The sequence below is a fragment of the Rhodococcus sp. NPDC080181 genome, from assembly GCF_040702225.1.
GTDB classification, from domain to species: domain Bacteria; phylum Actinomycetota; class Actinomycetes; order Mycobacteriales; family Mycobacteriaceae; genus Rhodococcoides; species Rhodococcoides fascians.
Genome location: NZ_JBFBKN010000017.1, coordinates 56087 through 113757, shown reverse-complemented (window position 1 = coordinate 113757; position 57671 = coordinate 56087). Strand labels below are relative to the sequence as shown.

Annotated in this window: 52 protein-coding genes, 1 tRNA gene, 1 other RNA gene and 2 pseudogenes (2 of these 56 running past the window's edge); 31 read left to right on the top strand and 25 right to left on the bottom strand. The window is 64.8% G+C overall.

What is annotated here, in order from left to right:
* Window positions 1-510, top strand: partial view of an adenosylcobinamide-GDP ribazoletransferase gene (locus tag AB0O58_RS19370; protein ID WP_206498159.1) — the 3' portion only. It extends 252 nt beyond the left edge of the window; 510 of the gene's 762 nt are visible here — the last part of the coding sequence; its start codon lies beyond the left edge, outside the window; its stop codon occupies window positions 508-510.
* On the opposite strand, the gene AB0O58_RS19365 is transcribed toward AB0O58_RS19370, so the two are convergent.
* Both AB0O58_RS19365 and gcvT read right to left on the bottom strand, forming a co-directional pair.
* On the bottom strand, window positions 511-1614 hold the full coding sequence (locus tag AB0O58_RS19365; protein ID WP_032374371.1) for a branched-chain amino acid aminotransferase: 1104 nt from the start codon (window positions 1612-1614) through the stop codon (window positions 511-513).
* Window positions 1615-1655: 41 nt separating this feature from the next.
* Window positions 1656-2756 (bottom strand): glycine cleavage system aminomethyltransferase GcvT, encoded by a 1101-nt coding sequence (gene gcvT, locus AB0O58_RS19360; protein ID WP_032374548.1) that lies wholly within the window; start codon window positions 2754-2756, stop codon window positions 1656-1658.
* A gap of 129 nt (window positions 2757-2885) precedes the next feature.
* Between gcvT and AB0O58_RS19355 the strand changes: the two genes are divergently transcribed.
* Window positions 2886-4409: a leucyl aminopeptidase gene (locus AB0O58_RS19355; RefSeq protein WP_032374372.1), complete on the top strand. Its 1524-nt coding sequence runs from the start codon at window positions 2886-2888 to the stop codon at window positions 4407-4409.
* Window positions 4410-4458: 49 nt separating this feature from the next.
* Here the strand turns inward: AB0O58_RS19355 and AB0O58_RS19350 are convergent, their stop codons facing one another.
* Window positions 4459-4800, bottom strand: a complete 342-nt coding sequence (locus tag AB0O58_RS19350; RefSeq protein ID WP_032368429.1) for a hypothetical protein — start codon at window positions 4798-4800, stop codon at window positions 4459-4461.
* A gap of 378 nt (window positions 4801-5178) precedes the next feature.
* Here AB0O58_RS19350 and sucB point away from each other — a divergent pair, with 378 nt between their 5' ends.
* The 5 genes from sucB to AB0O58_RS19325 all read left to right on the top strand — a co-directional run bounded on the left by sucB (window position 5179) and on the right by AB0O58_RS19325 (window position 10651).
* A complete protein-coding gene (gene sucB / locus AB0O58_RS19345; RefSeq protein WP_032374373.1) occupies window positions 5179-6957 on the top strand; it encodes a 2-oxoglutarate dehydrogenase, E2 component, dihydrolipoamide succinyltransferase in 1779 nt (592 codons plus the stop codon).
* 149 nt (window positions 6958-7106) lie between these two features.
* On the top strand, window positions 7107-7997 hold the full coding sequence (locus AB0O58_RS19340; protein WP_032406715.1) for a TIGR01777 family oxidoreductase: 891 nt from the start codon (window positions 7107-7109) through the stop codon (window positions 7995-7997).
* A gap of 21 nt (window positions 7998-8018) precedes the next feature.
* Complete coding sequence (gene lipB, locus AB0O58_RS19335; protein WP_032374374.1) at window positions 8019-8810, top strand: lipoyl(octanoyl) transferase LipB; 792 nt, start codon at window positions 8019-8021, stop codon at window positions 8808-8810.
* A 10-nt stretch (window positions 8811-8820) separates the two neighbouring features.
* A complete protein-coding gene (gene lipA, locus AB0O58_RS19330; protein WP_176456727.1) occupies window positions 8821-9834 on the top strand; it encodes a lipoyl synthase in 1014 nt (337 codons plus the stop codon).
* A 61-nt stretch (window positions 9835-9895) separates the two neighbouring features.
* Entirely contained in the window at window positions 9896-10651 is a 756-nt protein-coding gene (locus AB0O58_RS19325; protein WP_027497404.1) for a DUF4191 domain-containing protein, read from the top strand.
* Between the two features lie 37 nt (window positions 10652-10688).
* Here the strand turns inward: AB0O58_RS19325 and AB0O58_RS19320 are convergent, their stop codons facing one another.
* Complete coding sequence (locus AB0O58_RS19320) at window positions 10689-11153, bottom strand: RDD family protein (protein ID WP_032370280.1); 465 nt, start codon at window positions 11151-11153, stop codon at window positions 10689-10691.
* Between the two features lie 167 nt (window positions 11154-11320).
* Here AB0O58_RS19320 and glnA (AB0O58_RS19315) point away from each other — a divergent pair, with 167 nt between their 5' ends.
* From glnA (AB0O58_RS19315) to AB0O58_RS19295, 5 genes are all read left to right on the top strand, one after another.
* Complete coding sequence (gene glnA / locus AB0O58_RS19315; RefSeq protein WP_027497406.1) at window positions 11321-12757, top strand: type I glutamate--ammonia ligase; 1437 nt, start codon at window positions 11321-11323, stop codon at window positions 12755-12757.
* 187 nt (window positions 12758-12944) lie between these two features.
* Entirely contained in the window at window positions 12945-13595 is a 651-nt protein-coding gene (locus tag AB0O58_RS19310) for an ABC transporter permease (RefSeq protein ID WP_027497407.1), read from the top strand.
* Window positions 13588-14784 (top strand): ATP-binding cassette domain-containing protein, encoded by a 1197-nt coding sequence (locus AB0O58_RS19305; RefSeq protein ID WP_027497408.1) that lies wholly within the window; start codon window positions 13588-13590, stop codon window positions 14782-14784. The genes AB0O58_RS19310 and AB0O58_RS19305 overlap by 8 nt, the downstream gene beginning before the upstream one ends.
* Window positions 14781-15566: an ABC transporter permease gene (locus AB0O58_RS19300; protein WP_027497409.1), complete on the top strand. Its 786-nt coding sequence runs from the start codon at window positions 14781-14783 to the stop codon at window positions 15564-15566. The genes AB0O58_RS19305 and AB0O58_RS19300 overlap by 4 nt, the downstream gene beginning before the upstream one ends.
* Entirely contained in the window at window positions 15566-16549 is a 984-nt protein-coding gene (locus tag AB0O58_RS19295) for a glycine betaine ABC transporter substrate-binding protein (protein ID WP_032374375.1), read from the top strand. The genes AB0O58_RS19300 and AB0O58_RS19295 overlap by 1 nt, the downstream gene beginning before the upstream one ends.
* Here the strand turns inward: AB0O58_RS19295 and AB0O58_RS19290 are convergent.
* The 3 genes from AB0O58_RS19290 to AB0O58_RS19280 all read right to left on the bottom strand — a co-directional run bounded on the left by AB0O58_RS19290 (window position 16546) and on the right by AB0O58_RS19280 (window position 22743).
* Window positions 16546-19593, bottom strand: a complete 3048-nt coding sequence (locus AB0O58_RS19290; RefSeq protein ID WP_032374376.1) for a bifunctional [glutamine synthetase] adenylyltransferase/[glutamine synthetase]-adenylyl-L-tyrosine phosphorylase — start codon at window positions 19591-19593, stop codon at window positions 16546-16548. The genes AB0O58_RS19295 and AB0O58_RS19290 overlap by 4 nt on opposite strands.
* Window positions 19594-19735: 142 nt before the next feature.
* On the bottom strand, window positions 19736-21076 hold the full coding sequence (gene glnA, locus AB0O58_RS19285; RefSeq protein WP_027497412.1) for a type I glutamate--ammonia ligase: 1341 nt from the start codon (window positions 21074-21076) through the stop codon (window positions 19736-19738).
* Window positions 21077-21177: 101 nt separating this feature from the next.
* Entirely contained in the window at window positions 21178-22743 is a 1566-nt protein-coding gene (locus tag AB0O58_RS19280; protein ID WP_032374550.1) for an alpha/beta hydrolase, read from the bottom strand.
* 83 nt (window positions 22744-22826) lie between these two features.
* Here AB0O58_RS19280 and AB0O58_RS19275 point away from each other — a divergent pair, with 83 nt between their 5' ends.
* From AB0O58_RS19275 to pip, 4 genes are all read left to right on the top strand, one after another.
* Window positions 22827-24551: an NAD+ synthase gene (locus tag AB0O58_RS19275; protein ID WP_032374377.1), complete on the top strand. Its 1725-nt coding sequence runs from the start codon at window positions 22827-22829 to the stop codon at window positions 24549-24551.
* A 143-nt stretch (window positions 24552-24694) separates the two neighbouring features.
* Window positions 24695-25546 (top strand): 3-methyl-2-oxobutanoate hydroxymethyltransferase, encoded by an 852-nt coding sequence (panB, locus tag AB0O58_RS19270; protein WP_032368131.1) that lies wholly within the window; start codon window positions 24695-24697, stop codon window positions 25544-25546.
* Window positions 25547-25587: 41 nt separating this feature from the next.
* Window positions 25588-26037, top strand: coding sequence for a hypothetical protein (locus tag AB0O58_RS19265; RefSeq protein ID WP_045841259.1), 450 nt, complete (start codon window positions 25588-25590; stop codon window positions 26035-26037).
* Between the two features lies 1 nt (window position 26038).
* Window positions 26039-26995, top strand: coding sequence for a prolyl aminopeptidase (pip, locus tag AB0O58_RS19260; RefSeq protein WP_032374378.1), 957 nt, complete (start codon window positions 26039-26041; stop codon window positions 26993-26995).
* Here the strand turns inward: pip and AB0O58_RS19255 are convergent.
* The 5 genes from AB0O58_RS19255 to AB0O58_RS19235 form a co-directional block, all read right to left on the bottom strand.
* Window positions 26985-28430 (bottom strand): RNB domain-containing ribonuclease, encoded by a 1446-nt coding sequence (locus AB0O58_RS19255; RefSeq protein ID WP_032374379.1) that lies wholly within the window; start codon window positions 28428-28430, stop codon window positions 26985-26987. The genes pip and AB0O58_RS19255 overlap by 11 nt on opposite strands.
* Window positions 28431-28432: 2 nt before the next feature.
* A complete protein-coding gene (locus AB0O58_RS19250) occupies window positions 28433-28615 on the bottom strand; it encodes a hypothetical protein (RefSeq protein ID WP_027497419.1) in 183 nt (60 codons plus the stop codon).
* A 59-nt stretch (window positions 28616-28674) separates the two neighbouring features.
* Window positions 28675-29114, bottom strand: an RNA gene (gene rnpB / locus AB0O58_RS19245) — RNase P RNA component class A.
* Between the two features lie 25 nt (window positions 29115-29139).
* Complete coding sequence (locus AB0O58_RS19240) at window positions 29140-30510, bottom strand: MFS transporter (protein ID WP_052063049.1); 1371 nt, start codon at window positions 30508-30510, stop codon at window positions 29140-29142.
* Between the two features lie 29 nt (window positions 30511-30539).
* Entirely contained in the window at window positions 30540-31100 is a 561-nt protein-coding gene (locus tag AB0O58_RS19235) for a TetR/AcrR family transcriptional regulator (RefSeq protein ID WP_206498258.1), read from the bottom strand.
* Window positions 31101-31189: 89 nt separating this feature from the next.
* On the opposite strand from AB0O58_RS19235, the gene AB0O58_RS19230 reads away from it, so the two are divergent.
* Both AB0O58_RS19230 and AB0O58_RS19225 read left to right on the top strand, forming a co-directional pair.
* The gene (locus AB0O58_RS19230) at window positions 31190-31714 is read left to right on the top strand and encodes a DUF1697 domain-containing protein (RefSeq protein ID WP_283550166.1); all 525 of its coding nucleotides are present in this window, start codon (window positions 31190-31192) and stop codon (window positions 31712-31714) included.
* On the top strand, window positions 31711-32961 hold the full coding sequence (locus AB0O58_RS19225; RefSeq protein WP_287453023.1) for an SLC13 family permease: 1251 nt from the start codon (window positions 31711-31713) through the stop codon (window positions 32959-32961). The genes AB0O58_RS19230 and AB0O58_RS19225 overlap by 4 nt, the downstream gene beginning before the upstream one ends.
* 19 nt (window positions 32962-32980) lie before the next feature.
* On the opposite strand, the gene AB0O58_RS19220 is transcribed toward AB0O58_RS19225, so the two are convergent.
* The 4 genes from AB0O58_RS19220 to cobC form a co-directional block, all read right to left on the bottom strand.
* A complete protein-coding gene (locus AB0O58_RS19220) occupies window positions 32981-34093 on the bottom strand; it encodes a bifunctional RNase H/acid phosphatase (RefSeq protein ID WP_366238604.1) in 1113 nt (370 codons plus the stop codon).
* Entirely contained in the window at window positions 34090-34827 is a 738-nt protein-coding gene (locus tag AB0O58_RS19215; RefSeq protein ID WP_032374384.1) for a C4-type zinc ribbon domain-containing protein, read from the bottom strand. Before AB0O58_RS19215 ends, AB0O58_RS19220 begins: the two co-directional genes overlap by 4 nt.
* A gap of 106 nt (window positions 34828-34933) precedes the next feature.
* Window positions 34934-36055, bottom strand: coding sequence for a Nif3-like dinuclear metal center hexameric protein (locus AB0O58_RS19210; protein WP_366238603.1), 1122 nt, complete (start codon window positions 36053-36055; stop codon window positions 34934-34936).
* A 14-nt stretch (window positions 36056-36069) separates the two neighbouring features.
* On the bottom strand, window positions 36070-37107 hold the full coding sequence (gene cobC, locus AB0O58_RS19205; protein ID WP_032399953.1) for an Rv2231c family pyridoxal phosphate-dependent protein CobC: 1038 nt from the start codon (window positions 37105-37107) through the stop codon (window positions 36070-36072).
* Window positions 37108-37149: 42 nt separating this feature from the next.
* Between cobC and AB0O58_RS19200 the strand changes: the two genes are divergently transcribed.
* Genes AB0O58_RS19200 through AB0O58_RS19190 form a run of 3 tightly spaced genes read left to right on the top strand, consistent with a single transcriptional unit; the run spans window position 37150 to window position 39248 of the window.
* Window positions 37150-37842, top strand: coding sequence for an HAD-IA family hydrolase (locus tag AB0O58_RS19200; RefSeq protein WP_032399952.1), 693 nt, complete (start codon window positions 37150-37152; stop codon window positions 37840-37842).
* Window positions 37839-38312, top strand: coding sequence for a low molecular weight protein-tyrosine-phosphatase (locus AB0O58_RS19195; RefSeq protein ID WP_032374387.1), 474 nt, complete (start codon window positions 37839-37841; stop codon window positions 38310-38312). Before AB0O58_RS19200 ends, AB0O58_RS19195 begins: the two co-directional genes overlap by 4 nt.
* A gap of 18 nt (window positions 38313-38330) precedes the next feature.
* On the top strand, window positions 38331-39248 hold the full coding sequence (locus tag AB0O58_RS19190) for an SURF1 family protein (RefSeq protein ID WP_032374388.1): 918 nt from the start codon (window positions 38331-38333) through the stop codon (window positions 39246-39248).
* Here the strand turns inward: AB0O58_RS19190 and AB0O58_RS19185 are convergent.
* The 3 genes from AB0O58_RS19185 to AB0O58_RS19175 form a co-directional block, all read right to left on the bottom strand.
* The gene (locus AB0O58_RS19185; protein ID WP_032374389.1) at window positions 39189-40157 is read right to left on the bottom strand and encodes a cobalamin biosynthesis protein; all 969 of its coding nucleotides are present in this window, start codon (window positions 40155-40157) and stop codon (window positions 39189-39191) included. The genes AB0O58_RS19190 and AB0O58_RS19185 overlap by 60 nt on opposite strands.
* Before the next feature lie 47 nt (window positions 40158-40204).
* Window positions 40205-40330 (bottom strand): hypothetical protein, encoded by a 126-nt coding sequence (locus tag AB0O58_RS19180; RefSeq protein ID WP_255032530.1) that lies wholly within the window; start codon window positions 40328-40330, stop codon window positions 40205-40207.
* 200 nt (window positions 40331-40530) lie between these two features.
* Window positions 40531-41433, bottom strand: a complete 903-nt coding sequence (locus AB0O58_RS19175) for a LysR family transcriptional regulator (protein WP_366238602.1) — start codon at window positions 41431-41433, stop codon at window positions 40531-40533.
* Window positions 41434-41544: 111 nt separating this feature from the next.
* Between AB0O58_RS19175 and AB0O58_RS19170 the strand changes: the two genes are divergently transcribed.
* On the top strand, window positions 41545-43038 hold the full coding sequence (locus tag AB0O58_RS19170) for a CoA-acylating methylmalonate-semialdehyde dehydrogenase (protein WP_032374553.1): 1494 nt from the start codon (window positions 41545-41547) through the stop codon (window positions 43036-43038).
* Between the two features lie 82 nt (window positions 43039-43120).
* Window positions 43121-44287, top strand: a complete 1167-nt coding sequence (locus tag AB0O58_RS19165) for an iron-containing alcohol dehydrogenase (RefSeq protein WP_283551139.1) — start codon at window positions 43121-43123, stop codon at window positions 44285-44287.
* Here AB0O58_RS19165 and AB0O58_RS19160 read toward each other — a convergent pair.
* The gene (locus AB0O58_RS19160; protein ID WP_032399949.1) at window positions 44284-45693 is read right to left on the bottom strand and encodes an amino acid permease; all 1410 of its coding nucleotides are present in this window, start codon (window positions 45691-45693) and stop codon (window positions 44284-44286) included. The genes AB0O58_RS19165 and AB0O58_RS19160 overlap by 4 nt on opposite strands.
* A gap of 113 nt (window positions 45694-45806) precedes the next feature.
* Between AB0O58_RS19160 and AB0O58_RS19155 the strand changes: the two genes are divergently transcribed.
* A complete protein-coding gene (locus AB0O58_RS19155; protein ID WP_283541640.1) occupies window positions 45807-46748 on the top strand; it encodes an NAD(P)-binding protein in 942 nt (313 codons plus the stop codon).
* Between the two features lie 12 nt (window positions 46749-46760).
* Here the strand turns inward: AB0O58_RS19155 and AB0O58_RS19150 are convergent, their stop codons facing one another.
* On the bottom strand, window positions 46761-47432 hold the full coding sequence (locus tag AB0O58_RS19150; RefSeq protein ID WP_032399947.1) for a nitroreductase: 672 nt from the start codon (window positions 47430-47432) through the stop codon (window positions 46761-46763).
* A gap of 15 nt (window positions 47433-47447) precedes the next feature.
* A pseudogene (locus AB0O58_RS19145) lies at window positions 47448-47633 on the bottom strand (hypothetical protein); the annotation flags it as partial.
* Between the two features lie 8 nt (window positions 47634-47641).
* On the opposite strand from AB0O58_RS19145, the pseudogene AB0O58_RS19140 reads away from it, so the two are divergent.
* Window positions 47642-47889 (top strand): annotated as a pseudogene (locus tag AB0O58_RS19140) (LLM class flavin-dependent oxidoreductase); the annotation flags it as partial.
* A gap of 285 nt (window positions 47890-48174) precedes the next feature.
* Here AB0O58_RS19140 and AB0O58_RS19135 read toward each other — a convergent pair.
* The 3 genes from AB0O58_RS19135 to AB0O58_RS19125 all read right to left on the bottom strand — a co-directional run bounded on the left by AB0O58_RS19135 (window position 48175) and on the right by AB0O58_RS19125 (window position 49252).
* Window positions 48175-48249 (bottom strand) — tRNA-Val (locus AB0O58_RS19135).
* A gap of 87 nt (window positions 48250-48336) precedes the next feature.
* Complete coding sequence (locus AB0O58_RS19130; protein ID WP_027497443.1) at window positions 48337-48798, bottom strand: peroxiredoxin; 462 nt, start codon at window positions 48796-48798, stop codon at window positions 48337-48339.
* A 31-nt stretch (window positions 48799-48829) separates the two neighbouring features.
* Complete coding sequence (locus AB0O58_RS19125) at window positions 48830-49252, bottom strand: DUF3052 domain-containing protein (protein WP_027497444.1); 423 nt, start codon at window positions 49250-49252, stop codon at window positions 48830-48832.
* 256 nt (window positions 49253-49508) lie between these two features.
* Here AB0O58_RS19125 and aceE point away from each other — a divergent pair, with 256 nt between their 5' ends.
* The 6 genes from aceE to AB0O58_RS19095 form a co-directional block, all read left to right on the top strand.
* Window positions 49509-52328, top strand: coding sequence for a pyruvate dehydrogenase (acetyl-transferring), homodimeric type (aceE, locus tag AB0O58_RS19120; RefSeq protein ID WP_027497445.1), 2820 nt, complete (start codon window positions 49509-49511; stop codon window positions 52326-52328).
* An 87-nt stretch (window positions 52329-52415) separates the two neighbouring features.
* On the top strand, window positions 52416-53840 hold the full coding sequence (locus AB0O58_RS19115) for a helix-turn-helix domain-containing protein (RefSeq protein ID WP_228139233.1): 1425 nt from the start codon (window positions 52416-52418) through the stop codon (window positions 53838-53840).
* A gap of 128 nt (window positions 53841-53968) precedes the next feature.
* Complete coding sequence (locus tag AB0O58_RS19110) at window positions 53969-54877, top strand: ACP S-malonyltransferase (protein ID WP_032399944.1); 909 nt, start codon at window positions 53969-53971, stop codon at window positions 54875-54877.
* A gap of 88 nt (window positions 54878-54965) precedes the next feature.
* Window positions 54966-55310 carry a meromycolate extension acyl carrier protein AcpM gene (acpM, locus tag AB0O58_RS19105; protein ID WP_045841363.1) on the top strand — a complete coding sequence of 115 codons (345 nt, stop codon included), beginning with the start codon at window positions 54966-54968 and terminating at the stop codon, window positions 55308-55310.
* Window positions 55311-55318: 8 nt separating this feature from the next.
* Window positions 55319-56569, top strand: coding sequence for a KasA/KasB family beta-ketoacyl-ACP synthase (locus AB0O58_RS19100; protein WP_366238601.1), 1251 nt, complete (start codon window positions 55319-55321; stop codon window positions 56567-56569).
* A gap of 132 nt (window positions 56570-56701) precedes the next feature.
* Window positions 56702-57671, top strand: partial view of a carboxyl transferase domain-containing protein gene (locus tag AB0O58_RS19095; RefSeq protein ID WP_032368156.1) — the 5' portion only. Its footprint extends 464 nt past the window's final position; 970 of the gene's 1434 nt are visible here — the first part of the coding sequence; its start codon is at window positions 56702-56704; its stop codon lies beyond the right edge, outside the window.

Here is a 57671-nt window from a genome sequence, read left to right as displayed (position 1 = left end):
GGGTTGGCCGACACCGCCGATGGGCTCGGCTGTTACGGCCCGCCCGAACGTGCGCGCGAGGTCATGAAGTCCGGTAGTGCCGGACCGTTCGGGGTGGCGGCCATCGCTCTGACGTCGGCGATTCAGGCCGCGAGTCTGGGTCAACTCGCGCAGGAGCGACTGTGGTGGGCTGTCGTCGTGGTTGCGGTGACTGCCCGGGTGGCGGCAGTCCTGGCCTGCCGCAAGGGAATCGACGCATCGACGTCGGGCGGCTTCGGTGCGCTCGTGGCCGGAACGCAGTCCAACGCCGTCCTGACGCTGTGGGTGATTGCGGCAGCAGCTGCGTCGGTCTTCGCGCACCCCGATCGACCCTGGCAAGGGCCGCTGGTCGTCGTCGCGGTCCTGACACTGTCGGTGTTTGCCGTTCGACACTGCGTCCGACGCTTCGGTGGCCTCTCGGGCGATGTTCTCGGTGCCGCGATCGAGACCACCACGGCGTCGGCCGCGGTGGGCCTGTTGATCGGCAGCTGATCAGCGGAGCTTGGTCATCCAGCCGTGGGTATCGGCGAAGGTGCCGCGCTGGATGCCGGTGAGGGTGTCTCGCAGTGCGAGCGTGATCTCACCGGGTTCTCCGCCTGCGATCTCGAAAGAACCGTCGGTGGATTTGACGCTGCCCACCGGGGTGATGACAGCTGCTGTGCCACAAGCGAACACTTCGGTGATCTCGCCCGCTTCGGCACCCTTGCGCCACTCGTCGGTGGAGATCCGTCGTTCTTCGACGGGGATGCCGGAGTCCGTCGCCAAGGCCAACAGCGAGTCGCGCGTGATTCCGGGGAGCAAGGACCCGGACAGCGAGGGCGTCACCAACCGGGCGTCGGAACCCGAGCCGAAGACGAAGAACAGGTTCATGCCGCCCATCTCCTCGACGTAGCGGCGCTCGGTGGCGTCGAGCCAGACCACCTGATCGCAGCCCTCGTCGCTGGCCTGCGCCTGCGCGAGGAGGGAGGCGGCGTAGTTGCCTGCGAACTTCGCGGCACCGGTGCCACCCGGTGCTGCCCGGACGTATTCGGTGGACAACCACACGCTCACCGGTTTGACGCCACGTGGGAAGTACGCGCCTGCGGGTGAGGCGATCAGCATGTAGCGATACGCGTCGGCGGGGCGCACACCCAGACCGGCTTCGGTGGAGAACATGTAGGGCCGCAGATAGAGCGCGTCCTCGCCGCCCGCCGCCGGGACCCACTCGTGATCGAGCTCGAGCAACTTCTCGATAGAGCCGATGAACAAGTCGTCCGGCATCTCGGGCATGGCAAGCCGCTTCGCCGAGGTACGGAATCGTTCGGCGTTGGACTGCACCCGGAAGGTGGACAGATCGCCGTTGGGCTGGCGGTAGACCTTCAGGCCCTCGAAGATCGCTTGGCCGTAGTGCAGGACCATCGCCGCGGGGTCGAGCTCGATCGGACCGTACGGGGTGATCCTCGCATCGTGCCAGCCGCCGTCGCGGGTGTAGTCGATGCTCACCATGTGGTCGGTGAAGTGCTTTCCGAATCCGGGCGCAGCGAGTACCACGTCACGCGCCGCGGAGGTTGCGGGCGAAGGATGCTGCACGTACGTGAATTCGGAAACACCTGTCATGCCGGGAATCCTATCGTGGGGTTCGTGGCGGTCTCACGCGGTCACCTGGTCTTGGCGACGACGAACGGCGGTGCGACCACTTCGCAGCGCAGGGCGCGGCCCCGAACGTCGACCTCGACCTCCGAACCCACCGCGGGAGCGGCCTGCGCGTCGAGGAGTGCAAGGGCGATACCGACCTTGAGAGTGGGCGAGAAAGTGCCGGAGGTCGTCGTTCCGAGATCGCGTCCCGACGCGCGCACCGTGAGACCGGGGCGTAGAACGCCGCGATCGAGAGCTTTGAGCCCGCGCAGAATCCGTGCCGGACCGTCTGCCTTCTGGGCGGTCAATGCGTCCTTGCCCCAGAACGAGTCCTTGTTCCACCCGATCGCCCAGCCGCATCGTGCTTCGAGGGGCGAGATGTCCTGCGCCAGTTCGTGTCCGTGCAGCGGGTACCCCATTTCGGTGCGCAGCGTGTCGCGCGCTCCGAGCCCGCACACCTGACCGTCCCGAGACCGCACCGCAGCCAGCAGCGCCAGGAACAACGGTTTCACGTCGTCGGCAGACGGGATCAGCTCGTAGCCCTGTTCGCCGGTGTAACCCGTGCGGCAGACCCGGACAGGCAGCGAGTTCCAGGTGGCGTCCTCGAATGCCATGTAGTCCATATCGGTCGGTAGACCCAGTTCCTGCAGAACCTCGGACGCCTTCGGCCCCTGCACGGCCAGCACTCCGAACTCGCGGTGCCGGTTCACCACCGAGACCCCGGCGGGGGCAGCGGCAGCCATCGCCTCGACCACAGCTGCCGTGTTCGCAGCATTGGGTACCAGAAACACGTCCTCGTCGGAGACGAAGTAGGCGATCAGGTCGTCGACGACGCCACCGGACTCGGTGCAGCACAGCGTGTATTGCGCTTTGCCCGGTTCGATTCTGGTCAGGTCGTTGGTGAGGACGGAGTTCACGAATGCGGCGGCCCCGGGGCCGGTCACCGACGCCTTGCCGAGGTGGCCGACGTCGAACAGACCCACCGTTTCACGCACTGCCGCGTGCTCGACGACGACGCCGGCGTACGAGACCGGCATGGTCCATCCACCGAACGGTGCGAACGTCGCGCCGAGTTCGGTGTGCACGGCGTGGAGTGGTCCTTCGATCAACTCGGTGTCGGTCATGGCGGCCACGCTAGCTCACCTCGCGGAGCGTCTCAGGTCGGTCGCCCCGGTGCGTCCCTCGATCGTCGACGCCGCCGACCGTCATTAGGATCGAGGGACATACACGTCAACCCCTACAGGAGCAGCCACGTGCCTTCCCCCTCGACGCTCACCCGCACTCTCGGACCCGACCTGGTTCTCGCGGGCAAGCTCGGTAAGAAAGTCGACGTACTCGTCGTCGCATTGAGCACGAGTGACGACGGCCTCGAACTCTCCATCACCGACGACATTTCCGACGATGCGATCGCCACCGAATTGCTCGACGCGTTCGAAGCCGTCGGTGCCACCGGCAAGGCCGACGAAGTGGTGCGTATTCCGGCTCCGGCCGGCCTGGCCGTGGCGAGTGTGTTGGCCGTGGGCCTCGGCAACGCCGCCGACATCGACAGTGAACGCATTCGTCACTCGGCCGGCACCGCGGCTCGCGCGCTGTCCGGTGTCGAGACGGCGGCCACGACGCTCTCGGCGCTCGATCTGGGTGCGGCTGCCGAGGGCTTCTTCCTCGGCGCGTACCAGTTCGCCGAGTTCAAGTCGGCTCTCTCGGCACCGAAGCCGTCTGCGCTTCCGGTGACTCGGATCGAGTTGTTGGTGCCCGACACTCGCTCCAAAGATGCCAAGCGCGAATTGGAGAGGTCGATCGCGATTGCCGAATCAGTGGCTGTCGCAAGGGATTTCGTCAACACTCCGCCCAGCCATCTCTACCCGGAAGAGTTCGCGGCTCAGGCCAAGGCGCTGGGCAAGGCGGCCGGCCTCGAGGTCGAGATTCTCGACGACAAAGCCCTCGAGAAGGGTGGCTACGGCGGCATTCACGGAGTGGGCAAGGGATCGTCCCGACTGCCTCGGCTCGTGCGCCTGACGCACTCGGGAGGCAAACGCGGCGCGAAGAAGGTTGCTCTCGTCGGTAAGGGAATCACGTTCGACACCGGCGGCATCTCCATCAAGCCGGCTGCCGGCATGGAGAACATGACCTCGGACATGGGCGGTGCGGCAGCGGTCATCGCCACGGTGGTGCTCGCCGCCAAGGTCGGTCTGCCGCTCGACGTCATCGCCACCGTCCCGATGGCGGAGAACATGCCGTCGGGCACCGCTCAGCGCCCCGGCGATGTGCTCACCCAGTACGGCGGCATCACCGTCGAGGTGATCAACACCGACGCCGAGGGCCGCTTGGTGCTCGCCGACGCGATCGTGCGGGCCTGCGAGGACGATCCGGACTACCTGATCGACACCGCGACGCTGACGGGCGCTCAGGTCGTCGCACTCGGCAACAGGACTCCCGGCGTGATGGGTACCGACGACTTCCGCGACCGCGTCGCAGCAATCTCGCAGGCGATCGGCGAGAACGGATGGGCCATGCCGTTGCCGAAGGAGATTCGCCGCGAACTCGACTCCAAGGTCGCAGATCTCGCGAACGTCACCAACGGTCGAGCAGGTGGCATGCTCGCCGCTGCTCTGTTCCTGAAGGAATTCGTCGCCGACGGCGTGGAATGGGCTCACATCGACGTTGCCGGCCCGGCGTACAACACCGGTGGTCCGTTCGGCTACACCGGCAAGGGCGGCACCGGGGTTCCGGTCCGAACCATGTTCGCGGTTCTCGAGGACATCGCCGACAACGGTTGATCGTCTCCCGTCCGTGCGCGAGGCCCCAGGCCCTCGCGCACGGACGGCGTCAGCTGTCGCGCTGCTGTTGTTCGCGCTGCCGAACGATCTTCTGCCGAGCGTCGTGATCACGCATCCGCTGCGGATAGCCCGTCTTGCGGACGTCGTACACCGGAATCTTCAGGTCCGATCCGATCTTTCGTACATATTTTTCATCGAGTGGTCGACGCGTCCACTCACCGTCGTTCGCGACCAGAACCACCGTCAGCGGCGTGACCGTCGTTTTCGGTTCCACGTAGGCCTCGACGCCGATTCGCGCCGAGGTCCAATCGGCCAGGTACTGGGCAACCGAGCCCTCGGGTGCCCGTTTCGCGCCCCCGCCGCTCGACTTGAATCGATCGAACAATCCCACGCGAACTCCTCTTTCGTACGGCCGGCGAAGTCCGAGTTTCGGTGCCGGATCTTTGTTACCCACCAGTTCGACAGGCGTGTTGCACGCCCTAGGGGAACGGCGAGGCGACATCAATGGAAGGATGACATTAGAGGGTTCAGCTCTCTTGATTGTGAACCAAGGCTCGTGAAGTGAGTAAGTGAGTTGCCGAGAGGGAGTGTCGACGTGGGCGCTGGATCGAGCCGAACGTGCTCGGTGAGTGTCGATCGCACCGGTGCCTCCGTCGAACCGAATCACCCAACTCTCGTCCATGAACCCTGTTCCGCCAGCACAATGGTCTGCGACCACAAGTCGTAAGAACTACATCACCCGCATACAACTGTCGAGGAGTCAACAGACATGGCCTTCTCCGTCCAGATGCCAGCTCTCGGTGAGAGTGTCACCGAGGGAACTGTCACGAGGTGGCTCAAACAAGAAGGCGACACCGTCGAAGTCGACGAGCCATTGCTCGAAGTCTCCACGGACAAGGTCGATACCGAGATCCCGTCGCCTGCTGCCGGTGTTCTCACCAAGATCGTCGCTCAGGAAGACGACACCGTCGAGATCGGTGGCGAGCTCGCTCAGATCGGTGACGCGGACGAGTCTTCCTCGTCCGACGCGCCGGCCGAGGACGCCGCTCCCGCCGAGGAGTCGGCACCGGAGGAGCCTGCCGAGGAGCCCACTCCCGCAGCCGAGCCCGAGCCGCAGGCCGAGCAGGAAGCTCCCGCAGCAAGTGCCTCGTCCAGCTCCTCCGACTCGTCCGGATCCGGCACCCCGGTGACGATGCCCGAGTTGGGTGAGTCCGTCACCGAGGGCACCGTGACTCGCTGGCTCAAGGCCGTCGGCGACGAGGTTGCAGTGGACGAGCCGCTTCTCGAGGTGTCCACGGACAAGGTCGACACCGAGATTCCGTCTCCGGTCGCAGGCACCCTGCTCGAGATCTCCGCCGAGGAAGACGACACCGTGGCCGTCGGCGGCCAGCTCGCAGTCATCGGCTCCGGCTCGCCCGCCGAGAAGGCCCCCGAGCCCGAGGCAACTCCGGAGCCCGAGGCCCCGAAGGCCGAAGAGCCCAAGGAAGAGCCGAAGCCCGAGCCGAAGCAGGAAGCCCCCAAGGCCGAGCCGAAGCCCGAACCGAAGCAGGAGGCTCCCAAGGCCGCTCCCGCCAAGGAATCGGCACCGTCGGGCGATTCGAGCCCGTACGTCACTCCTCTGGTCCGCAAGTTGGCGTCGGACAACGACGTCGATCTGTCGTCCGTCAAGGGCACCGGCGTGGGTGGACGCATCCGCAAGCAGGACGTTCTCGCTGCAGCCGAGGCCAAGAAGGCTCCCGCTGCTCCGGCCGAGGCCGCGGCACCCGCCGCAGCGTCGAAGCCCGCAGCACCGGCGACCGCGGGAGTTCGTCCCGAGCTCGCACACCTGCGCGGCACCACGCAGAAGATCAACCGAATTCGTCAGATCACCGCGAAGAAGACGCGTGAGTCGCTGCAGACTTCTGCTCAGCTGACGCAGACCTTCGAGGTCGACGTGACGAAGATCGCCGGCCTGCGCACCAAGGCGAAGGCGAAGTTCGCCGAGAACGAGGGCGTCAACCTGACGTACCTGCCGTTCTTCGCGAAGGCGGTCGTGGAGGCACTCAAGGCTCACCCGAACGTCAACGCCAGCATCAACGAGGACGCGAAGGAGATCACGTACCACGCCGATGTCCACCTGGGTATCGCGGTGGACACCGAGCAGGGCCTGCTCTCCCCCGTCATCCACAATGCCGGCGACCTGTCGCTGGCCGGACTGGCACGCGCGATCAACGACATCGCCACTCGCGCCCGTTCGGGTGGGCTCAAGCCCGACGAGCTGTCCGGTGGCACGTTCACGATCACCAACATCGGCAGCCAGGGCGCGCTGTTCGACACCCCGATCCTGGTTCCGCCGCAGGCGGCCATGCTGGGTACGGGTGCGATCGTCAAGCGTCCCGTCGTCGTCAAGGACGACTCGGGCAACGAGTCGATCGGTGTTCGCTCGATGTGCTACCTGCCGCTCACCTACGACCACCGGTTGGTGGACGGAGCCGACGCAGGACGCTTCCTGACGACCATCAAGCAGCGTCTCGAAGTGGCATCGTTCGAGGCCGATCTGGGTCTGTAGACAACCGGCGAGTGTCGCGCCACGTATTCTCGTAGGAGCGCGAAACATTCGCATCGGGGTCTCGTTCACCAGGGGCACGGACAGAGCATCCGGGGCATCATTCGTTCGCGAATGGTGCCCCGGAGTGCGTCAAGGAGGCTTTCGTTCACATGCGCGTAGTCATTGCAGGTTCTTCAGGCTTGATCGGCACAGCTCTCGTTGCAGCCTTACGCGGCCGCAGCCACGACGTCACCAGACTGGTCAGACGCTCACCGGCGGGACCGGACGAGTCGCAGTGGGACCCGTCGCACGGCAGTATCGACCCCGCTGTGCTGGCCGGTGCCGATGCGGTCGTCAATCTGTGTGGTGTCGGTATCGGCGACAAAAGATGGTCCGGTGCGTACAAGCAGCTGGTGCGCGACAGCCGCATAGCGCCCACCGAGGTGATCGCGTCGGCTGCGGCCGACGCGGGTGTCCCCACCCTGATCAATGCCAGCGGCGTCAATTTCTACGGTGACACCGGCGACCGCGTGGTCGACGAGACCGCTCCGGTAGGAGACGGATTTCTCGCCGAGGTGTGCCGCGATTGGGAGAACGCTACGGCTGCGGCGTCGGAGGCAGGTGTTCGCACGATTCTGTTGCGCAGCGGTGTGGTGCTGTCGCAGCGCGGCGGCATGCTGGGCAAGCTGCGCCCGCTGTACCTGTTCGCGCTCGGTGGTCGATTGGGCAGTGGGCGACAGTACTTCCCGTGGATTTCGTTGGAAGACGAAGTCGGTGCCATCGTGCACGGTATCGAGAACGACTCGCTGCGCGGACCGGTCAACATGGTGGGGCCGACTCCGGTGACCAACGCCCAGTTCAACAGCGCGATGTCGCGAGCGGTGCATCGTCCGGCCCCGTGGGTGGTGCCCGGATTCGCCCTGAAAGCGGTCATCGGTGAATTTGCCGAGGAGGCGATCCTGACCGGGCCGCGAGCCATTCCCAAGGCACTCGAGGACGCCGGCTACACCTTCGAGCACAACACCGTGGGCGAGGCACTGCGGGTGGCTGTCGGCTCATGACCCGGCGTAGCGTCTCGGTTCATGAGTGACGTGAACGCACCGTCGATTCCGGCCACCGGCACCGACTCGGCCCGGGCCAGCAGCGAACCGGTCGTCGTGCGAGAGCTGGGCACCGTCGAGTACACCCAGGCGTGGGCTCTCCAGCGGGAACTGGCCGACGCCCGCGCCGACAATCGGGGCCCGGATACGTTGCTATTGCTCGAGCACCCTTCCGTGTACACCGCGGGGCGGCGCACCTCGGAAGAAGACATGCCGCGCGACGGTACCCCTGTGGTCGAAGTGGACCGCGGCGGCAAGATCACCTGGCACGGGCCGGGCCAGCTGGTCGGCTACCCCATCGTCGCGCTGGCGCAGCCGATCGATGTCGTCAAGTACGTCCGCCGGATCGAGGAAGCGCTGATTTCCGTGGTGTCCGATCACGGCATCGCGTGCGGGCGGGTGGACGGCAGGTCCGGGGTGTGGCTCGCGTCCGAGGTTCGCGCCGGCGTGCTTCTACCCGAACGCAAGATCGCGGCCATCGGCGTGCGAGTTCAGCGCGGCGTGACCCTGCACGGCTTCTCCCTCAACTGCAATTCGGCGATGACGGGTTTCGACGCGATCGTGCCGTGCGGAATCGCCGACGCCGGTGTGACGTCGCTGTCGCTCGAGCTGGGGCGAGACGTCCCGGTCGCCGACGTACTCGAGTCGGTCACGACGGCAGTTCTGGCCGCGTTGGACGGATCGATGCCGGTCAGAGAGCACGAGCTCGAGCACCCGGAGATCACCACCGCGACGGTGAACCCGCAATTCACGACGGTTCGGTTCGGCGCGTAGCATTGCTGGCGTGACTGTGGCCCCAGAAGGACGCAAGCTGCTCCGCCTCGAGATCCGAAACGCGGAGACCCCCATCGAACGCAAACCCAACTGGATCAAGACCAAAGCCAAGATGGGCCCGGAATACACCGAGCTCAAAGGTCTTGTGAAGCGTGAGGGTCTGCACACGGTGTGCGAGGAAGCCGGCTGCCCGAATATCTACGAATGCTGGGAAGATCGCGAGGCGACCTTCCTCATCGGCGGCGAACAATGCACCCGTCGATGCGATTTCTGCCAGATCGATACCGGCAAGCCCGAGGATCTCGATCGCGACGAGCCTCGCCGCGTGGCGGAGAGTGTGCAGGCCATGGGCCTTCGCTACTCCACGATCACCGGAGTCGCCCGCGACGACCTCGAAGACGGTGGTGCGTGGCTGTACGCAGAGACCGTCCGGTACATCAAGAAGCTCAACCCCAACACCGGCGTCGAGCTGCTGATCCCCGACTTCAACGCCAAGCCCGATCAGCTGGCCGAGGTGTTCTCCTCCCGCCCGGAGGTGTTGGCCCACAACGTCGAGACCGTGCCGCGCATCTTCAAGCGCATCCGTCCCGCATTCCGGTACCAGCGGTCGATGGACGTCATCACCGCAGCGCGTGACGACGGTCTGGTCACCAAGTCGAATCTCATTCTCGGCATGGGCGAGACTCCCGAGGAAGTCCAGGAAGCGATTCGCGACCTGCACGAGGCGGGCTGCGACATCCTGACGATCACCCAGTACCTGCGACCGTCACCGCGGCACCACCCCGTCGAGCGGTGGGTCAAGCCGGAGGAGTTCGTCGAGCACTCCGACTACGCCACCGAGGTCGGGTTCGCCGGCGTGCTGGCCGGCCCGTTGGTCCGCTCCTCGTACCGCGCCGGACGCCTCTACGCGCAGGCCATGGCACACCACGGTCGCGAACTGCCCGAGAGCATGAGCCACCTCACCGACGGCGGCGAAGCTTCTCAGGAGGCCAGCTCGTTGATGGCTCGGCTGGCTCCTCGCTGATCGCTCCGCTCGACGTGGCGCGATGCACGTGAGCGTCGGCACAGGCCGTATCCTGTGAGGTATGGCGAACGGCAGTAAAGCTGGCAAAGCGGCAAAGCCCAGCAAGGAAGCAAAGGCGGCTGCCAAGGCAGCCCGCAAGCAGGCATCGAAGGAACGGCGCAGCCAGTTGTGGCAGGCGTTCCAGATGCAGCGTAAGGACGACAAGGCTCTCCTTCCGCTCATGATCGGAGCGGTGGTCGGTCTCGGGCTGATCGGCTTCCTGATCGGTCTGGCCTTCGGCTTCCAGTGGTTCCTTCTCCCCATCGGTCTCCTGTTGGGCGTGCTGGTCGCGTTCATCATCTTCGGCCGGCGGGTTCAGAAGTCCGTGTACAAGAAGGCAGACGGTCAGGCCGGTGCTGCGGCGTGGGCCCTGGACAATCTTCAGGGATCGTGGCGTGTCACCAATGCGATCGCAGGCACCACTCATCTCGACGCCGTGCACCGGGTGATCGGGAAGCCCGGAGTGATACTCGTGGCCGAGGGTGCGCCGCAGCGTGTGAAGACCCTGCTGGCCCAGGAGAAGAAGAAGACCGCCCGGCTGGTGGGCGATACTCCGATCTACGACATCATCGTCGGCAACGGGGAGAACCAGATTCCACTGTCGGGTCTGCAGAAGTACCTGTCGAAGCTGCCGAAGAACATCGACGGCAAGCGGATGGACACCATCGAGTCCCGGCTGGCCGCGTTGGGAACCAAGGGTGGCCCGGCAATGCCCAAGGGACCGATTCCCGGTGGGGCCAAGATGAAGGGCGTTCAGCGGACCATGAAGCGTCGCTGACCCGTATTTCGACCGACAGCCCTGGTGCGTCGACCCCTCAGCGGGTCCGCAGCAGGGCTGTTCCCGTTGCGCGGTCGTGCATTCCCCGGCCGTCCATGTCGGTGATCACGGCCGGGACGACGAACAGCAGAATGAGCTGCCGCACCAATGCCCGGACGAAACCGACTCGCGCATGGGCGTCGATGCGTCCCACCTGTACTCCCACGATGAACTGCCCCGGGGTGAACGAGAACAGCGAGACGCTCGCGATTCCTACGACGAACCACACGGCCAGCACGATCGTCGAGATCAGTCCGCTGGTGGTGTAACCGCCGAGAATCAGCGACGCCACACCGGTGGCCATCGTCCAGTCCAGCAGCAACGCCAGGACTCTACGACCGGTTCCGGCGAGTGCGCCGACGCCCCGCGCGGGCAGACCGAGTTGTTCCCCACGGAAGTTCTGCGGCGGTCGTGGGTTCGCGGCCGCCGGTCCGGACAACCAGGACCCTGTCATTCGTGCCATGATTTCCAGGATAGGCGCGGTCGGGCACACGGAAAAACGGGTGGACGTACTGTTGTTCGTGCCAACCGTGAACCACGACGTGTAACACGGGCGAAACACGAGCTTGACGGGCGGGCAACACCGAGTCCATACCGTCAGTTCGACGGACTCAACTAAGGAGCAAAAGCGTGGCGTTTTCCACGGCCCAAGAGGTCATCAAGTTCATCGCAGATGAAGGAATCGAATACGTCGACATCCGATTCACGGATCTGCCGGGTGCACAGCAGCACTTCTCCATCGCTGCCAAGGCGTTCACGGCCGACACCCTGGAAGACGGCCTCGCGTTCGACGGCTCGTCCGTCCGCGGCTTCCAGTCGATCCACGAGTCCGACATGATCCTGCTGCCGGACTACGCCACCGCTCAGATCGACCCGTTCCGCAACGCGAAGACCCTCAACATGGACTTCTTCGTCCACGACCCGTTCACGCGTGAGGCGTACAGCCGCGACCCGCGCAACGTTGCGCGCAAGGCCGAGGAGTACTTGGCCAGCACCGGCATCGCCGACACCGCATTCTTCGGTGCCGAGGCCGAGTTCTACATCTTCGACTCCGTGCGCTTCGACTCGCAGGCCAACGGCGCGTTCTACGAGCTCGACTCGTCCTCGGGTTGGTGGAACACCGGAGCCGAGACCGAGGCCGACGGTGGACCGAACCTCGGCTACAAGGTCCGCTACAAGGGTGGCTACTTCCCCGTCGCACCGTACGACCACTACGTCGACCTGCGTGACGAGATCTCGACCAACCTGCAGAACGCAGGCTTCGAGCTCGAGCGTGCCCACCACGAGGTCGGCACCGGCGGTCAGCAGGAGATCAACTACAAGTTCAACACGCTGCTCCGCGCGGCCGACGATCTGCAGCTCTTCAAGTACATCGTCAAGAACACCGCATGGAAGAACGGCAAGTCCGCGACGTTCATGCCGAAGCCCCTGTTCGGAGACAACGGCTCGGGCATGCACGTGCACCAGTCGCTGTGGAAAGACGGCAAGCCCCTCTTCCACGACGAGGCCGGATACGCCGGACTGTCCGATCTGGCACGTCACTACATCGGCGGCATTCTGCACCACGCTCCGTCGCTGTTGGCCTTCACCAACCCGACGATCAACTCGTACCACCGTTTGGTGCCGGGCTACGAAGCTCCCATCAACTTGGTCTACAGCCAGCGCAACCGCTCCGCCGCGGTGCGTATCCCGATCACCGGCAACAACCCGAAGGCCAAGCGCCTCGAGTTCCGCGCGCCGGACTCCTCGGGTAACCCGTACCTGAACTTCGCCGCTCAGATGATGGCGGGCCTCGACGGAATCAAGAACAAGATCGAGCCGATGGCTCCGGTCGACAAGGACCTCTACGAGTTGCCGCCCGAGGAAGCCAAGAACATTCCTCAGGCACCCACCTCGCTGAACGCGGTCATCGACCGTCTCGAGGCCGACCACGACTACCTCACCGAGGGTGGCGTCTTCACCACCGACCTCATCGAGACGTGGATTTCGCTCAAGCGTGAGCAGGAGATCGCTCCGGTCAACCTGCGTCCGCACCCGTACGAGTTCTCGCTCTACTACGACGTGTGAGTCGGTAGATTTCACGAAGAAACGCCCGGCCGAAGCTTTTCGGCCGGGCGTTTTTCGCGTTCTCGATTGTTTCCGATCGGCAACTTTTGTGGCAATCCGCAAAGAAATTCAGACCGGTCGGCGTTTGATAGTCGGTACGCGGGGTAAAGACAACTACCGCTACCGGCGAACAGAGGACGACGACTGCATGGATGCACTGTGGGATTTCATCGTCGGGCGGCGAAGGCAGTTGGCGATCGATTCATATCTCCACGTGTCGGCCGTCATTCAATGCGTTGTCATTGCAACCGTCATCGGGGTGGCGATCGGTGTGCTCGTGTACCGAAGCCCCGCGGGCTCCGCAGTCGCCACGGCCCTGGCGAGTACGGTGCTCACCATTCCGTCGTTCGCACTGCTCGGAGTTCTCATTCCGGTGCTGGGTCTGGGCGTCAAACCCACTGTGACAGCTCTTGTTCTGTATTCGCTTCTCCCTATCATTCGAAACACCGTGGTGGGCTTGGCAGCCGTCGATCCGGCCGTTGCCGACGCGGCCCGCGGAATCGGAATGAGCCGCGCTCTGGTGTTGCGCCGCATCGAGATCCCACTCGCGTGGCCGTCGATCCTCACCGGCATGCGCGTCAGTACGCAGATGGCCATGGGCATTCTCGCCATCGCCGCGTACGCCAAGGGTCCCGGACTCGGCAACCTCCTCTTCTCGGGCCTCGCCCGCGTGGGTAGCCCCACAGCTCTACCGCAGGCTCTGACCGGCACTGTCCTGATCGTCCTGCTGGCGTTGATCCTCGATGGGATCTACGTGTTGATCGGCAAACTGACCACCTCGAGGGGTATCCGTGAGTGACTCGACCCGTACATCGAATGTCTCCGGCGCGGAAATCGTGCTCGAGAACGTGACCAAGAGCTACCCGGGGCAGAAGCTCGCTGCCGTCGACAACGTGTCGATGACCATCCCCGCGGGCGAGGTCGTCGTACTCGTCGGGCCGTCCGGTTGCGGCAAGACGACGACGATGCGCATGATCAACCGTCTGATCGAGCCGACATCGGGCCGCATCACGATCGGTGGCAAGGACGCACTGTCGATCGATCCGAACGAGTTGCGCCGCACCATCGGTTATTCCATTCAGCAGGCAGGCCTGTTCCCGCACATGACGATTGCGCAGAACGTCGGGATGGTGCCGGGTCTCATCGGGTGGAACAAGAAGCGAATCGACGACCGCACGGACGAGATGCTGGACCTCGTCGGCCTCGATCCGGCGGTCTATCGCCAGCGTTATCCGCGGCAGCTCTCCGGCGGTCAGCAGCAACGCGTCGGAGTCGCACGCGCTCTTGCCGCCGATCCCCCGGTGCTGTTGATGGACGAACCGTTCGGTGCCGTCGACCCCATCACCCGCGGGTTGCTGCAGGACGAATTGATGCGTCTGCAAGCAGAATTGGGCAAGACCATCGTTTTCGTCACGCACGATTTCGACGAGGCGGTCAAGCTCGGTGACCGCATCGCCGTGCTCGGTAACCAGTCCACGATCCTCCAGTACGACACCCCCGAGGCGGTGCTCGCCAACCCGGCCGACGACACCGTGGCCGGGTTCGTCGGAGCCGGAGCCGCGTTGAAGCAGCTGACGTTGATGCGAGTACGCGACATCGAGCTGTCCGACGTGCCGGTGTTCGGCGAGGACGACTCGGTGGAGTCGATGAACTCCGCGCTGGGATCGGATCCCGAAGCCTGGGGAATCATCGTCGATTCCCGTAGACGCCCGATTCGGTGGACGGATCGACGCCACCTCGCGGGTGTGGGGAGCCTCCGTGACGTCGGGGTGCCGATGGGAGAACTGGTGTCGACCCAGTCGACCCTGCAGGATGCTCTGGAAGCTCTACTGTCCGAGGGCAATGCGACGGCGACCGTCACCGGCAATCGCGGCGAGTACGTCGGCACCGTGACCATCGACGTGCTGATCGACACCATCAAGTCGTTGCGGTCGCAACACGCGAACGATCACGACGAGCCGCGCGAAGCTGCTGGGACTCCGTCGTGACGACACTCGCCGATACCGGCGACGAGACCAAGGACGCCGCGCGTACCGCCAAGCGCGCCGAGCGAATTCGTCTTCTCATCCAGCCGGCCCTGGTGCTGGTGATCGTGGCGATTCTGTTGGTCTACGCGTTGACCAGAGACCTCACCGCGACGCAGGCCGAGACGATCAACATCAGCACGATCTCCACCCGGGTTCTCGAGCATGTGCTGATCACCTTCGTCGTCACCGCGTTGGTGCTCGTCATCGCCGTGCCTCTGGGAATTCTGTTGACTCGCAACGGGTATCGCAAAGCTGCACCACTGTTCATCGGTATCGCGAACATCGGGCAGGCCGCACCGGCCGTCGGCTTGCTGGTGTTGTTGTTCCTGTGGACGGGCGCAACGGGTTTCTGGACCGGCGTTCTCCCGATCGCGTTCTATTCGTTGCTCCCCGTTCTGCGCAACACCATGTTGGGCTTTCAGACAGTCGAGCCGAACTACATCGATGCCGCTCGCGGACAGGGCATGTCGAACATGGGCATTCTGCGCCGCATCGAATTTCCGCTCGCGGTTCCGTTCATCCTGGCGGGTCTGCGCACCTCGCTCGTGCTCGCCGTCGGCACCGCAACTCTGAGCTTTCTCGTCGGAGCAGGCGGGCTCGGCGTGCTGATCGACACCGGCTACAAGCTCAACCAACCACTCATTCTCGTCGTGGGTGCCGTTCTCGCGGTAGCACTCGCGCTGCTGGTGGATTGGCTGGGCGCACTCGCCGAGGCCTACCTCGGACCGAAAGGACTCCGCTGATGCGGCGCACCACCCGACGACTCGCGGCGCTCTGCGCCACCACCGCTCTCGCGCTGACGGGGTGCGGATTGCAGTCCGGCGGGGCGATGCCGTTGTCGGTCGAGGCGGGCAGCATCACTCCGCTCGAGGGGCTCGAAGGTGCCGAGTTCACCGTCGGATCGAAGGATTTCACCGAGCAGATCATCCTCGGCTACATCCTCGAATTCGCGCTCAGCGCAGCCGGTGCCGACGTTCGCGACCTCACCAACATCGTCGGCTCGCAGAGCGTTCGACTCGCGATGCAGAACGGCCAGGTGGACCTCGCCTACGAATACACCGGAACCGGGTGGATCAACTACCTGGGTAACGAGAAGCCCATTCCCGATGCCACGGAACAATTCGAGGCAGTGCGCGATGCCGACAAGGCCAACGGCATCGACTGGGTCAATCCCGCGCCGATGGACAACACCTACGCGCTGGCCATGAATCAGCAGGTCGCGCAGGAGACCGGTGTGCGCACGCTGTCGGACTACGCCGCTCTGGTGAACCGAGATCCTGCCGCCGCATCGCTGTGCGTCGAGACCGAGTTCAACAGTCGCCAGGACGGACTCCCCGGCCTCGCCGCCACCTACGGTTTCGATGCCAACGCCATCTCCGTGCAGATTCTGCAGACCGGCGTCATCTACCAGGCAACTGCGGACGGTTCGCAGTGCCGATTCGGTGAGGTGTTCACCACCGACGGCCGAATCAAGGGCCTGAACCTGACCGTGGTCGAGGACGACAAGGCGTTCTTCCCGCGATACAACGCGACTGTCGTCGTGCGGCAGGAGATCGCCGATCGCTATCCGGAGATAGCCGAGGTCACCGCGCCCATTTCCGCTGCGCTCACCAACGAAGCGATCTCGGAGTTGAACAAGCAGGTCGACATCGACGGCCGTGAGCCCGCGGATGTCGCGCGCGACTGGATGGTGAAGCAGGGCTTCGTCACCGCAGGCAGCGACTAGAGTCCGCCGAACGTCCTCTCCACGACTGCCTTGGCTCGACGCGTGACGCGCAGGTAGTTGTCGAGGAATGCCCCGGCGTCGCCGTTCTCCCACCCCGCCACCTGTGCGACGGCGGACAGGACGGCACCCGGTCTCGGCAGTTGGTCGGTCGGCTTACCGCGAACCAGGACGAGCGCATTGCGCGCTTTCGTCGCCAGGATCCACGCTTCGCGCAGCAGCTCGATGTCGGTCTCACTCATCAGCTCGGCTGCGCCGATCGCGTCGAGGGATTGCAGCGTCGAGGTGTTGTGCAGTGACTGGACCTTGTGTGCGTATCGGAGCTGGATGAGCTGTACGGTCCACTCGATGTCCGCCAGTCCCCCACGTCCGAGCTTGGTGTGAGTGGCCGGGTCGGCTCCCTTGGGGAGACGCTCGGAGTCGATCCGCGCCTTGATACGCCGAATTTCACGGACGGCGTCGGCAGACACTCCACCCTCGGGGTAGCGCACCTTGTCGGCCATCAGCAGGAATCGGATGCCCAGGTCCTGATCGCCCGCGACCTGATGCGCACGCAGCAGAGCTTGCACCTCCCATGCCTGAGCCCACTGGGCGTAGTACGCGGCGTAGGACGACAGCGTGCGCACCACCGGGCCGTTGCGACCTTCCGGGCGCAGGCCGGTGTCGACTTCGAGCGGAGGGTCCGTGCTCGGCGCTCCGAGCAGTTTGCGGATGCGATCGGCAATGGTGTTGGCCCACTTGACCGCAACGGTCTCGTCGACGCCGTCCACCGGTTCGCAGACGAACAGCACGTCGGCGTCGCTTCCGTAGCCGAGTTCGCCGCCGCCCAGGCGTCCCATACCGATGACGGCCAAGGTTGCCGGTGCCGGTTCGCCGCGCTCGATTTCGCTGGCTCTGATGGCAGCGGCCAGAGCGGCATTGATCACGGCGGCCCACACCGACGACAGCGCCCGACACACCTGAGGTACGTCGAGCATGCCGAGGATGTCTGCCGACGCCACCCGTGCCAGCTCGTGACGCCGCAGCGCCCTCGCCGCGTTGATCGCTCGCACCGGATCCTCGTACCGAGCCGAGGACGACAGGATGGCGCGGTAGGTCTCCTCCGGCTCGACGTCGAGCAGACGCGGGCCGGTGGGGCCGTCGGCGAACAAGCGAATGACCTCGGGGGCCTTGATCAGCAGATCCGGCACATAGGCCGAGGATCCGAGCACGATCATCAGCCGTTGCGCCACTGCGCCTTCGTCGCGAAGTACCCGCAGGAACCACGTCTGCTCCCCCGCCGACTCCGAGAGCCGGCGGTAATTGAGCAGTCCCGCATCCGGGTCGGGGGTGTCTGCGAGCCATTCGAGCAGGGTCGGCAGCAGCACGGCCTGAATCTGACCGCGGCGAGTACCGGAACCGACCAGCGCTCGCAGGTGGCCCAACGCATTCTGCGGCGTCGCATATCCCAGCGCGGCAAGCTGACGCGTCGCCGCGTCGGGGGTCAAACGCACTGTCTCCGAGTCGAACTTGACCACCGAATCGAGCAACGGCCGGTAGAAGAGCTTCGCATGCAGCCGACGGATGCGCTGGGCATTCCTCTTGATCTCGGCGTTCAGTACACCGAGCGCATCGCGATTGCCGTCGGGTCGCATGTGCGCGGAACGCGCGAGCCACCGCAGACCTTCCTCGTCGTCCGGTGGAGGCAGGGTGTGTGTGCGGCGCATCCGCTGCAATTGCAGTCGGTGCTCGATCAATCGCAAGAATTCGTAGGACGCGGTCAGATTCGCGGCGTCGTCACGGCCGACGTACCCGCCCTCGGTCAGAGCCGTCAGGGCATCGGTCGTGCCCAGTACGCGCAACGACTCGTCTGTTCGGCCGTGCACCAATTGCAGGAGCTGGACGGCAAATTCGACGTCGCGCAGACTGCCGCGTCCGAGTTTGATCTCCCGTTCGCGCAGCTCGGTCGGCACCATCTCCTCGACCCGTCGCCGCATCGCGCGGACCTCGGGCACGAAGTCCTCACGCTGACTGGCCAGCCACACCATCGGATTGACGGCATCGACGTAATCGTTGCCGAGGGCGATATCGCCGGTCATCGGCCGAGCCTTGAGCAGGGCCTGGAACTCCCAGGTCTTGGCCCAGCGCTTGTAGTAGGCCACGTGCGAGTCGAGCGTGCGAACCAGCTCGCCGCGCTTACCTTCGGGGCGAAGCGCAGCGTCGACCTCGAAGAACGCCGAGGACCCGATGCGCATCATCTCGCCGGCGATCCGACTCGCCTGTGAGTCCGCCGGCTCGGCGACGAACACGACATCGACGTCCGAGACGTAATTGAGTTCGCGCGCACCGCATTTGCCCATGGCGATGACGGCCAGCCGCGTCGGACACGGGGCATCGGGGCACACGGTCGCCACCGCCACCGACAGAGCCGCAGTGAGCGCCGCGTCTGCCATGTCGGACAGTTGAGCTCCCACCACCGTGTACGGCAGGACCGGTTCGTTCTCGACGGTCGCGGCGAGGTCGTAGGCGGCCAACACCATGATCTGGTCGCGGTACTTCTTGCGCAGGGCGATCACGGCGGGCGGGCCGGTGACGGACGCCCGGTACAGATCGGGTGCGGCATTGGGCCCGGTCTCCGGCTCGGCCCCGACGGCCTCGAGCAGTTCTGCGACCAGCGTTGCCTTGCTGGGCAACTGGATCTTCGCCGAGACACCGCTGCTCTGACCTTCCGCGGTCAGTAACAACCGCCAGGTGGTGTCGTCGGCAACGAGGTGGTCGGCGAGCGCACTGGACGCGCCGACGAGTCCCAGGAGGCGGCCGCGGAATCCCTTGTCGTTACGCAGTGCGGTGTCGAATTCGGCCCAGCCACTGCCGAGCATCTCGTACATGCGCACCAGCGTGCGCAGTGCGAGATCGGCGTTGGGGGCACGCGAGAGCGACCACAGCAGCTCCAGACTCTCTTCGCCCGTCCAGCCCAGGGTGCGCAGATCGGACGGCGCAGTCTCCTCGACGAGACCGAGGCGGCCAGGTCCGGGTACGACCGACCTGGAAGTGGGAGGACGCACCATCAGAATCCACCTCGGGGTGCCACAGATATACCTCGTCGTCAGTAATGCGACGCGAGGGTGCCCACGCCGGCATCGAACCTACATTCGGGATCGATTAAAACGTAGCCCATGGCAGCGGTGGGTTGTTACAGACCCCGCTGCTCTACAAACCGAGGTACGCCCTCAGCTCGTACGGCGTGACGTGGCTGCGGTATTCCTCCCACTCGCGACGCTTGTTGCGCAAGAAGAAGTCGAACACGTGCTCGCCCAGTGCTTCTGCGACCAGCTCGGAACCCTCCATCGCGTTGAGCGCTTGGTCGAGGTTGCCCGGCAGTTCCTTGTAGCCCATGGCGCGACGCTCCGCGGAGGTCAATGCCCACACGTCTTCCTCGGCCTCGGGAGGAAGGGTGTACCCCTTCTCGATTCCGCGCAGGCCTGCCGCGAGCAGCACCGCGAACGCGAGATACGGGTTGCAGGCCGAATCGGGGCTACGAATCTCGACGCGTCGCGACGACGCCTTGTTCGGGGTGTACATGGGCACACGAATCAATGCCGACCGGTTGGCCGGTCCCCAGGATGCAGCGGTCGGGGCTTCGCCACCACGCACGAGACGCTTGTACGAGTTGACCCACTGGTTGGTCACGGCACTGATCTCGTTGGCGTGCTCGAGGATGCCGGCGATGAAGGACTTGCCGGTTTCGGACAGCTGCATCGGATCGTCCGGGTTGTGGAAGGCGTTGGCGTCGCCCTCGAACAAACTCATGTGCGTGTGCATCGCCGAGCCGGCCTGGTCGCTGAACGGTTTGGGCATGAACGTCGCGCGCACGCCCTCTTCGATGGCGACTTCCTTGACCACGTAGCGGAAGGTCATGATGTTGTCGGCCATGGACAGTGCGTCCGCGTACCGCAGATCGATCTCCTGCTGGCCCGGCGCTGCCTCGTGGTGGCTGAACTCGACCGAGATGCCCATCGACTCGAGCGCGTCGATGGCATGCCTGCGGAAGTTCGGAGCCGAGTCGTGCACGGCCTGGTCGAAGTAGCCGCCGTTGTCTGCCGGGGTCGGCGGTGAGCCGTCCTGGGGAGCGTCTTTGAGCAAGAAGAATTCGATCTCGGGGTGCACGTAGCAGCTGAATCCGAGGTCGGCTGCCTTGCTCAGCTGGCGACGCAGCACGTGGCGCGAATCGGCCCAGGACGGCGAGCCGTCGGGCATGGCGATGTCGCAGAACATGCGGGCAGAGTGCTGGTGACCCTTGCTGGTCGACCACGGCAGAATCTGGAACGTCGACGGATCCGGCTTGGCGACGGTGTCGGCCTCGGAGACGCGGGCGAATCCTTCGATGGCGCTGCCGTCGAAGCCGATTCCCTCGTCGAATGCACCTTCGAGTTCAGCGGGCGCGATGGCCACCGATTTGAGGTACCCGAGGACGTCGGTGAACCAGAGGCGGACGAAACGAATGTCGCGCTCTTCGAGAGTCCGGAGCACGAATTCCTTTTGACGATCCATGAACGCGAGAGTAAGCAAACGGAGTTAAATCTGTGTTACATCGTGAATTCAGTCTCACTTCGTGGAACTCTCCGCTCACCGCGCGCCCGGTGAGGTATGTGTCAGCAGACCAGTCCTTCGCCTGGTGGGACGAGGTCCACCAGGTAGTTCGTCAGCGGATCGTCGATGCACTCCACTCCCGAGAACGCCACCGTGTGTTGCGTGCCGTTGTAGGTGACCAGGTCGCCGCGCAGCTGGTCGGCCAGTTCCACGCCCGCTTGGTAGGGCGTCGCCGGATCGTTCGTCGTCGAGACCACCACCAGCGTGGGCAGCCCCTCCGCCTCCACGATGTGGGGCTCACTGGTGTTCGGCACCGGCCAGAACGCACACAGATCCAGCGGCGCGTTCCCGGTGGAGCGGCCGTCGTCGAGGTACGGCGCTGCCGCTCGGAACCTGGCGTCGGCCTCGTCGGCCTCCCCCCGGTCGGTGGTCGGCGGGCCGTCGACGCATCGGACGGCGTTGAACGCGTCGTCGATGTTGGTGTAGCTACCGTCCTCGAGCCGTCCGGAGTAGGTGTCGGCGAGGCGCAGCAGCGTGTCTCCCCTGCCCTCTCGCAGTTCGCTAAGTCCGGCGCGCAGCAATCGCCAGAGCTGCGGTGAGTACAGCGCCTGTTGCGCTCCGGTGATCGCGTCGTCGTAGCTCAATCCGCGCGGATCGGTAGTGTCGGCGGGCGTGTCGACCAGCGGGTCGACCAAGGTCCGGAACTGCGCCACGGCCTGGGACGGATCGGTGCCGAGCGGGCAGGTATCCGTCTGCGTGCAGTCCGCAGCGAACTGGTCGAACGCGGTCTGGAACGCCGCACCCTGGGCGACGGCCTCGTCGACGGGCGACTGGTCGGGATCGAGTGCTCCGTCGAGCACCATGGCCCGCACGTTCGACGGGAACGCCTCGGCGTAGGCGGTACCGATGCGTGTCCCGTACGAGTACCCGACGTACGTGAGCTTCTCGTCGCCGAGCACTGCGCGGATGACATCCATGTCGCGGACGACTTCACGGGTGCCGACGTGTTCGAGCACGTCGGCCCCGGTGCGTTCGACACATTGCGCCGCGTAGTCACGATGATCGGCTTCGGTGGCGGCGATCCCTTCCGGGCTGACGTCGACGTCCGGTTCCCGACGCTCTTCGTCGACTCCCTCGGACGTCAGGCAGCGCACTTCGGGTTCGGAGGCCCCGATTCCACGTGGATCGAATCCGATGCGGTCGAACCGGTCGGCGATCGGGGTGCCGTCGGCTTGCTCGGCGAGGTAGAGCCCCGACGATCCCGGACCGCCCGGGTTCATCAGGATCGACCCGATCTTCTCCCCCGTCGCTTGTGTGCGTGAGATCGCGATGTCGATGGTCTTGCCGCCCGGATCGGCGTAGTCGAGTGGCACGGTCACTCGGTCGCACTGGACTGCGTCGCCGAGTTCGGACCCATCCGTGTTGTAGGACTCGCACGATTCCCACTGCAGATTCTGGGTGTAGAACGCCTCGAGCCCGGCAGGAACAGGACCGGCCGGAGCCGAGAACGTGGAGTCGGACGCGGTGGACGGATCGGGGTCGGCACCGGGCCCGGGCGCGGAGCAGCCGGCGAGGACGAGGGCGACTGCGGACAGTGCCACGACCGACGTCGTGGTGCGCGTTCTCATGAGTCGATCGTGCCAGGTCTTTCCGGCCACACTCCATTCTCGCTGCCCGGCAGGGACGGCCGTCGAGCACTAGCGTCTACACGGTGCAGGCCCTCAGACTCGCCCTCGCCCAGATCAATCCCGTCGTCGGCGATCTCGAAGCGAATGCGGCGGCAATCGTCGATTGGACCGTCCGTGCCGCCCATGACGGTGCCAACGTGGTCGTGTTTCCGGAGATGGCCCTGACCGGGTATCCGGTCGAGGATCTGGCGTTGAATCCGTCGTTCGCCGCGGCATCGGCGCGGGCACTGACGGGGCTGGCGGAGTCCCTGGACCGAGCGGGGTGCGGCGATCGCATCGTCGTGGTCGGGTATCTCGACCGCGATGTCGAGGGCTCGAGAAACAGCGCGGCGGTGATCGTCGACGGCCGGGTCGCAGCTCGGTACGACAAGCATTCATTGCCCACCTACCGGGTGTTCGACGAGGCACGTTATTTCGCGCCCGGCTCCCGTTTGAGCATCGTGACGGTCAACGGCATGCGACTCGGACTCGTTGTGTGCGAGGATATCTGGCAACCCGGTGGATCCGTTGCCGCCTACGCCTCGGCCGGAGTCGATCTACTGCTGTGCCTCAACGCGAGCCCCTTCGAGCAGGGGAAGGACACGATTCGTCACTCTGTCGTCCAGCGCCGAGCCACCGAGATCGGGACCCCCATCGCGTACGTGAACGCGGTCGGCGGTCAGGACGAGCTGGTGTTCGACGGGGGAAGTCTCGTGCTCGGTCCCGACGGCTCGACGTGGGGCCGGGCTCCGCAATTCGTCGAGCACTTGCTGATCGTCGACGTGGATGCCCCCGCGGATCCGGTCGCGGACTCCCCCGCGGTGGCGGGCTGGACGATCGATCGCGTCGCTCTGCCCGACGTCGCGATCAGCGGCTGGCAGCGTACCGAGCCGTCCCTGGCTCAGCCCCTCGGCGCCGAGGAACAGGTGTGGGGCGCGTTGGTGACCGGGCTACGAGATTACGTGCACAAGAACGGCTTTCGTGCGGTCACCCTCGGTCTGTCCGGTGGAATCGATTCGGCGGTCGTCGCCGCCATCGCCGTCGATGCCCTCGGCGCTGACGCGGTGTACGCAGTGTCGATGCCCTCGGAGTTCTCCTCGGAGCATTCGCGCGTCGATGCCGAGGATCTCGCCGCGCGCACCGGCATTCACTTTCGAACCGAACCGATTTCCCAGATGGTCGCCGGCTTCGTCGACCAGCTGCACTTGACCGGCGTGGCCGAGGAGAACGTCCAGGCGAGATGCCGGGGAATCGTGTTGATGGCGCTGTCCAACACCTTCGGCCATCTGGTCCTTGCCACCGGGAACAAGTCCGAACTGGCGGTGGGTTATTCGACGATCTACGGCGACGCGGTCGGCGGCTTCGCACCGATCAAGGACGTGCCCAAGACGCTGGTCTGGGGATTGGCGCGCTGGCGCAACGAGTCCGCGATCGACCGCGGAGACGTCCCGCCGATCCCCGAATCGAGCATCGACAAGCCGCCCTCGGCCGAGCTTCGGCCGGGTCAGCTCGATACCGATTCACTGCCCGACTACGACACCCTCGACGCCATCCTGTTTCGGTACGTCGACCACGATCAGGGCGTCGCAGACATCGTCGCGGCGGGTTTCGACGCGTCCGTCGTGGCGGACATCGTGCGCAAGGTGGACACAGCGGAATACAAGCGGCGGCAGTATCCGATCGGCACCAAGGTCACCTCGCGGGCGTTCGGGCGCGATCGCCGGATGCCGATCACGGTCGGGAGGGGCGCGTACGAGCCCCCGATGTGACGATCAGCTGTTGGCGCGACTGTGACAAATTGCACTCCCTACCAGCATTCCTGCGACGGAAGGGCGGTGGCAGACTGAGCACGTCATCACACCCCATCCCGGGGACCCGCCAGGCGGGCCTCGAGGACCAGAAAGGGACAAAGATGTCCGAAAATGCTGTGTACGGCGGTTCGTCCACCGAATCTCCGGCGACCGCGCTGACCCGCAAGACCCGTACCCACCATCTGCTGCAGATGAAGGCAGAGGGTGAGCGCTGGGGAATGCTGACGGCGTACGACTACTCCAGTGCCCGCATCTTCGAGGAAGCCGGCGTGCCTGTGCTTCTCGTCGGTGACTCCGCGGCCAACGTCGTGTACGGCTACGACACCACCGTGCCGATCACCGTGGACGAGTTGCTTCCTCTCGTACGTGGAGTGGTACGCGGCGCACCGCACGCGCTCGTCGTCGCAGATCTGCCCTTCGGTACCTACGAAGCCTCACCGCAGCAGGCCCTCGAAACCGCTGTTCGTTTCATGAAGGAAGGCCTCGCGGGCGCGGTGAAGCTCGAGGGCGGCGAGCGGGTCGCACCGCAGATCGCCGCCATCACCGCTGCCGGCATCCCCGTCATGGCCCATGTGGGATTCACCCCGCAGAGCGTCAACACCCTCGGCGGATTCCGCGTTCAGGGTCGCGGTGACGCGTCCGAACAACTCGTCGCCGACGCCATCGCCGTACAGGAGGCAGGTGCCTTCGCCGTCGTCATGGAGATGGTCCCCGCCGACATCGCCGGCCAGGTCACCCGCAAGCTCACGATCCCGACGGTCGGCATCGGAGCGGGCAACGAATGCGACGCTCAGGTTCTCGTGTGGCAGGACATGGCCGGATACACCAACGGCAAGACCGCCAAGTTCGTCAAGAAGTTCGCCGACGTGGGCGATTCGCTGCGCACCGCAGCCACCACGTACATGTCCGAGGTGCGCTCGGGAGTCTTCCCCGGACCCGAACACAGCTACTGACCGTCGTCGTCTGATCCCGGTTCGGATGGCACACTCGGGCCATGACAATCAGACGGGGTACGACGTCCATTGCAGGACGAAGCGCAGTCGCACTGGTCGGTGCGGCTGCGCTTCTCGCCGTAGTGGGGGCATGCAGCACCGACACGACCAATACCGGTTCGTCGTCGACCACAACGACCGCTCCGAGCACGACGGTGGCGACGACGACTCCTGCGGGAGCGGCTGTCACCGATGCCCAGAAGCAGCAGCTGTGCACCGATCTCGAAGCGCAGCTGTCGAATTGGCGCGTGCAGGGCCCCACTCTCGGCCGCGGCGGTCTGAACATTCTGGTGCAGACCTGGGCTGCGCAGAGCGGCGTCATCAATCTCCAGGTGGTGCAGAATCGCGCGCTCGTCGACGACATCACGAAGGAAACGTGCTCGGACGTGCGGGACGAGGCCATCCGCTCCCTCGACATCCCGGATCTGGCCTCCGGTCTGGTCGGTTTCTAGGATGCGCACCTTGTACCCGGAGATCGAGCCCGTGCAGACTGGTCACCTCGACGTCGGCGAGGGGCAGCGGATCTACTGGGAGATCTCCGGCAACCCCGACGGCGAACCGGTGGTGTTCGTGCACGGCGGTCCCGGCGGTGCCACCAATCCACTGCAGCGTCGCTACTTCGATCCGCAGGTCTACCGCATCGTGTTGTTCGATCAGCGAGGCTGCGGGCTGTCGACCCCACATATTGCCGACGGGGCAGATCTGTCGGTCAACACCACCGATCGCTTGATCTCCGACATGGAGAAACTCCGCGAGCACCTGAACATCGACACCTGGTTGGTGTTCGGCGGATCCTGGGGCTCCACGTTGTCGCTGGCCTACGCACAGACGCATCGCGAGAGGGTGCGAGGACTCGTGCTCCGAGGAATCTTCCTCGTCCGGCCGTCGGAGATCGACTGGTACTACCGCGGCGGTGCCGGACACATCTTCCCGGACCTGTGGGAGGAGTTTCTCGCCCCCATTCCGGAAGGCGAACGAGACGGGGATCTGGTCGAGGCATATCACCGACAGTTGATGTCCGAGGACGACGCTGCCGCGACCCGGGCCGCGGTGGCGTGGTCGTCGTGGGAGGCAGCGACGAGTTACCTGCTCCCGAAACCCGATGCTGTACAGCATAATTCGGATGCGCGTTTCGCTCGCGCCTTCGCCGGAATCGAGAACCACTATTTCCGCAACGGGTGCTTCCTCGAAGAGAACCAGTTGCTACGCGACGCGCACCTGCTCGACGGTATTCCTGGTGTGATCGTGCAGGGCCGCTACGACGTGGTGTGCCCGGCCACGAGCGCGTGGGCACTGCACAAGGCCTGGCCGAGTGCAGATCTGGTGATCGTCGACGATGCCGGCCATTCTGCGGCCGAGCCGGGCATCGTCCACCACCTGGTCGAGGCGACCGACCGATTCAGGCCGTGACAGACGGATAGTCGAATCGGACTGTGCGCGAGTCGGTGTCGGCCCGAGTCAATCGGACCTTCACCGACTCCCCCGCAGGCGGCTCGCCGTCGCACTTGCCCATGACTATCGGTTCGGACACGAGCACCTCGGCGTCGCGCTTGCCCTCGGCACCGCGCAGCACCACTGCGTCGAACGTATGACCTACGCGATCTTCGAGCACGTGCGCTTCGGTCAGATCGATGCAGGCTCGGTCCACTTTCGATGCTGCAGAATCCGATCCACGCATGATCGCCGGTAGCTCCGGCAGCGCCTGCGCCGCCCACTCGGGGACGGGCACACCGGCGACCACGGCCAGACACACCTCGGTGGCGAACCGATCCGACAGCCGTCGCAACGGGGCCGTCACATGGGCGTACGGCGCTCCGATACCCGAGTGTTCGACGGAATCGTCGGTGCCGGGTGCATCGATGGTCGAGTTCGGGGTCCGACTGTCGAACGCCGAATAGTCCGCTCCCCGAAGCAATCCCGTGGCCTGAGTCATCATCGCCAGAGTCGACGGTTCGTCGGTGGGCAGGCCGGCGAGTACCGCGCCGGCGGACGCGCCGGCGGGCCACTCGATTCCGAGTGCGTTCGCGGTCTTCTTCAGGGTCTCGACGGCCTCGGGCGGTGCGGGCGGAAGCGTGCGTACGATGCCGATTCCGGCGTCGAGCATGATTCTGGCTGCGCACATGCCCGTCAGCAAGGACACCTCGGCGTTCCAGCCGTCCACTGCTGTTCGCGGTTGCAGAACGATTCGCCAACCGTGCCCGTCCGGAACCACTTCCTGCTCGGGGAGCGTGATGTCGATGGCTCCTCGACGCCTCGCTGCCTCCGCCCGTAGGTGTCCGAACTCGGCAAGGGCAGCGATCGACGGGTGCGGTGTGCCGGCGTCGAAGTCGGCTTGCACTCCCGCGTAATCGAGACGCGCGGTCGAACGCACGAGCGCCCGGGTGACGGTCCACGCCGCGGCTTCACCGACGTCGTCGAGTTCGATGGTCCACAGCGCAGCGCAGCGAGTCTGGCCCTCCAACAGGCTTCCCGAGCCCTCCGACAACTCACGCGGGTGCAAGGGAACAGATCCGTCGGGGAGATAGTACGTCTGGCCGCGTCGGCGGGTTTCCACGTCGAGCGCTCCCCCCGGCATCACCAGCGCACCCACGTCGGCGATCGCGTAGTGCACCACCAAGCCGTTGGCCGTCTTCTCGATGTGTACGGCTTGATCGAGGTCCTTCGAGCCGGGTGGGTCGATGGTGACGAAAGGAATGTCGGTGCGGTCGATTCTGCTGTCGGCGTGCAGGTCTCGGGCTTCGATCGCGTCGCGCATCACGTCTGCGTCGAAGACATCGGACAGACCGAACTCGGATCTGATGGACTCGAAATCGAAGTTCGGAGCCCTCAGCCGGGTGAGCAGCACCGTCAGTTGTTCCAGTCGTCGTCGGAGTCGGCGGCCTTGTTGCGGGCGGCTGCGATCTTCAGCGCCTGCTCTGCGGTGGCCTTGTCCGGATACGGACCCATGCGGTCGAGGGCATTGGTCTCCTTGCCCTGCACAACCTGCTTGGTGCTGATGTCGTAGTACCAGGAGCTGTCGTCGTCGGTCATGACTTCCAGTGTGCCCCATACAGCCACGCCGCAGGTGTACCGCGCGAGAAATTGGAGTGCGAACGAGTCGGCCTGTAAGCCGGATCCTGTGCATCGACCCGCTCTCGCGAGATCGAATAGACGACCATCCATCTGGGCACACCGTTGCCGGGTACCTCGAGCAGTCCACCCGCAGGCTCGGGCGAGCAGCCCTCGAGCACCTGCGCAGCTGCACCCCTTGCGCGGTGCAGCCTTCGACCTTGCTCCGGGCGGGGTTTACCTAGCCACCCCAGTCACCTGGGATGCTGGTGCGCTCTTACCGCACCGTTTCACCCTGACCTGCGTTTCGTTTCCGAAGAACCGAACCGCAGGCGGTCTGTTTTCTGTGGCACTGTCCCGCGAGTCACCTCGGGTTGCCGTTAACAACCGCCCTGCTCTGTGGAGTCCGGACTTTCCTCGGCCCGAAGCGGAACGGAACCTGTCCGTCGGTACTTCGAGCCGCAGCCGTCCAGCCAACTCGTTCGCGATTGCGTACTCTACCCGCCTCACGTCGGATGCCCGGCGATTGCCCGGCCATGAAGAACAGAGGCACTCACGATGGCCGCGGCAGCGGTGACGACCACCCCCACCCAGGCGGCGGACGTGTAGGCATCCTCTCCGGGGAAGGTGGAGCCCGGACTCGTTCCGGCGGCGAGTACCAGACCACCGACCGCGCTTCCGAAAGAGAATCCGACACTGCGCACCACCTGGTTGATACTCATGACGCTCGAGGTCTCCGCGGAGGGCACCACCGGCAGCACGACGGCCGGCAGCACGGCCGAAAAGCTTCCGACTCCGAAACCCAGAATCGCCATCACCGCACAGAGTTCAACGACGCCGGCGCGGGTACCGGCGAACAAGGCGAGAGCCACCAGAACGATCAGTGCGCTGACCGTCAGCGCGCTGGCTGCCCCCACCCGAGGCAGCGCTCTGGGTACCAGCTTGCCGGCGAGAAATCCGAACACCGAGAACGGAACCAGGACGAGGCCCGCCGCGAACACGTCGAGGCCGAAACCGTATCCGGCACCGGAAGGCGTCTGCGCGTAGCGCGTAGCGAGGGTCAGCAGCAGATACATTCCGATGCCGCCGAGAAACATTGCGCCGTTCGCTCCGACCACGGCCCTGTGACGAAACAACCGAAGATCGACGAGCGGCGCCGAGCTTCTCAGTTCGACGCGTACCCATATGCCCGCAGCGACGACCGCGATTGCAGCCAGCACCCCCGCCGTCCAAGGGCGGCTACTCCACAGCGCGGTCTCACTGATGAGAACGAGCACCAGGGTGAGAGGGAGCGCCAGCAGCACCGCACCCGGAACGTCGATCCGGGTCGCACGCTTGCGCGTCGAGGCAGGAACAACTCGCAGAGCAACGGCAAACGCCATGACCGTCATCGCAGCACCGAATCCGTAGGCGAGCCGGAGACCGCCGTGCTCGGCCAGAAACCCCGACAATGGATAGCCCACACCGACACCCGCAGTAGACGCGACCGACAACAAAGCGATGGTCGATCCGGACCGCTTGTCGGACAGATGATCTCGCACCACACCCATCAGCATCGAAGTCAGGGCCAGTCCCACTCCCTGGGCTGCGCGGCCGAGGAGCAGCCAGGAGAAGGACAGCGGCAGTGCGGTCAGAATGCCTCCGGCCGAGACGACGCCCAGTGTCCCGAGTATTGCTGCCCGTCGATGCGGACCCGATCCGAGGCGGCCCAGAACCGGTGTCGTGACGGCACCGGTCAACAAAGCCAACGTCAACGTCCATTGCGCACTGGAGAGGGAGACGTCGAAAGTGGTTGCGACGCTGGTGATCAGCGGGGCACCGAGGCTACCGACAGCGGCGACGACGACTCCGACGAACAACAGAGAAGGCACGAACATTCGTGATTCGTCGTGCTCGGAGCCGGAGATCAACGGTTCGTCTCGCTCGTGATGTGGTCGAACAATCCGGCGTGGATACGAGTGCCCACTCCGTTCGCCCAGGGTTGGTCGACGTCATGAATCTGCAGGGCCGCGCCACTGTTGAGCAGCATGCCGAACGCCAGAAACGCTTTGACGGTCACGGCGTCGAGACCGGTGACCTCTACGACGGTGTTCCACATCCGGCCGAACGCCTCTCGAACGGCGTCGCGCACCTCTTTGTCGCCACACGCGGCGAGGCCCTGCAGCTGCAGCAGGAGTGAGGTTCGATCCTCGAGCATGGCGTAATAGCACTCCCCCATCGAGGCCAAGGCTTGCTGACCGGTGGCAGTACCTGCGGCCTCGCGCATCCCATCCGCCACACGGTCGAACGACGCGACCACCAGCTCGGAGAAGAGTGCCTTCTTGGTTCCGAATATTCGAAAGATGTAAGCCTGGGTGATCCCTGCTTCGCGGGCGATCCTGTCGGTCGAACCGCCGTGCAGTCCGGACGCTGCAAATTCGTCTGCCGCTATCCGCAGTATTTGCTGCCGTCGTTCCGGGCCTGTCATCCGTCCTCTCTGCGCCATACCGCCAAGTTACTGGTTACTAACTACTTACTTCAATGGTTGTTCTCGTGCGCTTCACTACAGTTCCTTCCATGAGTGAATGGGTTGTGCTGCTGCGCGGCATCAACGTCGGCGGCATCAACATCAAGATGGTCGACCTCCGCGCAGCTCTGGCCTCGGCCGGCTTCACGAATGTCCGCACGATTCTGGCGACCGGCAACGTACTGCTGCAGTCGCCGCTGGCGGCCGCCGCCCTGAAAGCGCAGGTGGAGAGCACGCTCGCCGAGGCGTTCGGCTACCGAGCCTGGGTTGTCGTACTCGACGTCCCGACACTGAGGGCGATAGTGGAGTCCTACCCGTTCGACGCCGAACGGGAGGGCTGGCATCCTTATGTAGTGTTCGGTAACGACGATAGCCATTTGACCGAATTGTCCGCTCTTGCAGTGGAACTCGACTCCGATCTCGAGAGGATTGCCGAGGGGAACAGCGTGCTCTACTGGGAGGTGCGCAAGGGCAACACCACCGACAGTACGTTCGGAAAAGCCACGGCGAAGGCGAAGTACAAGGCCACGACCACCACGCGGAAAGTCCGCACTCTCGTGAAGATTCTCGCGTGACCGTTCTCGCTGCGGCATTGGTCGCCGCCGTTCTCGTATTCGCCATCGTTCGCCCGCGCGGTCTTCCCGAGATCGTTGCTGCACTTCCAGCGGCCGCAGTTGTTCTTCTCGTCGGCCTCGTCAGCCTCGACGCGGCCCGTGAGCAGGTACTCGAACTCGCACCCACCGTCGTCTTTCTGGCGTTCATCCTGATCCTGGCGCATCTGTCGGATGCCCTCGGTGTGTTCACCTGGATCGCTGCGAAGCTACGCCGCGGATCCAAGGGCAGCCCCCGCAGACTGCTGACCCTCGTGTTCGCCGCTGCCGCTGCCACCACAGCCGTACTGAGCCTCGACGCCACCGTTGTTCTGCTGACACCGGCCATCATCGGTGCCGCTCGGATCCTGGGGATGTCGCCGCGTCCACACAGTTACGCCACTGCGCACCTGTCCAATTCGGCGTCGACCTTGCTGCCGGTGTCGAATCTGACCAACCTGCTGGCCTTCGCTGCGACGGGCCTGACCTTCCTGCACTTCACCGCGCTCATGGCACTGCCGTGGATGTTCGCGGTCGCCATCGAACTGGCGGTGTTCCTGATCTTCTTCCGCAAGGATCTGACCCGCACTGCGGCACCGACGGACTCCGCGACCGAACACAGCGCTGACGACGTCCCAGCACCGCGAAGCACACTCGTCATCCTCGGCGCGACATTGATCGGCTTCGCCGTGGCAGGACTGTTCGATATCGAACCGTTCTGGGTGGCTGCCGTGGGCTCCGTGGCCATGGCGATCCCAGCACTTCGAGCTCGCCACACCACACCTCGCGCGATTCTGCGCGGTGCCGATCTGCCGTTCTGTGGCTTCGTCTTCCTTCTCGGCATCGTCGTGCTCGGCGTGACGACGGGCCCGATCGGCGACTGGCTGGCGCGAATTCTGCCGTCCGACACCACCTTTGTGTCCTTACTGGCGGCGGCTGCCATTGCGGCGGTGGCGTCGAACATCGTCAACAACCTGCCAGCAACATTGCTGCTGCTGGCGGCCTTCGGCGCGGACGCTCCCCCGGCGCTGCTGTTGGCCATGGTGATCGGCGTGAACCTCGGTCCTAACCTGACCTACGTCGGTTCACTGGCGATCATGTTGTGGCGACGCGTCGCATCGGCCAACGACGAGCCGGCGGATCTGAGGACGTTCACCATTCTCGGCGTCATCACGACTCCCCTGACCATCGTCGGTGCAGTGGCGGGCTTGTGGCTGGCGCTGCAGATCTGAGACCCGCACCTCCACAGGGTCAGGTCAGGTGAGACGTGTCGTTGACCAATTTCACCGATGCCCCGCCGTCGGGGTAGAACTCGGCGACGCTCAGCGACGCGAGGTCCAGGTGCATTCGGTAGAGCAGTGACGGTCCGACGTCCAGTGCCAGTTGCAGCAGTGTTTTGATCGGCGTCACGTGTGTCACGACGACGATCGTCTTGCCCGCGTACTCTCCGATCAGTCGATCGCGTGCCGCTTCGATTCGAGTGCGCACTGCGTCGAAACTCTCACCGTTGGGCGGGGCCACCGAGGTGTCACCCAGCCAGGCCCGATGTTGTTCGGGATAGCGGTCTTTCGCCTCCGCGAAGGTCAGACCTTCCCAGTCGCCGAAGTCCGTTTCGGTCAGTTCGTCGACGGTGGTCACGTCGAGTCCGAGTGCACCTGCCGCGGCGTCGGCGGTCTGTCGGGCGCGGCCGAGGGGGGACGAGACGATCGCTGCGATGTCGTCGTGTCCGCCGAGCCGTGCCGCTGCAGCGGTGGCCTGTCGAACCCCCAGCTCGGTCAGTTCCGGATTTCCGCGACCCGAGTATCGCCGGTCGACCGACAGCGCGGTCTGGCCGTGGCGCAACAACAACATTCGGGTGGGGTCGCCCACTGCACCGGTCCACCCGGGGGCCGCCGCGGGTTGCTTCGCGGCCGGTTCGGAATCGGGCAGATCAGGGAGGTCGATCCCCTTGGCCGCGGCGTCCATCGCCTCGTTCGCCAGACCGTCGGCGTGTGAGTTCTGCTCCCGCGGAATCCATTGGAAGGTGACGTGATCGAACGTCCGAGCAAGCTCCGCCGCTCGGCGATTGAGCGGAATCATGTCGGGATGCTTGACCTTCCAGCGTCCCGACATCTGTTCGACGACGAGTTTGGAGTCCATCCGAACGTCGACCTCGCGGGCACCGACGTCCGCGGCTGCCGTCAACGCAGCGATGAGGCCCCTGTACTCGGCCACGTTGTTCGTTGCGATTCCCAGCGCCTCCCGGCGTTCGGCCAACACCTCGCTGCGATCTGCCGAGAACACCACGGCTCCGTACCCGGCGGGACCCGGGTTGCCGCGGGAGCCGCCGTCGGCTTCGACGACGACCCGTTGCGCGGCACTCAAATTCCGGACTCCTTGGTGCGCACCAGGATTGCGTTGCATTCCGAGCAACGAACCAGAGCGTCGGCAGGCTTGTTGGCAATGCTCGCGATCTCGTTGCGATCGAGCTCGATTCGGCATGCGCCACATCGGCGGGCCTGCAGCAATGCTGCGCCTCGACCGGTCAGTGCGCGCTGCTTCTCGTACAGCGCCAGCAGATCGGCCGGCATGCCCGAGATCAATGCCTCGCGACGCTCGGCGCTCCGCTTCTCGGCGACGTCCAGGTCTGCGACAGCGTCGTCGCGGCGACGACCGGCGTCGACCATTTCGTCCTCGATCTGCGTCAGCTGCGCCCCGGCGTGTTCGTAGTCGCGTTCGCTGGCCTCGCGCTGTTCCATGACTTCGAGCAGTTCTTCCTCGAGGATGCTCTGCCGCCGTTCGAGACTGCCGAGCTCGTGCTGCAGCTCGGTCATCTGCTTGGGCGCAATCGTGCCGCTCTCGAGCATCTTCTTGTCGCGCGCCTCGCGCTGGCGAACGGCATCGACTTCGCCCTCGAGCTTGCGGATGTCGCGATCGAGGTCATCCATCAAGATCTGCACCGTGACGGCAGCATCCTTGCGGGTGATGCGCTCGGCCTCGAGTTTGTCGACCTCCTGCTGCTCGGGGAGGGTCTTTCGGCGATGGGCGATCTGCGAGAGTTCGGTATCCACACCGGCCAATTCGAGTAGCGAGGCCTGGACTTTGGGATCGACGTTCACGCTTGATGACTCCTGCGACTATGGAAGTTGATTCCGATTACCCTACCGGCTGCGCAGAACGTACCGAGCCGGATCCGTGTACTCCCCCGGTCGCGGGGTTCGTCGGTCACAGCGTCCACGGGTCGGTACGCACATCGCTGACCCTGCTGCTCCAGCCCTCCGTATAGCCGAATTCGGCGTCCACGACGCCCCTCGCCTGAGCACACCACGGGAACTCCGACGCCCAGTGGGCTGTGTCGATCACCGCGGGCCCTCCCGCCCTCAGGTGCTCGTCGACGGGATGATGTCTGAGATCGGACGTGACATAGACGTCGGCGCCGGTCCGCGCGACGGTTGCGAGGAACGAGTCCCCTGCTCCCCCACACAGGGCGACGATCGACACCGTGGCGTCCGGATTACCCGCTGCTCGCACTCCCCAGCTGGTGGCCGGCAGAGCGTCTCGGACGACGTTCGTGAACGCGGCGAGCGTCATCGGATCAGGCAATCGACCGATCCGCCCCAGACCGGTGCACGACGGTAGGGCCGCGGACTCGAAGACATCGAACGCGGGCTCCTCGTACGGATGCGCAAGTCTGAGCGCGGACTGCATCCGCGCGCGGTCGGCCCGAGATGCAACCACCTCGATTCGGTCCTCGGTCACGGTGTGGACTTCGCCGACGACACCGAGCGTCGGATGAGCACCGGGCTGCGGCCGAAATTGGCCCAGCCCCTCGGTGTGCCAGCTCGCTTCGCTGTAGTCGCCGATCTCACCGGCTCCAGCGTCGAACAGCGCCTGGCGCACCGCCGCAGTGTCGGCGGACGGCACGAATACGACCCATTTGTCGTGCGCCGGAGCAGGAATGGGATCGAGTGGCCTGGTGTCGATCACACCGAGGGCCGACGCGAGTGCGTCGGAGACACCGGGATCGGCCGAGTCGGCGTTGGTATGGGCGGTGAACAGCGCGCAATCGGCCTTGATCAGGCGGTGGATCACCGAGCCTTTGGCGGTGTCGGCCGCAACCGAATCGACTCCTTTGAGCAGCAGAGGGTGATGGGCGACGATGAGGTCGGCGCCCCATGAAATGGCCTCGTCCACGACGGCCGGGGTGACGTCGACGGCGTAGAGCACCTGTCGCACTTCGGATTCCGGATCTCCACACACCAATCCCACCGAGTCCCAGCTCTCGGCCAATCGAGGCGGGTATGCCTTGTCGAGAACCTCGATGACGTTCTCCAGAGTCACTGCCATGTCGATTGCTCTCCTCACAGAACGGTGTTCAACGCATGCACCAGTATGTCGACGTGTGCCGAGTCCCGTACGGCGACGCGTAGGTAGTTGCGATCCAGTCCGGGAAACGTGTCGCCGCGCCGAACCGCAATTCCCTTCGTGCGCAGGCGTTCTCGGATCCCGTCGGCGCCGTCGACCCGCGCCAGAAGAAACGGCGCTCGCGCCGGTCCGGCAATGTCGAGAGCGAGTGCGGTCAGTCTCGCGATCATGGCGTCACGTTCGGCGTCGATACGCAGCGCTTCGGCTCGGGCCTGCTCGACCGCGAACGGCTCGGTACAGGCGCGGATTGCTTCGAGCTGCAGAGTGCCCAGGGGCCAGTGCGCACGGCCCCGCTGCATTCGTTCGAGTACGTCGGGATGGGCCAGAGCGTAGCCGCACCGCAACCCCGCCAATGCCCACGTCTTCGTCAGGCTTCGGAGTACCAGCACGTCCGCGACGCTGTCCGAGGAGACCGACTCTCCTGCTCCCGTCACTGCGTCGGCGAATGCTTCGTCGACCACGACCGTGCGGCCGGGCCTACGCAGACCGAGTACTACTTCTCGGGGATGCAGCACCGACGTCGGATTGGTGGGATTGCCGACGATCACCATGTCGGCGGCCTCGGGCACCAGGCCCCGATCGAGCAGAAACGGCGGCTGGAGTAACACCCGATGCACGGGAATGCCGGCCTGCTCGAGCACCCAGTCGGGCTCGGTGAACGACGGGTGCACGGTTGCCACGAGGGCCGGCTCGAGCCGCGGCAGCATCGCGAATCCTTCGGCTCCGCCACCGAGCAGCAGTACCTCGTCCGGCGAGCGTCCGTGGTGTGCGGCGACCTGCTCCCGAGCCGCCCGCTCGGCTGCCCCCGATGGATACGAACCGAGCGAGTTCAGGGCTGCAGCGAGCCGATCACGAAGCCACGGGGGCGGGCCATCACCGCGCACGTTGACGGCGAAGTCGACGAGGCCCGAGCCGACCTCGAGATCTCCGTGATGACGGAGAAATGCATCGGGGCCGGACGCTGTATCGGACATCGCGACGAGCCTAGCCGTCACGTGCACCGATAGGCTCAGGCCATGTCTGCCGCTCTGCCCGCATCCGTTGTCCTGTTCGATCTCGACGGAACGTTGACCGATTCCGCACCGGGAATTCACGCAGGATTTCGCCACGCGCTGGCCTCGGTCGGCGCTCCCGAACCGACCGAACAGCAACTCTCTCTCGTCGTCGGTCCACCGCTGATCGACACGCTGCGCTCGATGGGCCTGGACGAGGAGGCAGCTCAGCGCGCGCTCGCCGCCTACTTCGACCGCTACGACGAGCGGGGTTGGGCCGAGAACACCGCGTTCGACGGCATCGAGACGGTGCTGACGCGATTGCGGGATCGCGGTGTTCGGCTGGGCGTGGCGACGTCCAAGTCGGAGCGCTTCGCCGTCCGAATTCTCGACCACTTCGGCTTGTCGCGGTACTTCGACTTCATCGGCGGTGCCAGCAACGACGGGTCGCGGCGAGCGAAGTCCGACGTCATCGCGCACTCGCTGACCAATCTCGGCATCGATCCCGTCGAATCCTCGGACGGCGGCACCGCAGGGGTGATCATGATCGGCGACCGCGATCACGATGTGCACGGCGCGGCCCGGTTCGGAATTCCGGCGGTCTACGTGGAATGGGGCTACGGCATCGACGGTGAGAGCGACGACGCCGCGTTCACCGCGTCGGACATGGACGAACTGGCCGCCGTGCTCGAGCAGAACACGCAGGCGTCACGATGAGCGAGCCACTGCACGTGACGTTCGTGTGCACCGGAAACATCTGTCGATCACCGATGGCCGAGAAGGTGTTCGCCGCCCACCTGACCGAGGCGGGCCTGAGTGATGCAGTCCGCGTATCGAGCGCGGGAATCGACGGGTGGCATGTCGGCGACGGCGCAGACCCCCGAACGGTCGCAGAACTCGATGCGCACGGCTACGAGAGCGAGCACGAAGCGAACCAGGTGGGACCGGACCACCTCGCTGCCGATCTGATCGTTGCTCTCGACACCGGCCACGCTCGATCTCTACTGCAGTTGGGTGCACCGGCCGATCGGGTGCAGCTGCTGCGTTCGTTCGATCCCGACGCCGACGATGCGTCGGTCGCAGATCCCTACTACTCGTCGGATTCTGCGTTCACCGAGGTGCGAGAACAGATCGAGGATGCCGTGCCCGGCTTGATCGATTGGGCGCGGTCTCGGCTGACCGCCTGACCCGGCTACCGTGGTGGGGTGGAGAAGTTACGGTTTTTGCTACGTCCGAAGTGGTTGGTGCTGGCCGCCGTCGCGCTGGCGTTCGCATTCTTGTGCTTCAGCGTGCTCGCTCCGTGGCAGCTGGGCAAGAACACCTCGACTTCTGCACGCAACGACTTGATCACCCGATCGGTCGGGGCAGATCCGGTGCCGATCACCGACGTTCTCACCGCGAACGGTTTCGCGGCCGACGACGAATGGCGGCGGGTGATCGCGCAGGGCAGTTACGTGGAGAATTCCGACGCCCTGGTGCGGCTGCGCAGCATTCGTGAGCAGCCCGCGTACGAGGTCATCACTCCGTTCGTCATCGACGGTGGCCCTACTGTTCTCGTCAACCGCGGATACGTGCTCCCGGTGGAGGGAACGCGACCGCCCGAGTTCGCAGCAGCCCCAACCGGCCCGGTCACTCTCGATGCCCGCGTTCGTCAGGCCGAAGGAACATCACGTGAGCCGATCCAGGAGGACGGCCGCCTGCAGGTGTACAACATCAACCCGGAGCAGATCGGAGCAGCGGTCGGTGTCGACGCGATCGACGGGTACCTGCAGCTCGACGACGGTCAGCCCGGTGGCCTCGGCCTCATCGAGCTCCCGCAGACCGACGCGGGCCCCTATCTGTCCTACGGGCTGCAGTGGCTGGCGTTCGGCATCATGGCACCGTTGGGTCTTGCGTATTTCGTCCGCGCCGAGCTGCGGGAGCGACGCATGTCTCGAACCGAGATGAACGACGCGATGTCCGATCAGTCCGACCGGACGTCCGACGACGATTCCGCGCTGGACGACGAAGAAGAATTCACTCTTCCGACCCGACGCGAGAAGCGGGCCAGAGCCCGCGCGGCATCACAGGCGAGAACGCCGACGGACCCTCGCTTGGCCGATCGATACGGCAAGAACCGCTGACGCAGCCGTCGCGAACTCTTGCACCCGCGTCGACAGCACGACTGCTCGCCGAAGGTCCCGTGCCGTGGGCGCTCGCCCGTCGCCGAGTGTCGGCCTGATCTCCACGCCGTGCCGGTATTGAGTGCGCCCACCGAGTTGTAGTCCGAGCGCACCCGCCGACGCGGCTTCCGGCACCCCGGCATTGGGGCTGGGATGGCGGGATGCGTCTCGTCGCCACACCTGTAGCGCGTGGGCAGCAGAACCCTGCACCAGCGGTGCAGCGAGAACGGTCGCCGCACCCGTGACTCGTGCCGGCAACAGGTTCAGCGCGTCGTCGAGGCGTGCGGCGGCCCATCCGAACCGTAGGTATTTCGGAGACCGGTATCCCACCATTGCATCGAGTGTGTTGCTGGCTCGGTATGCCAGGATTCCCGGTACACCGGCCAGGGCTCCCCACACCACGACACCGACTGTTGCGTCGGATGTGTTCTCGGCGATGGATTCGAGTGCCGCGCGTGCCAGCCCGTCGGAGTCGAGGAATGCCGGGTCACGTCCGCACAGTGACGGGAGCAATGCGCGTGCGCCGGGCAGGTCGTCTCGGTCGAGGTGATCGGCCATCGAGCGACCTACTACCGACAGCGATGATCCGCCCAGCGCGGCCCACGTCGCGGTGGCCACCAGAGCGGCCTCGGCCGGTGGGCAGAGACGCGACACTGCTCGCGTGGACGCGATTCCGAGTGCGGTGACGCCCCCGACCAGTACGGCGGTATGGATGACACCCGCAATCCTGTTGTCGCGGTAGAGCCGAGCCTCGACGCGAAGGGCAGCCGTTCCGAATCCTGCTACCGGATGCCAGCGCTGTGGGTCTGTGAACACTCGATCCAGGACGTAACCGACCAGCAATCCGATCGCTCGGGGGTGTGTCCACATCGCACGAATCTATCCACCGGCCATCCGGTGTGCGGAATCGGTACGGGTCAGGCCCAGCGCCGGTTGTACGCGCCGGAGAGCTGACGGCTCCTGAAGTCGATGTCGCTTCCGTCGTTGAGCAAGGCGATGGCCATACCGACGAAACCGATTGCTGCTACTACGAACATGGTCATGATTCCCCCAAGAATCGTTGTGGGCCTGCCGCGGCGGTGCCGTGGCCGACGTGTTCCGTAACAGATTGTTACCCGCCGGTAGGGCGATTCCCACTGCTTTGAGGTCGGCGTCACGTGTGTCTGTCGTCACGAGACGCCGGACACATAGAACGTCCAAAATTCAACGGCCACCGCCGATCTCGTGCATTTAGTGACCGCGACTATCGACCGACGGGCACCGCATGCATGTGCGGCTCCTCGGCCACGACCGAGCCGATGAAATCGTCCACCACCTTCACCCGCGCCAACCCCGTCAGCTCCCGCGGAATCACCGTCCAGTAGTTGCGTTCGACCGAGACGAGGCCCGGCAACACCGGAATCAACGTGTCGTCCGGTTCGCCGATGTAGCTGGGCAACGGCGCAATTCCCACGCCGGACCGCGTCGCGATCCACTGGCCGGTGATGTTGTTGGTCTGAATCTGCGCCCGACCGTCGGGCAGAATCGAATCCAGGATGCGCAACGGCGCAACGTCGAGCAGCGCATCCACGTAGGAGATCAGGGTGTGCCCACGCAAACCGTCGACCGAGTCGATCGTCGGCTGCGCAGCCAAATATCCCTCGGCGGCATAGAGCGCCAGGGTGTAGGTCGCCAGTTGCCGGGCCACCACCAACCTGGGCGACGGCCGTTCCAACGTGATGGCAATGTCGAATTCCCTGGTGGCCAACGAGTTGTGCTCGGTGGCGGTGACGAGTTCGATATCCAGATCGGGATGCTTGTCGCGAAGCGCACCCAATTTCGGCGTCAGAACGAAGGCACCGAATCCGTCCGGGGCAGCAATGCGCACTGTCCCTCGCAGCGATCCGGTATCGGATGTCTGATCCTCGAAGGCGGCGATCAGCGTGGACTCGACGGTTTCGGCGTACCCGACCAGCCTTCGCCCCGCCTCGGTCAATCGCCATCCCGTCGGGGTTCGGTCGAAAAGTCGTTGCCCTGCGGACTTCTCGAGGGCCGTGATGCGTCGACCGACCGTGGTGTGGTCCACGCCGAGCGTTCGCGACGCATCGGTCAGACGTCCCGTTCTCGACACTTCGAGGAAATAGCGGAGGTGGTCTGGGTTGAACACTCGCCCAGCCTATCCCCCTGTGCATTTATGCACGGCGATCTGCGATTTTGGCCTTTGACATGTGCATCGATCCCAATGAGACTCGAGACACACCGATGGAAGGAACGAACGTTGACCGACGTCATCTCACACTGGCTCGATGGTAAGACTTTTTCCGGATCTTCCGATCGGACGTCACCGGTCACCAACCCCGCCACCGGGGAGGTCACCGGCACCCTCACGCTCGCCGACCGGAGCGATGCCCGCGCCGTCATCGATGCCGCCGCAGCGGCCTTTCCCGCGTGGCGCGACACCTCCCTGGCCAAGCGCACCTCGATTCTCTTCTCCTTTCGAGAACTGCTCAACGCCAAGAAGAACGAGCTCGCCGAGATCATCACGGCCGAGCACGGCAAGGTGCTCTCCGACGCGCTCGGCGAGATTTCCCGCGGTCAGGAAGTAGTCGAATTCGCCTGTGGCATAGCCCATCTACTCAAGGGCAGCTACACCGAGAATGCATCCACCGGAGTGGACGTCTACTCGATTCGTCAGCCGCTCGGACCCGTCGCCATCATCTCCCCCTTCAACTTCCCTGCCATGGTGCCGATGTGGTTCTTCCCCATCGCCATCGCCGCCGGTAACACCGTCGTGCTCAAGCCGTCGGAGAAGGACCCGAGTGCCAGCATCTGGCTCGCGCGGCTCTGGGCCGAGGCAGGCCTGCCCGACGGCGTGTTCAACGTGCTGCAGGGAGACAAGGAGGCCGTCGACGAACTGCTCGAGAACAAGAAGATCAAGTCGATCTCCTTCGTCGGATCGACGCCCATCGCCCAGTACGTCTACTCGACAGGCACCGCCAACGGCAAGCGTGTTCAGGCCCTCGGCGGTGCCAAGAACCATGCCGTCGTCCTCCCCGATGCAGATCTCGACCTGGCCGCGGACGCCATGGTCAACGCCGGCTTCGGCTCGGCGGGTGAGCGATGCATGGCCATCTCCGCTCTCGTGGCCGTCGGGAAGATCGCCGACGAGCTCGTCGCCAAGATCGCCGAACGCACCACACCACTGGTCACCGGCGACGGCACCCGTGGTGCCGACATGGGCCCGCTCGTCACCCGGGTACACCGCGACAAGGTTGCGTCCTATGTCGACGCAGGCGAGGCGTGCGGTGCCACGATCGTCGTCGACGGCCGCACCGTCCAACCCGACGGGGCTGCGGACGGATTCTGGCTCGGCCCCACGCTCATCGACCATGTGACACCGGACATGAGCATCTACACCGACGAGATCTTCGGTCCTGTGCTCTCGGTCGTCCGTGTCGACACCTACGACGAAGCGCTGACACTGATCAACGACAATCCGTACGGCAACGGCACGGCGATCTTCACCAACGACGGCGGGGCGGCGCGGCGTTTCCAGAACGAGGTCGAGGTCGGCATGGTCGGTGTCAATGTGCCGATCCCCGTTCCCATGGCGTACTACAGTTTCGGCGGCTGGAAGAGCAGTCTGTTCGGCGACAGCCACGCTCACGGCACCGAAGGAGTGCACTTCTTCACGCGGGGTAAAGCCGTCACCAGTCGCTGGCTCGATCCCAGCCACGGCGGTATCGATCTCGGCTTTCCTGCAAACAACTGAGTTCTACAAAGCCCATGTGCGTGGAAACTCGTAGCCCACTACGAAGTTCCACGCACATGGAGATACCGCGAAGGAGCACTCCATGGTTGCCAACATCTCTTTTCCACGCTTTCTGAAGCTCGGCGGCGGTGCCGTCGCGGAGCTGGGTACGGTACTGACCGACCTGGCCGTATCTCGTCCCCTACTCGTCACCGATGCGTTCATGGCCGGCAACGGCTCGGCCGATCGACTGATGACGATCATGACCGAGGCCGGTAAGTCGCCTGCTCTGTTCTCCGGCACCGTGCCCGACCCGACGACGGATTCGTTGATCGCCGGTCTCGAAGCGGTGCAGCAGCATTCGGCCGATTCGATCATCGGGTTCGGCGGCGGCAGTCCGATGGACACGGCCAAGGCGCTGGCAATCCTCGCTGTGCAGGGCGGGACGATGCGGGACTTCAAGGCTCCGGTGCTCTCCACCGGTCCGGCGCTTCCGATCGTCGCGATCCCTACTACGGCGGGAAGTGGTTCGGAGGCAACGCAGTTCACCATCATCACCGACGTGGCCTCGGACGAGAAGATGCTGTGCCCCGGGCTGTCCTTTCTGCCGATAGCATCGATCATCGACTTCGAGCTGACGATGTCGATGCCGGCACGTCTGACTGCCGATACCGGCGTCGACGCTCTGACCCACGCCATCGAGGCGTATGTCAGCAAGAAAGCCAACCCCATCTCCGACGGCTTGGCGCTCAGCGCAATTCGCACCATCGGAACGTCGCTGCTTCGGGCGTATCGAGACGGTGACGACCGGCAGGCACGCGAGGCCATGATGCATGCGTCCACCCAGGCGGGAATGGCGTTCTCCAACGCCAGCGTCTGTCTGGTCCACGGGATGAGTCGACCGATCGGCGCGCATTTCCACGTCGCACACGGACTGTCCAACGCGATGCTGTTGCCCGCTGTCACAGCCTTTTCCATCGACGGAGCCCAGGCCCGCTATGCCGACTGCGCCCGCGCCCTCGGTGCTGCTTCGGAAGCCGATTCGGACGCGGTTGCCGGTGGCAAGTTGCAGGACGCCATCGTCACGCTGTGCCGTGAGGTCGAAGTTCCCACACCCGAGACGTTCGGCATCGACAAGTCGACGTGGGACGACCTGTTGCCGCTGATGGCCGAGCAGGCTCTCGCGTCCGGCAGCCCCGGTAACAATCCGGTCGTTCCGACGGCGGAGCAGATCGTCGATCTGTACCGCCAGGTGTACGCCGGGATCTAGGCCGAGTCACCGGACACGCGGGCGGCAACCTTGTCGCGCCGCGTGTTTCGGCGTTGAACGATGATTCCGCCGATCACCGTCACTGCTGCCAGCACGGCCGAGAGCAGGATGGACGATCGTTGCTCGGGTCGCACGACCATCATGACGAGGACGAACCCGATGAACCCGATGGCCAGGTAGGTCAGCCACGGGTAGAGCCACATCAGAACGGCCGGGCGTTCGCCGTCGCGATCGAGTTGGCGACGCAGCACGAGTTGACTGCTGGCGATAGCCAGGTAGACGAACAGAGCTACGGCACCGGTGGTCGCGAGCAGGTAGGTGAAGAGTTTCTCCGGAAGAATGTAGTTTCCGACGACGGCGAGGAAGCCGAGCACCATCGAGGCGATGACGGCAACCCACGGCACTCCGTTGGCGGTGATCTTCTTGACTGAGCGCGGCGCATCGCCGCGATCACCGAGCGAGTAGAGCATGCGCGACGCGGTGTAGAGCGCCGAATTCAGGCACGACGCCACGGCGGTCAGAATGACGATGTCCATGATGGTCTCCGCGTGGGGAATTCCCATCTTGGACAACACATACTGGTAGGAGCCGGTTGCCGGGTCCAATTCGTTCCAGGGGACGAGCGCGACGATGACGAAGATCGATCCGAAGTAGAAGATCGAGATACGCCAGATCACCGAGTTGGTGGCGCGGGTGATCCCCTTTGCGGGGTCCTTGGATTCGGCTGCAGCGATGGTGACGATCTCGGATCCCATGAACGAGAACATCGTCGTCAGCATGGCTGCGATCACCGCACCGAAGCCGAGCGGCATGAAGCCGCCGGAGGCCCACAATTGGTCCACGCCACTGACTTCGGAGTTCGGCAGCCAGCCCAGGATGGCCGCGATGCCGAGACCGATGAACGCGACGATGGCCACTACCTTGACCAACGCGAACCAGAACTCGAACTCGCCGTAATTGCCGACGCTGATCAGGTTGGTCGCGGTGAGCGCAACGACGATGATCAGGGCCCACATCCATTGGGCACCGCCCAGCCAGTTGGTGAGGATGGCGGCAGCGGCGGTCGCCTCGACGGGGATCACCAATACCCAGAACCACCAGTACAGCCAACCGACGGAGAAGCCGGCCCAATGTCCCAGTGCCCGGGTCGCATACGTCGAGAACGAACCTGTGTCGGGGTTGGCGGTGGCCATTTCCCCGAGCATGCGCATCACCAAAATGACGAGGAGTCCGGCGAAGAAGTAGGCCAGCAACACCGCAGGTCCTGCGGTGGCGATGGCGTTGGCAGAGCCGACGAACAGTCCGGCACCGATCACTCCGGCTATCGAGATCATCGTCACGTGCCGCGGTTTGAGACCGGTTCCCAGTCCGTGCTCTCCGGTATCTGGCTTATCCGTAATTGCCATTTCAACAGTTCAGCACAAGGTCGGGCCCTTCGCAGCGGGTGACCGAATTGTCCAGACAATGCGTAGTACATAAGGCGGGCTTACTTACTCGGTCCGCCGGGCATACTGACGACATGACTGTCGATGTTGGGCGCACCACGGACTCGATCACCATTGTCGGCGCGGGTATCGCGGGTGCCGCCTGTGCCCGAGTACTGCGCGCGGCGGGCGTCCCGTTCCGCATCGTCGATCGAGGACGTGCCCCGGGCGGGCGGATGTCATCCCCCGAGCTGCACGGGCGTCGTGTCGATCTGGGTGCAGGCTACTTCACCGTTCGCGATCAGGATTTCGCGACAGTCGTGGCCGACTGGGAGTCGAGGGGCCTCGCGCGCCAGTGGGCCAACACCTTCGGCATCCTCAAGCCCGATACCGCGCCGTGCACCACCACCGGCCCGGTTCGATGGGCCACCCCGAACGGACTCCGTTCTCTGGTGCGAGACTTGCTGGCAGACTTCGACATCGAAGGTGCCTCCGAGTTGACCGACCTACCCGACGGCCACGTCGTGGTTGCGATGCCCGATCCTCAAGCGACTCGACTGACCACGGTCCCCGACGCCGTCGATTACGAACCGGTCATCGCGGTGGCATGTGGATTCGACGGGTTGGATGTGCCGTTCCGCGACGCGGCCTTCGTCAACGATCATCCCGATATCGCGTTCATCGTCGACGACGGTGCCCGGCGGGGTGACGGTGCGCCCGTGCTGGTGGTTCACACGACCCCCGAGCGGGCACAGCAGCACCTCGCCGATCCCGACGCAGTGATCGCCCCGGTCCTCGACGCGCTACGCGAACTGTCGGTAATCTCCACGGCACCCAACTGGACTCACGCCCATCGCTGGACGTTCGCAAAGCCTGCGGCGCAACATGATTCCACCTTTGCGCTCGAGCTGCGGGACGGACGGCTCGTCGGATTCGCAGGCGATCAATGGTGTGAATCCGGCGCGCCCAGGGTGGAAAGCGCATGGCGATCGGGCACGGATCTGGGTACGGAACTGGTTGGTCGGCTCCAGAGCTGACGCCGTCACACCTCAGCTGATGAAGGTCACCGTCTCACTCAACGGTGCACGGCTGGTGCGGAATCCGTTGATCGGGTGGCTCTCGTCGGGGTAGCCGAACGAGATGCCGGCTACCACCCTGCGGGTATCGGGGATATCGAACCATTCGTGGACGAACGGCGAGTACGCGGCGAGCGCGGCCTGAGCTATCGCGCCGAGCCCGAGACTCTGCGCGCCCAGCAGGAACGTCTGCAGATACAGCCCGCAGTCGACGGCACCGTAGACACCCAGGTCCGCATCGGTGGTGATGATTGCCGCGTGCGGGGCGTCGAACAGCTCGAAATTGCGAATGAACTGACGCGTCGTCGCCTCGGTGTCGGACTTGACCACGCCGATGCTCTCGTAGAGCGCACCGCCACACTCACGACGACGTGCCCGGTGCAGGGCGTTGTAGTTGGCCGGAAACGGAAAATCCGGTTGCGGCACACCGGACGCCACATGTTCCACCAAGGCCTCGGAGAACTTTCGCGTGGCATCGCCCTCGGTCACGATTATTTGCCACGACTGGGTGTTCGACCACGATGGAGTGCGCTGGGCGGCCGCCAACAACTGTTCGAGCACGTCCCGTGATACCTGCTTCGGCAGGAACTGCCGGCATGAGTACCGCTCGTCGAGGAGTTCGGTCAATGCTTCGTACCGGGTCACGTCGTCCGCCTCGTGTCATCGCCATCGGGTGCGGAACGAACGTAGCAGGATGTCTTTCACCCGAGGGGCGGTGGCCAGGAATACCTGCACCTCAGGGTCCTTGAATGCGGCGACGAGGTTCTTGATGTTGTCGCTGTCCCCCCACCGACTACCGATCGTGAGCTGGCCGGCGAACTCGTCCGATGCCGGTGGTGCGACGATTGCGTCGAATCGGCCACCGCCGCAGGCTCTTCACGGTGCCGGACATTCATCTGGTCGAGCCGTCACCGCAGCGGGCGCCGGTGATCTTTCAGGCCGGAGCGTCGACGCGCGGCGTTCGTTTCGCGGCGCAGAACGCGGAGGTGATCTTTGTCGGCGCGCCCACCGAGGACACCTTGAGTAGACGGTCTCGAGTATGAGGCGGGCGTTGCGCGACGCCGGTCGTGATCCATATTCGGCACGGACTGTGAGCTGCTCGCCATGATCACCGAACAGATATCGGAAGTCGCCTACGCGGAGCACAACGCATATCGGCCGTTTGCCAGTGCATCGGCGATGCCGGTCCACGCATCGTCGGCTCCCCCGGCGAAGTCGCAGGAGTGGGTGGACGAGACCGAAATTGCAGCGTCGCAGTGTCTGCCGAACCGAATACACACCGGGCACATTGCGTCACAAGCTCTTCGGTAAGGGTGACCGACTGCCCGAGGAACATCGGGCGCAGCAAATCGTGCGGGAGGTTCGGTCAAGCCGAGAATCAGCGTCATGGTGGGCGCAGAGGGGTTCGAACCCCCGACCGCTGGTGTGTAAAACCAGAGCTCTACCGCTGAGCTATACGCCCCAGTACCGGTGGCCCGGAGATATCCCCGGGCCACCGGAACGCTTGGAGAAATTTATCGTGTCTGCTGTCTAACTACAATTCCGCAGGTCAGCTCACCTGTGCGAGTGCCTCGGCCCACGATGAACTGTCTCGGGCTTCCCCGGGACCGTTCATTTCGGCGAATCTGATGATTCCGGACTTGTCGACCACGAAGGTTCCACGATTGGCGAATCCTGCGCTGTCGTTGAACACGCCGTACGCCTGAGCCACTTCACCGTGTGGCCAGAAGTCGGACAGCAGCGGAAAGGTGTAACCCTGCTCTGCTGCCCAGATCTTGTGGGTCGGAGGCGGACCCACCGAGATCGCCAGGATCGCGGTGTCGTCGTTCTCGAATGTCGGTAGCTCGTCGCGCACTCGGCACAGCTCGCCCTGACACGTGCCGGTGAAGGCCAGTGGATAGAACACGAGCAGAACGTTCTTCACGTCCCGGTACGACGACAAGGTGACCAATTGGTTGTTCTGGTCTTTGAGGGTGAAGTCGGGCGCAACAGCGCCAACCTCGATCGGCATCTAGAACCGTCTTCCTGTGTCGAGCATGGGCCTACCGCTTGCTGGCAGGGGTCTTGGGCTGAACCAATCGACTTCCGATCCAGTCACCGAGATTGGCCGCAGAGGTCTGCGTCAATCCGGCTGTCGGAGCGGACTCGGCAATCTCGCTGGGCTCCACATGACCGGACATGCCGGTCTTGGGGCTGAGGACCCACACGATTCCATCATCCGAGAGCGGACCGATGGCATCCATGAGTGCATCGACCAGGTCACCGTCTCCGTCGCGCCACCACAGCAGTACGACATCGATCACCTCGTCGGAATCCTCGTCGAGGGTCTCGCCACCGATCGCATCTTCTACGTCGGCGCGCAGATCATCGTCGGTGTCCTCGTCCCAGCCCAGCTCTTGAACGACCATGTCGCGAGTGATGCCAAGTTTCTGAGCGTAGTTCTGAGCGTCCGCCGCGGCGACCACGGTGGTGACCTCCTTGAATTGTGGGTGCAGTAGACAAAGCGAACAGGGTCGAAGCCGTTCGCGCAAGCTGACCGCGCCGAAATTGCGTACATAAATTTCTACTGGTGGGTATCGGACCTCTGTACTACCAGAACCGACGAGATGCGGCAGGATTGGGGAGGAATCACGAGAACGAGGAATGTAGATCGCCGTCACAGGGGCGAGCTACCGGACCGGGCGCCACACCGAGCGTCCGCCACATTGAGGAGTGCACACGTTGTCCGAAGTGAACAGCGGCGAACGGCAGAACACATCGTCTGCAGGCAAGAAGGGCTCGGACGGCCGGGTCCGCGTCATCCGTGAGGGTGTCGCGTCGTACCTGCCCGATATCGACAACGACGAGACCAACGAATGGATCGAGTCGTTCGACGGCTTGCTGGAGAGGTCCGGACCCAACCGCGCTCGCTACCTGATGCTCAGGTTGCTCGAGCGCGCCGGTGAGCGCCGCGTCGCGCTCCCGTCGCTGACATCGACGGACTACGTCAACACGATTCCCACCGAGAACGAGCCGTGGTTCCCCGGCGACGAGTCGATGGAACGCCGCTACCGCGCCTGGATCCGCTGGAACGCCGCGATCATGGTGCACCGCGCACAGCGTCCGGGCGTCGGCGTCGGTGGCCACATCTCGACCTACGCGTCGTCGGCTGCGCTGTACGAGGTCGGCTTCAACCACTTCTTCCGCGGCAAGGATCACCCGGGCGGCGGCGACCACATCTTCATTCAGGGCCACGCCTCCCCCGGCATCTACGCCCGCGCGTTCCTCGAAGGCCGCATCCCGGCCGAGCGCATGGACGGCTTCCGCCAGGAAGCGAGCCACGTGAACGAGGGCGGCGGACTGCCGTCGTACCCGCACCCACGGCTGATGCAGGACTTCTGGGAGTTCCCGACGGTGTCGATGGGCCTCGGTCCGATGAACGCCATCTACCAGGCGCGCTTCAACCACTACTTGAACGACCGCGGCATCAAGGACACCTCCGATCAGCACGTCTGGGCGTACCTCGGCGACGGCGAGATGGACGAGCCGGAATCGCGTGGACTCGCACACGTGGCTGCGACCGAAGGCCTCGACAACCTCACGTTCGTCGTCAACTGCAACCTGCAGCGTCTCGACGGCCCGGTGCGCGGTAACGGCAAGATCATCCAGGAACTGGAGTCGTTCTTCCGCGGTGCCGGCTGGAACGTCATCAAGGTCGTGTGGGGCCGCGAGTGGGACTCGCTGCTGCACAAGGACCGCGACGGCGCACTGGTGAACCTCATGAACACCACGCCCGACGGCGACTTCCAGACCTACAAGGCCAACGACGGCAGCTACGTCCGCGATCACTTCTTCGGCCGCGACCCGCGAACGAAGGAGCTCGTCAAAGATCTCTCGGACGACGAGATCTGGAACCTCAAGCGCGGCGGCCACGACTACCGCAAGGTGCACGCTGCCTACGCGGCTGCGATGTCGCACAAGGGCCAGCCGACGGTCATCCTGGCGCACACCATCAAGGGCTACACCCTGGGCAAGCACTTCGAGGGCCGTAATGCCACGCACCAGATGAAGAAGCTGACGCTCGACGATCTCAAGACGTTCCGCGATCTCCAGCACATCCCGATCTCCGACGAGGAGCTCGAGAAGGATCCGTACATGCCGCCGTACTACCACCCCGGTGCGGACGCTCCCGAGATCCAGTACATGCTCGATCGTCGTAGCAAGCTCGGCGGATTCGTCCCCGAGCGCCGCGTCGACGTCAAGCCACTGCCGCAGCCCGGCGACGACACCTACAAGACGCTCCGCAAGGGCTCGGGCAAGCAGGAAGTCGCCACCACCATGGCGCTCGTGCGCGTCATGAAGGAGCTGTTGCGAGACAAGGAGATCGGCCACCGAATCGTGCCGATCATTCCCGACGAGGCCCGCACGTTCGGTATGGACTCGTGGTTCCCGTCGCTGAAGATCTACAACCGCAACGGCCAGCTGTACACCTCGGTCGACTCGGAACTGATGCTCGCCTACAAGGAGAGCTCGGTCGGTCAGATCCTGCACGAAGGCATCAACGAGGCAGGCTCCACGTCGTCGTTCACCGCGGTCGGTACCTCGTACGCGACGCACGGCGAGGTCATGATCCCGCTGTACATCTTCTACTCGATGTTCGGTTTCCAGCGCACCGGCGACGGTCTCTGGGCTGCCGCGGATCAGATGGCCCGCGGGTTCGTGCTCGGTGCCACGGCAGGTCGCACCACGCTGACCGGTGAGGGTCTCCAGCACGCCGACGGTCACTCGCTGCTGCTGGCGTCGACCAACCCCGCGGCGGTGGCGTACGACCCGGCGTTCTCGTACGAGATCGCGCACATCGTCAAGGACGGTCTGCGTCGCATGTACGGCGGAACCGAAGGTGTCGAGGGCTTCGGCGGCGAGAACATCTTCTACTACATCACCCTGTACAACGAGCCGTACGTACAGCCGGCCGAGCCCGAGAACCTCGACGTCGAGGGGCTGCTCAAGGGCATCTACCGGTTCGCAGAACCGCAGGAGGGCGACGGACCCGAGGCACAGCTGCTCGCGTCCGGCGTCGGCATCGTCTCGGCCCGCAAGGCACGTGAGTTGCTGTTCGAGGAGTGGGGCGTTCGTTCGGCCGTGTGGTCCGTCACCTCGTGGGGCGAACTGCGCCGCGACGGCGTCGAAGCCGAGAAGGAGTCGCTGCGTAACCCGGGTGCCGACAAGCGCGTTCCGTTCGTCACCTCGGCCCTGGCCGATGCCAACGGCCCGGTCATCGCGTCGTCCGACTGGATGCGCGCCGTGCCGGATCAGATCCGCCAGTGGGTTCCGGGCGATTACGTCACCCTCGGAACCGACGGCTTCGGCTTCTCCGACACCCGCCCGGCTGCACGACGGGTGTTCAACGTCGATGCCGAGTCCATCGTCGTCGCCACACTGTCCGCTCTCGCGGCATCGGGCGAGATCGACAAGTCCAAGGCCGTCGAGGCTGCCGAGAAGTACAAGATCGACGACGTCACCGCAGCTCCGACGTCGTACGCCGATACCGGCTCGGCGTAGGTCTCCGCGATGATCGGCCGACCCCCGTTCCACCTCGCGACGAGAGTCCAGCGCGAGGTGGGCGGGGGTCGGGCGTAGGTTCTCCTTATGTCCGATGCGAAACCCGATTCACCGGACAGTTCGTCCGCGCGTGATGTCTCCCGGCGCGACGCTTACCGTGAAGCGTTGCGTGAGTCGTTGGCTCGTGACTCCCCGGCCCGTGACTCCCCCACCCGTGATTCGCTCACGACCGACAACGAGGTCCACCTTCCGGTCAACTCGTTGGCCCCTTCGCGCCAGAAGCGCGACCCTCTGCCCGACGCCCTGTTGCGACGCGTCAAACAGTTCTCCGGCCGCCTCTCGACCGAGGCAGTGACCACGATGCAGGGCCAGTTGCCGTTCTTCGGCGACCTCGACGCCGCCCAGCGGGCCAGCGTCCAGCTGCTGATCCAGACGGCCGTCGACAACTTTCTCGAATGGCTCAAGAACCCGAACAGCGACATTCGATTCAGCCTCGACGCGTTCCAGGTGATCCCGCAAGACCTCGCCCGACGCCTCACGCTGCGTCAGACCGTCGACATGGTCCGGGTGGCGATGGAGTTCTTCGAGCAGTGGCTCCCCGCGCTCGCCCGCAACGACCAGCAGTTGGTCGCGCTGACCGAGGCCGTGCTGCGGTACGGCCGCGAGCTGGGTTTCGCAGCGGCGTCCGTGTACGCCAGTGCAGCCGAGTCACGAGGCGCGTGGGACACCCGCCTCGAAGCCCTCGTCGTCGACGCCGTCGTCCGGGGCGATACCGGATCGGACATGCTCTCCCGTGCTGCCACGTTGAACTGGGACGCCACTGCGCCCGCGACGGTATTGGTGGGGACTCCCCCGGAAGACCGCGGCGTGTCCGTGGTGGGCACCGTGCACTCCGTCGCTCAGAAGCACGGTCGAGCTGCTTTGGCGGTGGTTCAGGGGACCCGATTGGTGATGGTGGTCAGTGGCCAGCTCGACGACACCGCGGCGCATCACGCGTTCATCGACGACATGTTGCAGAACTTCTCCGATGGCCCTGTCGTCATCGGTCCCACCACCCGCACCTTGGGCGCAGCGCACTCGAGCGCGGTGGAGGCCTTTGCCGGCATGCAGGCCGTGGCGGGCTGGCGGGGCGCACCGCGGCCGGTTCACGCCGGCGAGTTGCTGCCCGAACGAGCGTTGCTGAACGACGGGGCGGCCATCTCGGCTCTCAACGATCATGTCGTCGTGCCGTTGGCCGCGGCAGGTTCGGGTTTGGCCGACACGCTCGACGCGTATCTCGACTGCGGCGGTGCGGTGGAAACCTGCGCTCGGCAGCTGTTTGTTCATCCAAATACCGTCCGGTATCGGCTCAAGCGCATCGCCGAGGTGACCGGTCGTGATCCCACTCACCCACGCGATGCGTACGTCCTTCGGGTCGCGGCAACGGTAGGTAGGTTGGCTCGAACGCATCACGAACCGACATATCCAGCCCCATATGTCACACAGGTCACATTTGGAGAAGTGGTTACGTAACGCCGAACCGCCTTCCGGCGATAGCGGGTCTCCACGAGGCAATTTGTAGGGTTCCCACAAATTGCTTGTCGAGAGTTCATCGAGCGCGACATCACTGATGAGGGGCCCGACAGTGTTCCCTTAACTCTGTGATTGCGTTGCTTGCGCCCGGTCAGGGCTCCCAGACTCCCGGCATGCTGCTGCCTTGGCTCGAAATCCCGGGCGCGGCCGATCGGTTGGCGCTGTGGTCCAAGGCCTCCGGCCTGGATCTCGTGCGACTCGGTACCACCGCCACCGCTGAAGAAATCACCGACACTGCGGTGACTCAGCCACTGGTCGTGGCGTCGGCCCTACTGGCCTTCGAGGAAATCGCCTCGCGTGGACTGCTCCCCGACGACGCCATCGTGGCCGGCCACTCGGTCGGCGAGCTGGCGGCTGCGGCCATTGCCGGCGTGATCTCCTCCGACGACGCGGTATCCCTGGCGGCGGTGCGCGGGGCTGCGATGGCCAAGGCCTGCGCCCTCGAACCCACCGGCATGTCCGCCGTGCTCGGCGGCGACGAAGCTGCAGTTCTGGCCAGGCTGGAAGAACTCGATCTCGCCCCGGCCAACGTCAACGCAGCCGGTCAGATCGTTGCTGCAGGTCTGCTGACCAAGCTGGCGGAACTGGCCGAGAGCGCACCCGAGAAGGCGCGGGTCCGAGCACTCCCGGTCGCAGGTGCCTTCCATACCAAGTACATGGCATCGGCAGGCGACACCGTCGCCGCGGCCGCAGCCGCCATCACTCCGTCCGAGCCGACGCACACCTTGCTGTCCAACTCGGACGGTCAGCCGGTCGCATCGGGTGCCGATGCGCTCACCAAACTCGCAGCCCAGGTCACCCGCCCCGTTCGGTGGGACCTGTGCAGCGCATACCTGCGTACCGCGCAGGTCACCGGACTTGCGGAGCTGCCCCCGGCAGGCGCATTGGTCGGTATCGCCAAGCGTGAACTGCGCGGCGTGCCCAACCTCGGCCTGAAGACACCGGCGGACATCTCCGCATTGGCCGAGCTCGGATAGCTCGGTCTCCTTCACACCGCAGTCTCGGTACTGCGGATCGACTTCCACTCCCCGAGTGGCAGAAATGCACAACCGCGTCTCGAAGCACATGACTTCGGCGTTCGACACAGAAGAGAAGGGAGCCACAACAGTGGCCAGCCAGGAAGACCTCATCGCCGGACTTGCAGAGATCATCGAGGAGGTCACGGGCATCGAACCGTCCGAGGTGACCATCGAGAAGTCCTTCGTGGACGACCTCGATATCGACTCGCTCTCCATGGTCGAGATCGCAGTGCAGACCGAGGACAAGTACGGCGTGAAGATCCCCGACGAAGACCTCGCAGGTCTGCGCACCGTCGGCGACGCCGTCAACTACATCCAGAAGCTCGAAGCGGAGAACCCCGAAGCCGCAGAAGCTATCAAGGCCAAGCTCGACGACTCCGCGAGCGAGTGACACGACCCATGACCAACCCATCCACCGCCAACGGACGCTTCCCCAGTGTCGTCGTCACCAGCCTTGCTGCGACCACGTCACTCGCGGGTGACGTCGATGCCACGTGGAAGGGTCTGCTGAACGGCGAAAGCGGAATCGGCACTCTGGAAGACGATTTCGTCACCGAGTACGACCTGCCCGTGCGGATCGGCGGACACCTCGCGGTGAACCCGCAGAGTCTGCTCTCGCGGGTCGAGATCCGTCGCCTGAGCTACGTGGAGCAGTTGTCCACGGTGCTCGGTCGTGAGGTCTGGAAGAACGCCGGCTCGCCCGACGTCGATTCCCTCCGCCTCGGCGTGTCGATCGGTACCGGACTCGGTGGCGGCGATTCTCTCATCGACGCCAACGACAAGATGAAGGCCGGCGGCTACCGCAAGGTGTCCCCGCTCGCCGTTCAGATGGTCATGCCGAACGGCCCAGCAGCGGTCGTCGGGCTCGAGCTCAAAGCACAAGCCGGCGTCATCACGCCCGTCTCCGCCTGCTCCTCGGGATCGGAAGCCATTGCGCATGCATGGCGGATGATCGTGATGGGCGACGCGGACATGGTCGTCACCGGTGGCGTCGAGGGGTACATCGACGCGGTTCCGATCGCCAGCTTCTCCATGATGCGGGCGATGAGCACCAACAACGACAACCCGAAGGGTGCGTCACGTCCGTTCGACAAGGATCGTGACGGCTTCGTCTTCGGTGAAGCGGGTGCGCTCATGGTCATCGAGACCGAGGAGCACGCCAAGGCACGCGGCGCAACGATTCACGCCCGCCTGCTCGGTGCCGGAATCACCTCGGACGGGTTCCACCTCGTGGCCCCCGACCCCGAGGGCAAGGGTGCCGCGCGTGCGATGCAGCGCGCCATCGAGACCGCAGGCCTGCAGAAGTCCGACATCACCCACGTGAACGCCCACGCAACGGCAACTCCCATCGGAGACACCGCCGAAGCGCTGGCGATCAACAAGGCAGTCGGAAATCACGCAGCGGTGTACGCACCGAAATCCGCTCTGGGCCACTCGATCGGTGCCGTCGGCGCCCTCGAGTCGGTACTGACGGTGCTGGCAGTGCGAGAGGGAATCATCCCTCCCACACTGAATTTGGAGAACCAGGATCCCGAAATCGATCTCGATGTCGTCAAGGGCGAGCCCCGCGTCGGACAGATCGACTACGCGATCAACAACTCGTTCGGATTCGGTGGGCACAACGTAGCGCTCGCCTTCGGTAAGGCGTGATCCACTGAGTCGACTTCTCGACTCAGCGAATCCCGCTCTCGCAGTGCATGATCCGAGCTGGGGCCGTTCTTTCGACGGACGGTCCCGGCTCGGGCCTCGCCCCCGCCAGGGGCCCTGAAGAAGGACAACGCGATGACCATTCTGGCCCCTGTCACACGATCCGGCACCTCTACCGATCCGCGCGACCCCCTCACCCGCCTCGAAAAGCTCTTCGACGCCGGAACCACTGTCCCCCTGCATGATCGGGACAAGTCGGGAATTCTGGCCGCATCGGGCGAAATCGACGGCGTCCATACCATCGCCTACTGCTCCGACGCCACCGTCATGGGCGGCGCCATGGGAGTGGACGGCTGCAAGCACATCGTTGCCGCAATAGACACCGCCATCGAACAGCGCGCCCCGATCGTCGGCGTCTGGCACTCGGGTGGTGCTCGCCTCGCCGAGGGCGTCGAGGCTCTCCATGCCGTCGGACTCGTCTTCGAGGCCATGGTTCGAGCGTCCGGCCTCGTCCCACAGATTTCCGTCGTCCTCGGTTTCGCAGCCGGTGGTGCAGCGTACGGTCCCGCCTTGACCGACGTCGTCATCATGGCTCCCGAGGGACGCGTATTCGTCACCGGACCCGACGTCGTTCGCAGCGTCACCGGCGAACAGGTCGATATGGAGTCGCTCGGCGGCCCCGACACGCACCACAAGAAGTCCGGGGTCTGCCACATCGTCGCCGACAGCGAGATGGACGCGTTCACCCGCGCCCGCCGTCTGGTGTCGATGTTCTGCGAGCAGGGCGTGTTCGACATCGCCGCCGCAGAACACGGCGACACCGATCTACGCGCACTGATGCCCGAATCCAACCGTCGTGCCTACGACGTGCACCCGATCATTCACGAACTGCTCGACAACGTCGAAGGCGAATCGACGTTCGAGGAGTTCCAGGGCGGCTGGGCTCGCAGCATCGTCATCGGTCTCGGCCGCATCAGTGGCCGCACCGTCGGCGTGATCGCCAACAACCCCATCCGACTCGGCGGCTGCCTGAACTCCGAAAGTGCCGAGAAGGCAGCCCGTTTCGTTCGCCTCTGCGACGCCTTCGGTATACCGCTCATCGTGG

What these genes read in the sequence shown, in the direction of transcription:
- AB0O58_RS19310 (WP_027497407.1), top strand. Translation starts at nt 12,945, where the DNA reads ATGGATGCACTGTGGGATTTCATCGTCGGGCGGCGAAGGCAGTTGGCG.
- AB0O58_RS19250 (WP_027497419.1), bottom strand. Translation starts at nt 28,615, where the DNA reads ATGACCGACGACGACAGCTCCTGGTACTACGACATCAGCACCAAGCAG.
- AB0O58_RS19185 (WP_032374389.1), bottom strand. Translation starts at nt 40,157, where the DNA reads ATGTGGACACACCCCCGAGCGATCGGATTGCTGGTCGGTTACGTCCTG.
- panB (WP_032368131.1), top strand. Translation starts at nt 24,695, where the DNA reads ATGTCCGAAAATGCTGTGTACGGCGGTTCGTCCACCGAATCTCCGGCG.
- AB0O58_RS19100 (WP_366238601.1), top strand. Translation starts at nt 55,319, where the DNA reads ATGACCAACCCATCCACCGCCAACGGACGCTTCCCCAGTGTCGTCGTC.
- AB0O58_RS19325 (WP_027497404.1), top strand. Translation starts at nt 9,896, where the DNA reads ATGGCGAACGGCAGTAAAGCTGGCAAAGCGGCAAAGCCCAGCAAGGAA.
- AB0O58_RS19155 (WP_283541640.1), top strand. Translation starts at nt 45,807, where the DNA reads ATGACTGTCGATGTTGGGCGCACCACGGACTCGATCACCATTGTCGGC.
- glnA (WP_027497412.1), bottom strand. Translation starts at nt 21,076, where the DNA reads ATGGATCGTCAAAAGGAATTCGTGCTCCGGACTCTCGAAGAGCGCGAC.
- AB0O58_RS19230 (WP_283550166.1), top strand. Translation starts at nt 31,190, where the DNA reads ATGAGTGAATGGGTTGTGCTGCTGCGCGGCATCAACGTCGGCGGCATC.
- cobC (WP_032399953.1), bottom strand. Translation starts at nt 37,107, where the DNA reads ATGTCCGATACAGCGTCCGGCCCCGATGCATTTCTCCGTCATCACGGA.
- AB0O58_RS19295 (WP_032374375.1), top strand. Translation starts at nt 15,566, where the DNA reads ATGCGGCGCACCACCCGACGACTCGCGGCGCTCTGCGCCACCACCGCT.
- AB0O58_RS19195 (WP_032374387.1), top strand. Translation starts at nt 37,839, where the DNA reads ATGAGCGAGCCACTGCACGTGACGTTCGTGTGCACCGGAAACATCTGT.
- acpM (WP_045841363.1), top strand. Translation starts at nt 54,966, where the DNA reads ATGACTTCGGCGTTCGACACAGAAGAGAAGGGAGCCACAACAGTGGCC.
- AB0O58_RS19210 (WP_366238603.1), bottom strand. Translation starts at nt 36,055, where the DNA reads ATGGCAGTGACTCTGGAGAACGTCATCGAGGTTCTCGACAAGGCATAC.
- gcvT (WP_032374548.1), bottom strand. Translation starts at nt 2,756, where the DNA reads ATGACCGACACCGAGTTGATCGAAGGACCACTCCACGCCGTGCACACC.
- AB0O58_RS19265 (WP_045841259.1), top strand. Translation starts at nt 25,588, where the DNA reads ATGACAATCAGACGGGGTACGACGTCCATTGCAGGACGAAGCGCAGTC.
- AB0O58_RS19160 (WP_032399949.1), bottom strand. Translation starts at nt 45,693, where the DNA reads ATGGCAATTACGGATAAGCCAGATACCGGAGAGCACGGACTGGGAACC.
- AB0O58_RS19130 (WP_027497443.1), bottom strand. Translation starts at nt 48,798, where the DNA reads ATGCCGATCGAGGTTGGCGCTGTTGCGCCCGACTTCACCCTCAAAGAC.
- AB0O58_RS19115 (WP_228139233.1), top strand. Translation starts at nt 52,416, where the DNA reads ATGTCCGATGCGAAACCCGATTCACCGGACAGTTCGTCCGCGCGTGAT.
- AB0O58_RS19235 (WP_206498258.1), bottom strand. Translation starts at nt 31,100, where the DNA reads ATGACAGGCCCGGAACGACGGCAGCAAATACTGCGGATAGCGGCAGAC.
- sucB (WP_032374373.1), top strand. Translation starts at nt 5,179, where the DNA reads ATGGCCTTCTCCGTCCAGATGCCAGCTCTCGGTGAGAGTGTCACCGAG.
- AB0O58_RS19365 (WP_032374371.1), bottom strand. Translation starts at nt 1,614, where the DNA reads ATGACAGGTGTTTCCGAATTCACGTACGTGCAGCATCCTTCGCCCGCA.
- AB0O58_RS19200 (WP_032399952.1), top strand. Translation starts at nt 37,150, where the DNA reads ATGTCTGCCGCTCTGCCCGCATCCGTTGTCCTGTTCGATCTCGACGGA.
- AB0O58_RS19240 (WP_052063049.1), bottom strand. Translation starts at nt 30,510, where the DNA reads ATGTTCGTGCCTTCTCTGTTGTTCGTCGGAGTCGTCGTCGCCGCTGTC.
- lipB (WP_032374374.1), top strand. Translation starts at nt 8,019, where the DNA reads ATGAGTGACGTGAACGCACCGTCGATTCCGGCCACCGGCACCGACTCG.
- AB0O58_RS19280 (WP_032374550.1), bottom strand. Translation starts at nt 22,743, where the DNA reads ATGAGAACGCGCACCACGACGTCGGTCGTGGCACTGTCCGCAGTCGCC.
- AB0O58_RS19320 (WP_032370280.1), bottom strand. Translation starts at nt 11,153, where the DNA reads ATGGCACGAATGACAGGGTCCTGGTTGTCCGGACCGGCGGCCGCGAAC.
- pip (WP_032374378.1), top strand. Translation starts at nt 26,039, where the DNA reads ATGCGCACCTTGTACCCGGAGATCGAGCCCGTGCAGACTGGTCACCTC.
- AB0O58_RS19165 (WP_283551139.1), top strand. Translation starts at nt 43,121, where the DNA reads ATGGTTGCCAACATCTCTTTTCCACGCTTTCTGAAGCTCGGCGGCGGT.
- AB0O58_RS19290 (WP_032374376.1), bottom strand. Translation starts at nt 19,593, where the DNA reads ATGGTGCGTCCTCCCACTTCCAGGTCGGTCGTACCCGGACCTGGCCGC.
- AB0O58_RS19340 (WP_032406715.1), top strand. Translation starts at nt 7,107, where the DNA reads ATGCGCGTAGTCATTGCAGGTTCTTCAGGCTTGATCGGCACAGCTCTC.
- AB0O58_RS19180 (WP_255032530.1), bottom strand. Translation starts at nt 40,330, where the DNA reads ATGACCATGTTCGTAGTAGCAGCAATCGGTTTCGTCGGTATGGCCATC.